Origin of the sequence: Chryseobacterium formosum (assembly GCF_026460885.1) — a bacterium.
Classification (GTDB): Bacteria; Bacteroidota; Bacteroidia; order Flavobacteriales; family Weeksellaceae; genus Chryseobacterium; species Chryseobacterium formosus.
Genome location: NZ_JAOVZW010000011.1, coordinates 1 through 57671 on the forward strand (window position 1 = coordinate 1; position 57671 = coordinate 57671).

53 protein-coding genes and 12 tRNA genes (1 of these 65 running past the window's edge) are annotated in these 57671 nt (G+C 32.9%); 8 read left to right on the top strand and 57 right to left on the bottom strand.

Going from position 1 to position 57671, the window contains the following annotated elements; all coding sequences use genetic code 11:
* Nucleotides 1–132: 132 nt before the first annotated feature.
* The 6 genes from OF897_RS09665 to OF897_RS09690 all read right to left on the bottom strand — a co-directional run bounded on the left by OF897_RS09665 (nucleotide 133) and on the right by OF897_RS09690 (nucleotide 5046).
* Entirely contained in the window at nucleotides 133–786 is a 654-nt protein-coding gene (locus tag OF897_RS09665) for an NAD(P)-dependent oxidoreductase (protein ID WP_267265491.1), read from the bottom strand.
* A gap of 107 nt (nucleotides 787–893) precedes the next feature.
* Complete coding sequence (locus OF897_RS09670) at nucleotides 894–1304, bottom strand: Rrf2 family transcriptional regulator (RefSeq protein ID WP_267265492.1); 411 nt, start codon at nucleotides 1302–1304, stop codon at nucleotides 894–896.
* A 70-nt stretch (nucleotides 1305–1374) separates the two neighbouring features.
* Complete coding sequence (locus OF897_RS09675) at nucleotides 1375–2841, bottom strand: class A beta-lactamase-related serine hydrolase (protein ID WP_267265493.1); 1467 nt, start codon at nucleotides 2839–2841, stop codon at nucleotides 1375–1377.
* Between the two features lie 86 nt (nucleotides 2842–2927).
* Nucleotides 2928–3506 (bottom strand): helix-turn-helix domain-containing protein, encoded by a 579-nt coding sequence (locus tag OF897_RS09680; RefSeq protein WP_267265494.1) that lies wholly within the window; start codon nucleotides 3504–3506, stop codon nucleotides 2928–2930.
* 54 nt (nucleotides 3507–3560) lie between these two features.
* Complete coding sequence (locus OF897_RS09685; protein WP_267265495.1) at nucleotides 3561–4511, bottom strand: hypothetical protein; 951 nt, start codon at nucleotides 4509–4511, stop codon at nucleotides 3561–3563.
* A 100-nt stretch (nucleotides 4512–4611) separates the two neighbouring features.
* Nucleotides 4612–5046 (bottom strand): FKBP-type peptidyl-prolyl cis-trans isomerase, encoded by a 435-nt coding sequence (locus OF897_RS09690; protein ID WP_267265496.1) that lies wholly within the window; start codon nucleotides 5044–5046, stop codon nucleotides 4612–4614.
* A gap of 240 nt (nucleotides 5047–5286) precedes the next feature.
* On the opposite strand from OF897_RS09690, the gene OF897_RS09695 reads away from it, so the two are divergent.
* Nucleotides 5287–6288 (top strand): catalase family protein, encoded by a 1002-nt coding sequence (locus tag OF897_RS09695; protein ID WP_267265497.1) that lies wholly within the window; start codon nucleotides 5287–5289, stop codon nucleotides 6286–6288.
* A 152-nt stretch (nucleotides 6289–6440) separates the two neighbouring features.
* Here OF897_RS09695 and OF897_RS09700 read toward each other — a convergent pair whose 3' ends face one another.
* The 7 genes from OF897_RS09700 to OF897_RS09730 form a co-directional block, all read right to left on the bottom strand.
* Nucleotides 6441–7475, bottom strand: coding sequence for a TerC/Alx family metal homeostasis membrane protein (locus OF897_RS09700; protein ID WP_267265498.1), 1035 nt, complete (start codon nucleotides 7473–7475; stop codon nucleotides 6441–6443).
* Nucleotides 7476–7659: 184 nt separating this feature from the next.
* Nucleotides 7660–8271 (bottom strand): TerD family protein, encoded by a 612-nt coding sequence (locus OF897_RS09705; RefSeq protein WP_267265499.1) that lies wholly within the window; start codon nucleotides 8269–8271, stop codon nucleotides 7660–7662.
* A 213-nt stretch (nucleotides 8272–8484) separates the two neighbouring features.
* Nucleotides 8485–9408: a hypothetical protein gene (locus tag OF897_RS09710; RefSeq protein ID WP_267265500.1), complete on the bottom strand. Its 924-nt coding sequence runs from the start codon at nucleotides 9406–9408 to the stop codon at nucleotides 8485–8487.
* A gap of 39 nt (nucleotides 9409–9447) precedes the next feature.
* Nucleotides 9448–10614, bottom strand: coding sequence for a toxic anion resistance protein (locus OF897_RS09715; RefSeq protein WP_267265501.1), 1167 nt, complete (start codon nucleotides 10612–10614; stop codon nucleotides 9448–9450).
* Between the two features lie 8 nt (nucleotides 10615–10622).
* Complete coding sequence (locus OF897_RS09720; RefSeq protein ID WP_267265502.1) at nucleotides 10623–11177, bottom strand: TerD family protein; 555 nt, start codon at nucleotides 11175–11177, stop codon at nucleotides 10623–10625.
* On the bottom strand, nucleotides 11167–11991 hold the full coding sequence (locus tag OF897_RS09725; RefSeq protein WP_267265503.1) for a phosphoribosyltransferase family protein: 825 nt from the start codon (nucleotides 11989–11991) through the stop codon (nucleotides 11167–11169). Before OF897_RS09725 ends, OF897_RS09720 begins: the two co-directional genes overlap by 11 nt.
* A gap of 3 nt (nucleotides 11992–11994) precedes the next feature.
* On the bottom strand, nucleotides 11995–12669 hold the full coding sequence (locus tag OF897_RS09730; RefSeq protein ID WP_267265504.1) for an HAD family hydrolase: 675 nt from the start codon (nucleotides 12667–12669) through the stop codon (nucleotides 11995–11997).
* 486 nt (nucleotides 12670–13155) lie between these two features.
* Between OF897_RS09730 and OF897_RS09735 the strand changes: the two genes are divergently transcribed.
* Nucleotides 13156–14088 (top strand): LamG-like jellyroll fold domain-containing protein, encoded by a 933-nt coding sequence (locus OF897_RS09735; RefSeq protein ID WP_267265505.1) that lies wholly within the window; start codon nucleotides 13156–13158, stop codon nucleotides 14086–14088.
* A gap of 70 nt (nucleotides 14089–14158) precedes the next feature.
* Here OF897_RS09735 and OF897_RS09740 read toward each other — a convergent pair whose 3' ends face one another.
* On the bottom strand, nucleotides 14159–15694 hold the full coding sequence (locus OF897_RS09740) for a SulP family inorganic anion transporter (protein WP_267265506.1): 1536 nt from the start codon (nucleotides 15692–15694) through the stop codon (nucleotides 14159–14161).
* A 733-nt stretch (nucleotides 15695–16427) separates the two neighbouring features.
* Here OF897_RS09740 and OF897_RS09745 point away from each other — a divergent pair.
* Both OF897_RS09745 and OF897_RS09750 read left to right on the top strand, forming a co-directional pair.
* The gene (locus tag OF897_RS09745; RefSeq protein WP_267265507.1) at nucleotides 16428–16844 is read left to right on the top strand and encodes a transposase; all 417 of its coding nucleotides are present in this window, start codon (nucleotides 16428–16430) and stop codon (nucleotides 16842–16844) included.
* Between the two features lie 24 nt (nucleotides 16845–16868).
* Nucleotides 16869–17210: a helix-turn-helix domain-containing protein gene (locus tag OF897_RS09750; RefSeq protein WP_267265508.1), complete on the top strand. Its 342-nt coding sequence runs from the start codon at nucleotides 16869–16871 to the stop codon at nucleotides 17208–17210.
* Between the two features lie 49 nt (nucleotides 17211–17259).
* Here the strand turns inward: OF897_RS09750 and OF897_RS09755 are convergent, their stop codons facing one another.
* From OF897_RS09755 to OF897_RS09765, 3 genes are all read right to left on the bottom strand, one after another.
* A complete protein-coding gene (locus tag OF897_RS09755; protein WP_267265509.1) occupies nucleotides 17260–22071 on the bottom strand; it encodes a DNA repair ATPase in 4812 nt (1603 codons plus the stop codon).
* Between the two features lie 288 nt (nucleotides 22072–22359).
* Nucleotides 22360–24369, bottom strand: a complete 2010-nt coding sequence (locus OF897_RS09760) for a flotillin family protein (protein WP_267265510.1) — start codon at nucleotides 24367–24369, stop codon at nucleotides 22360–22362.
* A 346-nt stretch (nucleotides 24370–24715) separates the two neighbouring features.
* Nucleotides 24716–25363 carry a hypothetical protein gene (locus OF897_RS09765; RefSeq protein ID WP_267265511.1) on the bottom strand — a complete coding sequence of 216 codons (648 nt, stop codon included), beginning with the start codon at nucleotides 25361–25363 and terminating at the stop codon, nucleotides 24716–24718.
* Nucleotides 25364–25567: 204 nt separating this feature from the next.
* Between OF897_RS09765 and OF897_RS09770 the strand changes: the two genes are divergently transcribed.
* Nucleotides 25568–26179, top strand: a complete 612-nt coding sequence (locus OF897_RS09770; RefSeq protein WP_267265512.1) for a helix-turn-helix domain-containing protein — start codon at nucleotides 25568–25570, stop codon at nucleotides 26177–26179.
* A 24-nt stretch (nucleotides 26180–26203) separates the two neighbouring features.
* On the opposite strand, the gene OF897_RS09775 is transcribed toward OF897_RS09770, so the two are convergent.
* The 4 genes from OF897_RS09775 to OF897_RS09790 form a co-directional block, all read right to left on the bottom strand.
* On the bottom strand, nucleotides 26204–26395 hold the full coding sequence (locus OF897_RS09775; protein WP_267265513.1) for a hypothetical protein: 192 nt from the start codon (nucleotides 26393–26395) through the stop codon (nucleotides 26204–26206).
* A gap of 447 nt (nucleotides 26396–26842) precedes the next feature.
* Nucleotides 26843–27682, bottom strand: a complete 840-nt coding sequence (locus tag OF897_RS09780; RefSeq protein ID WP_267265514.1) for a hypothetical protein — start codon at nucleotides 27680–27682, stop codon at nucleotides 26843–26845.
* A 771-nt stretch (nucleotides 27683–28453) separates the two neighbouring features.
* Nucleotides 28454–29110 carry a hypothetical protein gene (locus tag OF897_RS09785; RefSeq protein WP_267265515.1) on the bottom strand — a complete coding sequence of 219 codons (657 nt, stop codon included), beginning with the start codon at nucleotides 29108–29110 and terminating at the stop codon, nucleotides 28454–28456.
* A gap of 216 nt (nucleotides 29111–29326) precedes the next feature.
* Complete coding sequence (locus OF897_RS09790) at nucleotides 29327–30844, bottom strand: TROVE domain-containing protein (protein WP_267265516.1); 1518 nt, start codon at nucleotides 30842–30844, stop codon at nucleotides 29327–29329.
* Nucleotides 30845–31341: 497 nt separating this feature from the next.
* Here OF897_RS09790 and OF897_RS09795 point away from each other — a divergent pair, with 497 nt between their 5' ends.
* Entirely contained in the window at nucleotides 31342–31788 is a 447-nt protein-coding gene (locus OF897_RS09795) for a VOC family protein (RefSeq protein ID WP_267265517.1), read from the top strand.
* Between the two features lie 289 nt (nucleotides 31789–32077).
* Here OF897_RS09795 and OF897_RS09800 read toward each other — a convergent pair whose 3' ends face one another.
* The 24 genes from OF897_RS09800 to OF897_RS09915 form a co-directional block, all read right to left on the bottom strand.
* A complete protein-coding gene (locus OF897_RS09800) occupies nucleotides 32078–33175 on the bottom strand; it encodes a slipin family protein (RefSeq protein ID WP_267265518.1) in 1098 nt (365 codons plus the stop codon).
* Nucleotides 33176–33545: 370 nt separating this feature from the next.
* Nucleotides 33546–33623 (bottom strand) — tRNA-Lys (locus OF897_RS09805).
* A 248-nt stretch (nucleotides 33624–33871) separates the two neighbouring features.
* Entirely contained in the window at nucleotides 33872–34225 is a 354-nt protein-coding gene (locus OF897_RS09810; RefSeq protein WP_267265519.1) for a hypothetical protein, read from the bottom strand.
* A gap of 92 nt (nucleotides 34226–34317) precedes the next feature.
* The gene (locus OF897_RS09815; protein WP_267265520.1) at nucleotides 34318–34866 is read right to left on the bottom strand and encodes a 3'-5' exonuclease; all 549 of its coding nucleotides are present in this window, start codon (nucleotides 34864–34866) and stop codon (nucleotides 34318–34320) included.
* 27 nt (nucleotides 34867–34893) lie between these two features.
* Nucleotides 34894–35439, bottom strand: coding sequence for a 3'-5' exonuclease (locus OF897_RS09820; protein WP_267265521.1), 546 nt, complete (start codon nucleotides 35437–35439; stop codon nucleotides 34894–34896).
* A 186-nt stretch (nucleotides 35440–35625) separates the two neighbouring features.
* Nucleotides 35626–36189, bottom strand: coding sequence for a metallophosphoesterase (locus OF897_RS09825; protein ID WP_267265522.1), 564 nt, complete (start codon nucleotides 36187–36189; stop codon nucleotides 35626–35628).
* 122 nt (nucleotides 36190–36311) lie between these two features.
* Nucleotides 36312–37181 (bottom strand): nucleoside hydrolase, encoded by an 870-nt coding sequence (locus OF897_RS09830; protein ID WP_323809042.1) that lies wholly within the window; start codon nucleotides 37179–37181, stop codon nucleotides 36312–36314.
* Between the two features lie 44 nt (nucleotides 37182–37225).
* Nucleotides 37226–38170, bottom strand: a complete 945-nt coding sequence (locus OF897_RS09835; protein ID WP_267265523.1) for an MBL fold metallo-hydrolase — start codon at nucleotides 38168–38170, stop codon at nucleotides 37226–37228.
* A 190-nt stretch (nucleotides 38171–38360) separates the two neighbouring features.
* On the bottom strand, nucleotides 38361–39374 hold the full coding sequence (locus tag OF897_RS09840; RefSeq protein ID WP_267265524.1) for an RNA ligase, Rnl2 family: 1014 nt from the start codon (nucleotides 39372–39374) through the stop codon (nucleotides 38361–38363).
* 4 nt (nucleotides 39375–39378) lie between these two features.
* Nucleotides 39379–39942, bottom strand: a complete 564-nt coding sequence (locus tag OF897_RS09845) for a DinB family protein (protein WP_267265525.1) — start codon at nucleotides 39940–39942, stop codon at nucleotides 39379–39381.
* Complete coding sequence (locus OF897_RS09850) at nucleotides 39942–40313, bottom strand: cyclic-phosphate processing receiver domain-containing protein (RefSeq protein WP_267265526.1); 372 nt, start codon at nucleotides 40311–40313, stop codon at nucleotides 39942–39944. The genes OF897_RS09845 and OF897_RS09850 overlap by 1 nt, the downstream gene beginning before the upstream one ends.
* A gap of 4 nt (nucleotides 40314–40317) precedes the next feature.
* The gene (locus OF897_RS09855; protein WP_267265527.1) at nucleotides 40318–41130 is read right to left on the bottom strand and encodes an ATP-grasp domain-containing protein; all 813 of its coding nucleotides are present in this window, start codon (nucleotides 41128–41130) and stop codon (nucleotides 40318–40320) included.
* Between the two features lie 94 nt (nucleotides 41131–41224).
* On the bottom strand, nucleotides 41225–41710 hold the full coding sequence (locus OF897_RS09860) for a ribonuclease H-like YkuK family protein (protein WP_267265528.1): 486 nt from the start codon (nucleotides 41708–41710) through the stop codon (nucleotides 41225–41227).
* 97 nt (nucleotides 41711–41807) lie between these two features.
* Nucleotides 41808–41878: transfer RNA gene (locus tag OF897_RS09865), tRNA-Trp, on the bottom strand.
* 8 nt (nucleotides 41879–41886) lie between these two features.
* Nucleotides 41887–41959: transfer RNA gene (locus OF897_RS09870), tRNA-Gln, on the bottom strand.
* A 92-nt stretch (nucleotides 41960–42051) separates the two neighbouring features.
* Nucleotides 42052–42124 (bottom strand) — tRNA-Phe (locus tag OF897_RS09875).
* Nucleotides 42125–42213: 89 nt separating this feature from the next.
* Nucleotides 42214–42287 (bottom strand) — tRNA-Leu (locus tag OF897_RS09880).
* Between the two features lie 289 nt (nucleotides 42288–42576).
* Nucleotides 42577–42649 (bottom strand) — tRNA-Glu (locus OF897_RS09885).
* Nucleotides 42650–42824: 175 nt separating this feature from the next.
* Nucleotides 42825–42908 (bottom strand) — tRNA-Tyr (locus tag OF897_RS09890).
* Nucleotides 42909–43389: 481 nt separating this feature from the next.
* Nucleotides 43390–43462: transfer RNA gene (locus tag OF897_RS09895), tRNA-Arg, on the bottom strand.
* Nucleotides 43463–43467: 5 nt separating this feature from the next.
* Nucleotides 43468–43539, bottom strand: a tRNA-Glu gene (locus OF897_RS09900).
* 6 nt (nucleotides 43540–43545) lie between these two features.
* A tRNA-Pro gene (locus tag OF897_RS09905) sits at nucleotides 43546–43617 on the bottom strand.
* A gap of 69 nt (nucleotides 43618–43686) precedes the next feature.
* Nucleotides 43687–43760: transfer RNA gene (locus OF897_RS09910), tRNA-Arg, on the bottom strand.
* A 7-nt stretch (nucleotides 43761–43767) separates the two neighbouring features.
* Nucleotides 43768–43835 (bottom strand) — tRNA-His (locus OF897_RS09915).
* Nucleotides 43836–44675: 840 nt separating this feature from the next.
* Between OF897_RS09915 and OF897_RS09920 the strand changes: the two genes are divergently transcribed.
* Nucleotides 44676–45254 (top strand): 2'-5' RNA ligase family protein, encoded by a 579-nt coding sequence (locus OF897_RS09920; protein ID WP_267265529.1) that lies wholly within the window; start codon nucleotides 44676–44678, stop codon nucleotides 45252–45254.
* 57 nt (nucleotides 45255–45311) lie between these two features.
* On the opposite strand, the gene OF897_RS09925 is transcribed toward OF897_RS09920, so the two are convergent.
* From OF897_RS09925 to OF897_RS09960, 8 genes are all read right to left on the bottom strand, one after another.
* A complete protein-coding gene (locus OF897_RS09925) occupies nucleotides 45312–46478 on the bottom strand; it encodes a WG repeat-containing protein (RefSeq protein ID WP_267265530.1) in 1167 nt (388 codons plus the stop codon).
* A gap of 7 nt (nucleotides 46479–46485) precedes the next feature.
* Entirely contained in the window at nucleotides 46486–47505 is a 1020-nt protein-coding gene (locus OF897_RS09930) for a tetratricopeptide repeat protein (protein WP_267265531.1), read from the bottom strand.
* Nucleotides 47502–49187, bottom strand: a complete 1686-nt coding sequence (locus OF897_RS09935; protein ID WP_267265532.1) for an APC family permease — start codon at nucleotides 49185–49187, stop codon at nucleotides 47502–47504. The genes OF897_RS09930 and OF897_RS09935 overlap by 4 nt, the downstream gene beginning before the upstream one ends.
* On the bottom strand, nucleotides 49171–51564 hold the full coding sequence (locus OF897_RS09940; RefSeq protein WP_267265533.1) for a hypothetical protein: 2394 nt from the start codon (nucleotides 51562–51564) through the stop codon (nucleotides 49171–49173). Before OF897_RS09940 ends, OF897_RS09935 begins: the two co-directional genes overlap by 17 nt.
* On the bottom strand, nucleotides 51555–52298 hold the full coding sequence (locus OF897_RS09945; RefSeq protein ID WP_267265534.1) for a hypothetical protein: 744 nt from the start codon (nucleotides 52296–52298) through the stop codon (nucleotides 51555–51557). Before OF897_RS09945 ends, OF897_RS09940 begins: the two co-directional genes overlap by 10 nt.
* Nucleotides 52271–53404, bottom strand: a complete 1134-nt coding sequence (locus OF897_RS09950) for an AAA family ATPase (RefSeq protein WP_267265535.1) — start codon at nucleotides 53402–53404, stop codon at nucleotides 52271–52273. The genes OF897_RS09945 and OF897_RS09950 overlap by 28 nt, the downstream gene beginning before the upstream one ends.
* A gap of 11 nt (nucleotides 53405–53415) precedes the next feature.
* Nucleotides 53416–54048: a hypothetical protein gene (locus tag OF897_RS09955; RefSeq protein WP_267265536.1), complete on the bottom strand. Its 633-nt coding sequence runs from the start codon at nucleotides 54046–54048 to the stop codon at nucleotides 53416–53418.
* A gap of 76 nt (nucleotides 54049–54124) precedes the next feature.
* Nucleotides 54125–54514 carry a VOC family protein gene (locus OF897_RS09960; protein ID WP_267265537.1) on the bottom strand — a complete coding sequence of 130 codons (390 nt, stop codon included), beginning with the start codon at nucleotides 54512–54514 and terminating at the stop codon, nucleotides 54125–54127.
* Between the two features lie 146 nt (nucleotides 54515–54660).
* On the opposite strand from OF897_RS09960, the gene deoD reads away from it, so the two are divergent.
* Complete coding sequence (gene deoD / locus OF897_RS09965) at nucleotides 54661–55371, top strand: purine-nucleoside phosphorylase (protein WP_267265538.1); 711 nt, start codon at nucleotides 54661–54663, stop codon at nucleotides 55369–55371.
* 60 nt (nucleotides 55372–55431) lie between these two features.
* Here deoD and OF897_RS09970 read toward each other — a convergent pair whose 3' ends face one another.
* From OF897_RS09970 to OF897_RS09985, 4 genes are all read right to left on the bottom strand, one after another.
* The gene (locus OF897_RS09970; RefSeq protein WP_267265539.1) at nucleotides 55432–56217 is read right to left on the bottom strand and encodes a TatD family hydrolase; all 786 of its coding nucleotides are present in this window, start codon (nucleotides 56215–56217) and stop codon (nucleotides 55432–55434) included.
* Nucleotides 56214–56531, bottom strand: coding sequence for a hypothetical protein (locus tag OF897_RS09975; protein WP_267265540.1), 318 nt, complete (start codon nucleotides 56529–56531; stop codon nucleotides 56214–56216). The genes OF897_RS09970 and OF897_RS09975 overlap by 4 nt, the downstream gene beginning before the upstream one ends.
* A gap of 66 nt (nucleotides 56532–56597) precedes the next feature.
* The gene (locus tag OF897_RS09980) at nucleotides 56598–57248 is read right to left on the bottom strand and encodes a hypothetical protein (protein WP_267265541.1); all 651 of its coding nucleotides are present in this window, start codon (nucleotides 57246–57248) and stop codon (nucleotides 56598–56600) included.
* A 2-nt stretch (nucleotides 57249–57250) separates the two neighbouring features.
* On the bottom strand, nucleotides 57251–57671 hold the 3' portion of the coding sequence (locus tag OF897_RS09985) for a DUF434 domain-containing protein (RefSeq protein ID WP_267265542.1). Its footprint extends 293 nt past the window's final position; 421 of the gene's 714 nt are visible here — the last part of the coding sequence; its start codon lies beyond the right edge, outside the window; the stop codon is at nucleotides 57251–57253.

The window sequence follows — 57671 nt, forward strand, 5'->3', positions numbered from 1 at the left end:
CGGCGGCACCTTTGGTGCCGCCGAAACTTCTTTTGACTTTATTATTTGAACCATTTTTCATCGGGTTTTACCCAATGCTTTAGAAGATCGCCACTTCGTGGCTCTTTACAAATTCAGAGAAGAATTACAAATTTAATAAGCTGCAGTGAATCTTTCACGAATGTGATTATTTTGCTCTAATTCATCAACCAAAACAACAGCAACATCTTCTACAGAAAGTATACTTCTTCCTTCTTCATTGAAAACAGGATTTTCAAGAGCGGTTCTGTATTTTCCGGTTCTGATTCCTGCAGTTCCCTGATGCATTTCGATTGCGGGGCTGAAGAAAGTCCAGTCTAATGTGGTATTTTCTTTAATTTTATTTAAATAATCTCTCGCTGCCGTTGCTCCCGGTTTTATATCTGCTGGAAAATCCGGCCCGTCAACCAATTGATTTCCGTCGATGAACAAACTTCCTGCTCCACCAACCGTAATAAATCTTTTAACGCCCGATTTTTCAACTGCTTTTTCAATATTGATTGATCCGTTTAAGAAATCATCATAAAGATTAGGATTCGTCCATCCTGCGTTGAACGTGTTGATTACCGCATCGTTTCCTTTTAGAGCTTCTGCTAAATCTTCAACATTATTTACGTCGATGCTTTTTGCTTTTACATTTTCCGTTTCATTTACTTTTGAAGCGTCTCTTACAATTGCTTCTACCTCAAAACCTCTGTTTGATAATTCTTTTACAACTTGTGTTCCCACAAAACCAGTTGCTCCGATTACTGCTACTTTTTTGTTCATACTTTTTTTTATTTATTTTTAAAGGAATTCACGAACCTTTCGGTTTCATTTGATATTATTTTATTTAAACTGTAATAAATTTTGTTACATTTTAGGTTAAAAAATTTTTAAGCAAATTGTTCCGTAAACTCTTTTAAAGTTTTATTTCCTAAAAATTTTAAAACCAATTGATCTGTTTCGCCAAACAAAACATTAAGATGACTGTTGATATTTCTTCCTACAGTACAAATAGGATTCGGGTTATTATTTCTTTTACCTAAAACTTCGGTATTTTTCACCGCTAAATAAATATCAGAAATAGTTATTAAATCTGCGCTTTTTGCCAACTGAGTTCCTCCTACTTTCCCTTGTCTGCTAATAATTAAACCCGCTTCTTTTAAAACACCAATTTCTTTACGAACAATCACAGGATTAATATTAATGCTTCCCGCCATCCATTCGGAAGTGAGCCAATCTTGCGGACTTTCCGCCAATAAAGTCATAATATGTATTGCCGTGGCAAATCTTGTATTGTTCATCGTAATTACAGTACAAATATACAAATATTTTAATTGTAATAAAATTAATTACAATTAAATTTCATCAAACTTATTTTGTTTCTATATCAACAATCTTTTTACCTATACTTCCAAAATAATGATTGACAATAGTTTCATAAATTTTGTATCCATCCTCAACATTGGTAAAAATGATGAGTCCTTTTTTTGTCTTAGGTAAAAGAAAAACAATTGTATTCATTCCTTTATCAGAACCACCATGAGACAAAGCTATTTCATCATTTCCAAGATTGTAAATTTCAAATCCTAACCCGAAAAACTTGTTTTTCTTAACTTCAACTTGCTTAGTTTTCATTTCTTCGACAATCTTTGGTGTCAACAAATCATGATTTAAAACAGCAACTAAAAATTTACCGTAATCTTCTACAGAGGTAATTAAATCATCTGCTGCATTTGGAGTTTTATTTTTTATAATATCATACGATTTTCCTGATTTATCATAACCCACAATCATTCTACTTGAATCTTTCTTTTCATTCCAAACATAACTTGTATCTTTCATGTCTAAAGGTTGAAAGACAAGTTCTTCTGCAAGTTCTTCTAAACTTTTATGAAATTTATTTTCAAGAGCTTTTCTGAGATACTCAAAACCCTCTCCGGAATATTGATATTTTGTTCCTGGCTCAAAATCAAAACGAAGTTTGTTATCTTGATTCATCCATCTCCAATTGGGAAATCCTGATTGATGACTTAAAATCAATCTCGTTGTTAACTTTTTATGTCTTGGGTCTTTTGCAATATCTGAATCAATAAAATATTTATCAAGTGGCTCATCAAGATTCCATTTTCCAAGACTTACCAAACGTAAAACGGTCATTGCAGTTACAGGCTTGGTTAAAGAAGCAACATTAAAAAGACTGCTATATGATGCATAAGCTTTGTCATTTAATTTTCCATAGACTTTTATTTCTTTTAAATTTCCATCTTCAATAATTCCTAAACCTAAAGTTGGAATATTATTATCTTTAAGTAGTTGTTCTAAATTATCCGTCAATTTTACATTATTTGGTTTTCCATGAGCATAGCTTAGAATATCGCTCATTGTCCAGCGACTATCTTTCTTTGTCCAAACTGTTGTGAATTTTGCCCGACCGCCCAAAACATCTTGTTTATTTTTTTCACGAATAAAAAATTGATGTTCTCCAGTTTGTATTGCTCCATACAAAACATCGTTATCGTACAAAGGAAAAACTTCCAAACTACTTTCAATAACTTTACGAATTGGTTTTTGATTCGGATTTGAGCAAATATTTTGTTTTGTTCTTTCCATGAATAATTTTTTATCCTGAAAACCTCCGTTGTCATGATAGAATTTCAAATTATCATCCATTTTCTTTTCTAAAAAAGCAATATCACAATTATTGAATCCACGTTCGAAAAAGATGCTATCTTCCTTTTTCAATTCTAAAAATAATGGGGAATTTTTCTCTACTTGAGCACTTACGTTTCCGAAGAAAAAGAAGAGAATAAAAATACTGATGTTAAGATTTTTTGTCATTGAATTATTTTTGACAAAGATTCACAATAAATCAAATTTAATTCAAAAAATAAGCACAACAAAAACCCGACAATTAACTTTTAAATTTATATAATATTGAAATTCAACTTATAACAAAGACATTGTTTCTTATCAATTTCATAAGCATTTCTCAAAATAATAAAAACATTTATCAAAGTTAATGCAATCATCGTTAACATAACGGAGGTTGAACCTAACTTTAATAAAGCCACAATCATGAAGATTATCGGAGAAATAATGGCTAAAAATATCTGGAGAGAAATAATCTGTTTTACAATTTGAGATTTCTGTTTTGTAAATAACATGATTAATAATGGCAACAAAAAATTAACAATTGGAAACCAAGCAAAAGGTATCGATGAGAGATTAATAATTTTAACTAAACTATAATTAATATCATCTTTATTTTTTACTTCCTGAACTTGTTCGTCAAAACTATTATCTATTTCTTCGACTGGAAGAATCGGAGTTAATAAATCTTTTTCAGTAATCCCCAGAGTTGTAGCCAGAGTTTTTAGTGTATAACCTTTGGGGTTTGTTCCTGCTTCAATTCTTTGAATTGTTCTTACAGAAATACCAGATTTTTCGGCTAGTTCTTCCTGAGTCAGATTTTGTTGTTCTCTGATTTTTTTTAATTCCGACATTCTTTAAAATAGATTAAGCAAAATTACAGATTCAAACGTACTTATTTTTTAAAATTATAAAATCAATTTATCTAAATCTAAGAGCAGATAATTAATAGTCTGATTAATTGTACGAGTTGCCGACTGCATCTGATTGAGCATCGCAGCTCGATTATGAAGATCATCAGCTCTGTAGAGACCTCCATCTTTGAAAATTACCGATTGATCTGCAGCATTTTTATCATCGTCAAACTGGTAATGCAGCCATCTTTCTTTCATACTCGAAATAATGGAATGTTTTTCTTTGTTGGAAAACCTTATCTCACTGTACATATACCAAATAAAAGGTGGAAAATTGGGAGATTCTAACTTTTCATGCCAAATGTCTCTCAATAAATTTCTTTGATGAATAAATTCTACTTTTTTACCTTTCGGGTTTAAAGTTGCCAAACCAAAACCAGCTCCTAAAGCACCTCCGGTAATATCAATCGCACTGCTCCAAGCATCATCTTTCACAATTCCGCCTGCAATTGAAGCAACGGCTCCGGCTGCAATTGAATATAAAATAAGCTTGTTATTTCGGGAATCATTTAAATTATCAACATAATTTCCGATTTGAGCAACACGTTCTCCTTCACAGTCAAATTCTGCAGCAACGGCATCCAATTCAGTCAAAGCAATGGTAATTTTGCTGTTGATTTTCATTTTCAGCTGCAAAACTTTAACCTGAGAACTTAAAGAAGAATCTTTTTTAAGCTTCATAATTTCATTCACTTCATCCAAATTATCCAAAGCATTTAAAACCAAAATACTCTGATCAGAAAAAATAGTTTTTAATTGTTGATTAGCCGAAATAATAGAATCTGAATTGTATGAAGGCAATTTTTCTTCATAATTGTACTTGAAAGGCGCTTTACAATAGCTGTCTCTCAAAGTCAAAATATTTTGTTTGATGGTCTGATTTTTCTTTGAAACACATGAAGTCATCAGAATAAAAACAGTACAAAAAAAATATATTTTTTTCATTTAAACCTAATTAAAAAATTACCAACCAAATACTAAGATAGCACAAATAAAAAAATTCACCTGAAAACAGATGAATTTTAATTTATTTTTAAGGATCAAATTATTTAATTTCCAACAATTCCACTTGGAAAACCAACGTAGAATTTGGTCCGATTTCTTTGCTGATTTGCTGATCTCCGTAAGCTAAATGTGGTGGGATAATTAATCTCCACTTACTTCCAACAGGCATTAATTGTAAAGCTTCTGTCCAACCCTTAATCACTTTATTTAAAGGAAATGAAGCCGGAGTTCCTCTTTTCACAGAGCTGTCGAAAACTTTTCCGGCAATTGTAGTTCCATGATAATGGCATTTTACAGTTGATTTCGGACCTGGTTTTGCACCGTCTCCTTCAGTGATAATTTCATACTGCAATCCGCTTGGTAACTGAACTACACTTTCTCTTTTACCATATTCAAACATATATTCCTGACCATCTTTCAGGTTTTTCTCTGCCAATTCCTTCTTTTTCTTAAATAACAAATCTGCTACTCCCATAATTTTTTTTACAAAGATAAGATTTACATTATTATGAGCAATTAGTAATGGAATATAGGGAATTAAATTCTAAAACTAGGTTTACAAACAATTAATATGTCTTAAATGTTATTTTCAATTATCAGACTTTCAGATTTTTACAAAGCTTCTACTTACAATACAATAAATCTTAAAAAATGTTTAATATTCTCGTAACCTAGAATTAAAAACTTGGCGTTATCATTGACTTTTAAAAACTATATGCCGAATCCGCTAAGATATAATAAGAACTTTGAAAAATTGAGCTATGAAGAGAAACAACTTCTAGAAGAAACAAAAAAGAGCATTGCCGATTTTGTAGAGTATTCATCTTCAATAAGTGACGTTAATTATGCAACGAGAAATGTGCACGCCAGAACTTATGCAGTTTTAAAAGGTGAATTTATCATTAATAAAGATATTCCGGGATATTTAAAATATGTTTTCGATAGCGAGAAATACGAAATCATTGCAAGATTGTCTAATGCTCATTTAAAAATAAACAAAAACAAAAGAGATATTCCGGCGTATGGTTTTTCAATTAAAATAAAAGATGAATCAGGAAGAACGATTTCCAATTACCCATTGGTAAACTTTCCTTTGTTTCCTATCAATTCTGTTTCGGTTTTTTTAAAGCTTTTCACTTCTGTCAATCGGTTTTTCCTGAAAAAATGGAGCAATTGGTTTTCTATTTTAAAACAGATTTATAAGATTATTCCGTCAACCTTGAATCCTTCATTTCTGAAAAATGTCTGGAAGTTTATTTTAAACAAGAACAACTTTATGCTTTCTTTTGATTATCATTCTGTTGGAGCGTATCGTTTTGATGATAAAATGATTAAAATTAAAATTAGTCCGAGAAACGTTCAGAAAAATTTTGGCAGAAGAAATTCTGTAAAAGAATCGGTGGAAAATTTTTGTCGAACTCAGGATTATTTAGCAGATGTTTTCATTCAGTTTTGTTATGATTTAAAAGATCAGCCTATTAATAAACTCAATGTAGAATGGAAAAATTCACCTTTCATTAAAATCGGAGAAATAAAAATTGACAAGAATTCATTGCTTAATCCAAGTAATTGTGAGAATGAATTATTGTCATTTAACCCTTTCGAAAGTGCAGATATCTTTCAGCCTGTAGGAAAAATTCAGAAATTGAGAGATGAAGCTTATAAAGTTTCGCTTCAGACAAGAAAGAAGATTAATAAATTGTTGAAATATAAGTAATGCTGCCGGTTTTTGGTTGATGGTTTTTAGAAATGTGAATGGTTAATTTTGCTTCGCAAGTGAATTGTCAATTTATGATATCAATTTCAAATGTAAGATATAAAAAAGGCTTTACGATTTGTAAAGCCTTTCTATATTGATTTTTATTTTATTTATTCTTTTACTTCGTCATCTTTCTTATCCGGAAACATGATTGAAATAAGTACCGAAAGCACCAAAACTCCACCTACAATTCCTAATGAAACTGGCGATGTGATGTGATACCAAGGTGCAATTAACATTTTAACACCGATAAATGCTAAAATAATTGCCAAACCATAAGGTAATTTGCTGAACATGTGAATGAAATTCGCCAACAAGAAATACAAAGATCTTAATCCTAAAATCGCAAAAATATTTGATGTGTAAAGGATAAACGGATCATTTGAAATCGCAAATATTGCCGGAATAGAATCTACTGCAAAAAGTACATCTGTAAATTCAATTACTGCTACAACTACCAAAAGTGGTGTTGCCATTCTGATTCCGTTTTGTACCGTAAAAAATTTATCTCCAACGTAATTATCAGAAACTTTCCAAAAGCTTTTAATCAATTTCGCACCTGCTGTATCGCTATAATCCTCGTCATCATCGTCTCCGCCGTCACCCCAAGATTTAATTCCTGCATAAATTAGGAATAAGCCAAAAAGCGTCATCACAACGTTGATTCTTACTGAGTGACCAAAGATATTCATCTCAGGTAAATACGTTAAATCAATCAATTCAACTCCTGCAAAAATAAAGATTGCTCTGAAGATTAAAGCTCCTATAATTCCCCAAAACAACACTTTATGATGTAGGAATTTTGGCACTTTAAAGAAACCAAAAACCAAGATAAATACAAAGAGATTATCCACGGAAAGTGCTTTCTCAATCCAATAAGCCGCTTGATATTGCGTGAATTTTTCTACAGCTAAACTATGACTTTCTGGAGTTCCGTCTGTATTGAAAACCCAATACACAACTCCCGAAAAAATCATCGATAAAGAAATCCATACCACAGACCAAATCGTAGCTTCTTTTGAAGAAACTTCATGGCTTTTTTTATTGAAAACTCCTAAATCGAGAAGTAACATGATCACAACCGTGACCGCAAATCCCCACACCAAACCAGGGTGCAGCTCTAAAATACTTTGATGTTGTTCCACTTTAATTTTGTTTATTATATGATAAAAGCAATAGCCGTAAATATACAGCTATTGCTTATTTAAATCTAATTTTCATTTCAATAAAATAAAGCATTCAAATAAATAAGTTTTGGCTAAAGCCAAAGATGAATTTATCTTAGTCTAAATGGGCTAAAGCCTTTTCTATTGAATGAACTACATTATTCTACAAGTATTTTTCCTGAACAGTCTTTACCGTCTGTTCTAATTTTTTATCTGAAGTAGGATCTCCGATTGCGTTGAATTTCCATTCACCGTTTCTTTTATAGAAAACTCCCATCACCATTGAAACATGACCACTGAAAGATTTATCATTCGCAATATCATATTTAGCAAAAACTTCTTTTACACTCGTTGGAGTTCCTTCATAAATTCTGATTGATGCAAAAGGAATAGTTCCAAAATCTTGACCTTTGTAGCTATGTAAAACCATCGCTACATGTTCTACATTAGAATCAAGATTAGAAAAATCTACCGTGATCACTTCATTATCCAAACCATCATCTCCGTTTACATCTCCCGTTAAATCATCACCGCTGTGTCTTACAGAAGCATTTTTAGATTTTAGGTTTCCGAAATAAATAACTTCAGTCATATTTTTGTTGGAATCGTATAAAATACAGCTTCCATCTAAATCTACTGCTTCTTTTGAAGTTCCACCGAAGAAACTTTTCTTTTCGATTGCACCCCAATTGATTCCTACGCAAGCCTGGGAAAGTGTAGTTCCGTTTTCTTTCGTAAGGTTTATTCTTTGTCCTTTTTGTAAGTTAATAGCCATTATTATATTTTGTTTTTTGTTATTATTTGAATCTTTAATCCTGTGTTTAATTTAAACGCAAAGCCCGCAAAGATTTTTTTTAATCTGTTCTGCATATTTTTCGTTCGCAAAGGCGTTTCACTCAGCAAAGGGAAATTGCATACTTAAATATTTTTTACTTTAATTTAAAGAATGATCGTAAAATTCACATTTCACAATTGAACATTCACTTTTTTAATTATTTATATTCAAATTAAGCATTGCGCGAAGAATATTCGTTTCTTCGTTTACATCAAATATTTTGCTCATAATATCAATGCTTTCGAGATTTCTGAGATAATCTTTTAAAACCAATTCAACATCTTCAGAAAGTGATTTTTTCCTGAACTCCATCGTTTCTTCCAAATCTTCATTCTTTCTTTTTAGTTGATTGATAATTGAAAGCTGATTCGATTCATTTTCATCAGTATTTAATGATTCTAAATCTTCATCATCTATCAAATACATTTTCTTTTCTTCAACATTAAAGACAAAATGCTCATCTGACTGAAAAATCTTAAACAATTCATACTCATCTCTTTCAACTCGATAACCGCAAACAAAACGAACTTTAAAATTCTGAATATTAAGCTTCCCCAACAATTTTCTTTCAACACAGTAATCCTGATATTGATAAAACGGAACAGATTGAGGTTTCAATTTATCTTCTTCAAAATTTGTCCTGTAGAATTCTGCAGCATATTTTTTATGGAAATACAACACATCATTCCAGTTCAACATTGCTCTGTCTTCTGTAAGATCTTTGTAGAGATTTCTTAAATGTTCAGAAAAAATTCCGCTATAAATTTTTCTGTCGGTTTCAAAGCTATCGTTCTTTTTTTCTTCGAAAGACGCAATATATCGGTTGTTGATATTAATTTCATTGATGACGGCCAACAAATCGTTTTCCTTTTTCTTTTTTATTTTGGTCAACAATTCGATTAAACTGTCAGTATATTGAAGATGAAAAAGCTCAAGTTTATTGAAATCTAATGTCTGATTTTCATTAAATAAATTATGGATGATATCTGTTTTGATATAAATCGCAATGATATCAACATTTTCAAAGAAATTAGCGAGAAGTTTAAGCCTTGTTAATCTTCTTTTGCTTTGAGACATTATGATTGCAACCTCCTCATTCACCTTTTTACCTTCTTATTAACCTCTGATGTTTGCTTTTAATTCTGATTCTAAAGTCTGAAGATCCTGATCCAGTTTTCTTCTGCTTTCTGTACCTTGTTTTTGAATCTGTTTTACTTCATTCAACGTGTTGATCAACATTGCAGTCGTTTCTTTCAACGTTTCAGCCGACACAATAGTCTGTTCGTTTGCTCTCGCTACATTTCTTGAATTTTGACCCAAACGCTCCGCATTTTTTCTTAAAATATCTTCAGTTGTTTGCGAAACTTTCTGCTGAATCTCAATATTCTGCTGTTGTCTGTGCATTGCAACCGCCAAAGAAAGCTGATTTTTCCAAACCGGTAAAGTTGTTGTCAAAATAGTTTGCGCTTTTTCAGCAATCGAAACGTTGTTATTCTGTACCAATCTGATTTGCGGAAGAGACTGCATCATAATCAAACGCACAACCTTCAAATCTGCCAATCTTCTGTCTAATCTATTGATAAAATCTCTTTTATCAGCGATTTGATAATCAGCAAAATTCTGAACATTCGCTTCCATTTGAGCCAGTTCCACAGCCGCTTTTTCCATTCTTAAATTTCCGGCAATCACCAAATCTTCAATTGCTTTAATTGAATTGACGTTACTGTCGAAAATAGTCTGCAAAACTGCGTTATCTTTCGTTGAAGTAATGATTCCTGCGTTTACTTTATGCGAAATCTGGTCGATATTGCTTGTAATTTTATCGTATTTAGCGAAAAGATTATCAACCTGAGTCAACATTTTTTTCATAAAAGGAATTTTACTTAAGAATCCTTTTACTCCGCCATTATTGATTTCGTCAACGTCAACATAATTTAATTCAATCAATAAATTATTAATCAACTCTCCTACTTCACCAGAATTTGATCTTCTTACATTTCCTAAAAAACTATCACTTTGATTGGCAAGAGTTTTCTGTAATTCTGAACCAAAATTGACAATAGATCCAGGATTTGTTTCGTCAATTGCATTAGCAACCATCTCATATTTTGCACGATCAGCATCTTGAATTTGATTTAAATTCACATTCCCGTCTCTATCCATCAAAACTGCGGGAGCTGCAGGATCGGGTTGAAGAGATTGACTCATAGATGGTGTCGGATCAAAACTTTTCAGTGGTTCAATTGATCCCAACGGATCGTTTGGGTTATTTTGATTATCCATACTATTGATTATTGATACATTGATACAAATTTCTCAAGACCATCTCTTTGTCCGCTTCCTACCGCTTCAAATTTCCATTCTCCGTTTCTGTTATAGATTCTTCCGAATTCTACAGCAGTTTCGATAGAAAAATCTTCGTCTAGTTCATATTTCAAAATCTCTTCATTAGTCTCAGTATTAAAAATTCTGATGAAAGAATTTCTTACTTGTCCAAAGTTTTGTCTTCTTGTTTCAGCATCATGAATGGTTACTACAACCGAAATTTCTTTGATTGCAGCATCAATTTTAGTTAAATCAATTTTTATTTGCTCATCATCTCCATCACCGTCTCCTGTTAAATTATCACCAGAGTGAATTACCGCTTTGTCCGGAGATTCAAGATTGTTGTAAAAGATAAAGTGACTGTCTGAAACCAATCTTTTGTTATCACCCAATAAAAAAAGTGATGCATCAAGATCGAAAGCTCCTCCTGTTGAAGTGTTGTTAATGTCCCAACCTAAACCAACAGTGAATTTCGGTGCGTTTATATTTTCTCTTTGTCCTTTCTGTAAGTTAATTGCCATAATAGATTTCTGTTTGTGTTAAAGTGTTTATGTTATTTTTATATTCTTTTATTAAATGATAATTGTTGCTTATTGCAAGCTCAATTAAGTCATCAGTATGTTGTTTTTTTATTTTAGACGTAAGATAATCAAAATTACTTGAATCTAAGCCCAAAATATACTTTACGATTCTTGTATTGAACTGAAAACTTTCCTTAGACATTACTTCTGCAACGTCTTTCACATCTTTTACGGTGTAATAATTGAAGAAATTTTCAATCTTCGGATCAATGTCAAAATTCGTTAATTCAGCATAATACATGAAAAGAAAATCTGCATTTACAGCATACTGATTCAATATTTTATTCACCGTAAATTCATGACTTCCCGTGATTTTAATATCATCGATAAAAATGCAAAGTTTTTCTCTTAAAAAATCTTTATCAAGATAATACGTATCATTGGCAATCAGATTTTTGCGGTCTTCAAAACTTAGATTTCCGTAGTCTGTTGTGTAAGTATGATTTCTGTTGATTTTTGAAATAATACTCGATTTTTTTCCTTTTTGAAAAAGATAAAAATCAAGATGTTTTTTGAAATAAAAACAAAGAAAATTCGAAGCTGTCGGGATCGCCATGTAAGGGCTCGGCAAAACAACAATTTCTTTTTCTGTATCTAAAATTTCAGGATGACTCAAAATAAAACCGTCGAAAAGTTCTTTCGCAAACTTCTCAGCGTAAAACTTGTCACCATATTTGAAATAGCTATATTCTGCAGGCGAAAATGTAAACTCGTCTGCGGAATCTATCTTATGTAAACTGTAACGTTTGTTCATAAATTATATTTTGTGTTTTAAGAGGTGTGCACTGAATCCGAAATCTTTTGCGCCTTTATAATCAGCAATCGGATTATCACCGATATGCAAAATCTTTTCCAATTTTAAATCTTTATTTTTAATTTGATTTTTCACTTCCTGAAAAACAAAAGGATTAGGTTTTGAACATTTTAATTCATCAGAATAAATATGGAAATCGATGTATTGCTCAAGATTTTCGTTAATAAGGAATTTACGCATCGTTTTACCTTTAATAAAACCGGTATTGCTGAGAATATTGATGGTTTTCCCCTGATTTTTAATTTCATCAAAAAACTGATGCAATTCATTAAAAATAACCACAGGTTTATATTCTAAAAACAAATCTTCACTTTTTTGATAAAATTCATTTAAAATATCTTTATTTAATTGTTTTAAATCAATATTTAATGAACCTAAAATCAATAAATAAATCTCGAAAGTGTCAACATTTCCGCCAATTACTTCGTTAATAGTATTACAAAGATCATCATAATATTTCACTGTTTTAGCAACATCTTCAATCGGTTTTTTAACATCAAAAAATGATGAGAAAAGCTCAACTCTTTTTGTCTTAAATTCAGGATGAGACCTTATTAAAGTAAGCCATAGATCAAAAGAAAAATGATCATGGTTTTGAATATCGATATCTGTTTTCAAAATAATTTAAGTTAATAGTTTAAGCTTTTATTGAAAAAGATTTGTTTTAAGGTTACACTTTTTTTTGTCATAAGTTGTGTTTTAAAATCAATTATTCTCAAAGATAAAATTTTTCATTCAATCTTGATTTTTTTTAAGATTTTTTAAGATTTTATTAAACATGAAACAAAAATATCTTTAACATTAAAAAATTCTCCAATAAACATTATTGTCAGACTTTTAACAACCCACATTAAATAATTTTAATAGATAATATTTTTATAAGAATATTATTAAACAATTCTTCTTTCAATCATTATAAATTCCTCGTAAATCATTCATAATGAAAATTATTTTTCAACAAAATACAATATATTAAATGTTTTTAACTTAAAATAAATAACCAAACACCAATTATCAATAAAACAACACATAAATAAACTAAAATAATTATTAAATATTTAAAACTAATAGCTATATTTGAAAAACCATTAAAAATTAATACTTATGAAAAGAATCTTTCTACTATCTTCAGTTTTATTTTCTTTATTCTCAAAAGCACAAACACCAACCTATGTTCCTGCTTCAGGATTAGTAGCATGGTGGGGTTTTACAGGTAGTGCAATCGATTACAGTGGCAACTCAAATGATTTAACCGTAACTGGAGCAACACTTACTGCAGACAGGAATGGTACTGCAAACGCAGCATATTCCTTTAATGGAACAAGTGCTTTTCTTACAAAATCATCATTATCTTATAATTTTGCACAAGCCGGAACTTATTCTATTTCATTTTGGATGAAAAAAACCGGAAATTCTGAAGGCGTCGCTATGATGAGCGGTTCCAACACGTCAGGAAATTTCATTTGGCTTCTTCAATGCGATGCTACAAAAACTATTTTCGGAACCAATAAACAGGGAGAATCTTGGACTTGGGCAAACGGACCAAACTATTCTACAACAGCATGGGAACATTTCGTTGCAGTCTACAATAATCAAACAATGCAGCTTTACAAAAATGGAACTTTGGTGTCGACATCAACTAATACCTATACCGGTTCCACATCAGCAGCGATGCCTTTCTATATCGGAAGAGCAATTGGTGGTGGCTATATTGCAGCAAGTATCGATGATGTAGGAATTTGGAGCAGAGTTCTTACCGCAACAGAAATCAGTCAATTATATAATGGTACGCTTTCAACTAATGACATAAAATCTACAAAATCAAATGTAAGTATCGCACCCAATCCTGTGAGTGATATTTTATCTGTAAACATTCCTTTGAAAGGGAAAAACACTTATAAAATCATTGACATTAACGGAAGAATTGTACTTACCGGAGAATTAAATGATTCAAAAATTAATGTTTCTTCATTAAATAGAGGATCTTATTTCCTTGATATTGAAGGAATTTCTAGCTTTAAATTTATTAAAAAATAATACTTTCTAAAAGCAATACTGTCTCCTTTAATCTGAGATGGTATTGCTTTTCAGAATATTAAATAACAAATTATTTTTCCGGCATTACTTTATAAGTCGGGTCTTCCTGAATATTTACATCAATTACCGCTTCAGCATTTTTCAACATTTTTATTGAATCTTCACTTAGATGTTTTAAATGAAGTTTTTTATCAAGTTCTGCATATTTTTTTGATAATTTATTTACAGCGTCGATTGCGCTCATATCTACAATTCGGCTTTCTTTGAAATCTATGACGACTTCTTTAGGATCATTTGCAGGATCAAATTTATCTGTAAAAGTTGTTACTGAACCGAAAAATAACGGACCAGAAATTTCATAATATTTAATTCCATTCACATCTGTATATTTTTTTGCACGAATCCTTTTCGCATTATCCCAGGCAAAAACTAGGGCAGAAATAATGACTCCAACCAAAACAGCCAATGCTAAATTATGAAGAACAATCGTAATTAAAGCAACCGTAATCCCAACAAAAATATCAGATTTCGGCATTTTGTTTACGATTCGAATCGAAACCCACTGAAAAGTACTTATTGCAACCATCATCATTACGCCGACCAAAGCAGCCATCGGAATTTTTTCAATAAATGGTGCTCCAACTAAAATTATAATTAGAATAGTAAGAGATGCAATAATTCCTGAAAGTCTGGCTCTTGAACCCGCATTTAAATTAACCAAGGTTTGGGCAACCATTGCGCAACCTCCCATTCCACCGAAAAATCCATTGGTAATATTAGCTAAACCTTGAGCGACAGACTCTTTATTTGCACTTCCTTTTGAATTTGTGATTTCATCAACCATCGATAAAGTTAAAAGTGATTCAATCAAACCAACTCCAGCCATAATTAAAGCATAAGGAAAAATAATTATTAAAGTTTCCAACGAAAAAGGAATGCTTGGAATATGAAAATCAGGCAAGCTTCCACTGATGTGAGCAATATCTGCAACTGTTTTTGTATTAATCCCAAAACCTAAAACAACAACGAAAATAATAACAATAGCAACCAAAGAAGCGGGAATAACTTTTGTGATTTTAGGAAAAAAGTAAACAATTGCAATCGTCAAAGCAGTAAGTCCAGCCATTATATACAAGGAAGAACCTTGCAACCAACTTATCGCTCCATTTGCATCAATAATCTTAAATTGTTCAACTTGTGCCATAAAAATAATAACAGCCAAACCATTTAAGAAACCATACATTACGGGTTGAGGAATTAATCTTACAAATTTCCCCAATTTAAAAACTCCGACCAATAATTGAAAAATCCCTGCGAGAACGACTGTTGCAAAAAGATATTCTACACCGTGAGTTTTTATTAATGCAATTAAAACAACAATTGTCGCTCCTGCTCCACCAGAAACCATTCCGGGACGACCACCTAAAATAGCCGTAACCAATCCCATCATAAAAGCAGCATATAAACCCGTTAATGGTGAAAGTCCGGCAAGAATTGCAAACGACAATGACTCCGGAATCATAGTCATTGCGACCGTTAATCCGGCTAAAATTTCGTTTTTATAATTTATTTTTTTTGGTAGATCGAATAAAGCTATTGGACGCATAAGAGATATTATAATATTATCAAAAAAAACATAAATTAATTATTAAAACAAAATATAGTTTATTAATATACTATTAGCTTATTTGCTAAAACTAGTTTTTTTGATCAAGCAAAAATAAGACTTAGGATTCACTAACCAATTTTCTTTTAAAAAATTTCAATATTACAATAATTGTATATCATTGAAAATCTATAAGAAAGATAACATTGCTATTATTATTTTCCTTTATTCATGGTATTTTAACAATCAGTCTTCAACATAAATTAAATATTATTAATGTTTGTCAAATAAATAAATAGTGATTAATTCATTATTTTTTTCTATTTTTGACGTATAAACAAGACGATAATTAACTATAATTTCAAATTAGAGTAAAAATATTATGTTAAATAACGTAGGATAATAGGCAATGATGTAGATTTATAAAACAAAGTATATAAAATCCCTCATTAAATCACGCATTTGAGCATTATTATTATTTTAAAGTTATTATTTGAGACAATAAGCCAATTTTAAATCTTGTTTCACCATCTAATCACAAAACACAAATTGCTGAAAATCATATTTTTACAGTTAATAATTTATTTAATCTTGTAAAGTAATGAGACAGCTGGGTTTAAAAACCTATCACAATGCCATAGAAATAAATCCCTCCTATTTCTTACAAGGCGCTCATAATCATTCCTTTACTTTATTAAATACGATTAATTTAAAAAAAATTAGCTTTTAATAAATGTTATACAAAAATATACATATAGGGAAATATATTAAGGAAATGGTAGAGAATAAGAATATTTCTCTCGAAAGAATCTGTAATTTCCTTGGTAAAGATGAAGATTTTGTGGAAAATGTATATGAAAGTCAATCGGTAGATACTGATGTACTTTTGAGATGGAGTAAATTGCTGGAGTTTGATTTTTTCAGATTATACAGTTCGCATCTTATTTTATATGCTCCGCCTTCTGCCGTTAACAAATCGGAGAAAAAGAGCGAAACAACCCCACAGTTCAGAAAAAATATTTACACTCAGGAAATCAAAGATTTTATCCTGAGCAGAATAGAATCCGGAGAAATGACTCAGGCTGATGTAATTAAAGAATATTCTATTCCAAAGAGTACATTACATCGCTGGATTCAGAAAAAGAGATAACACACCAAGAAAACATTATATTTTATGAGGCCGAATTACAACAGGATCTATGAAGATCTACTGAAGATGAAGCATCCCGAAAAACTGGAATGCCCAAAAGTAAAAGAACAGCTTGGAAAGCTTAATTCTACAGATGAAATTCTGAAACTGAATGAAAGACTTTTTAAACCAAGTAAAGAAACTGCGAAAACAAATCAGCAGTTGAAAACTTATGACAAAAAGACGATGATGAAACTTTTAAGTTATCAGAAAAAGCACAGTTTGTCGACAAGTTTTATGTCTAGAAAGTACAACATCAGCCGAACAACTTTTTCTAAATGGAAAAAAATTTTGGAAGAAGAATTGGTTGAAACTTCAAAAAAATAACAAAAAAATACTATGCAAAATGCGTAGTATTTTTTTTTAGAATAATATTTTAATCTCTTTTCAAAACATCTTTAATCCCATCCAAACCTTCACTGAACTGTGCCAGCAAAGCCACAATCTGAGTCATTCTGTCATTTTCGCCCAAACCTTTGATCATTTTATTTTTGACAAAGGTTTTTTTGATATCTTCCCAACGACTTTTTTCATCTTCAGAAATCAGATTCATCAGCTCTTTCAGTTTCAACATATTTGATTCTGCTCCGGTAGTCAGCGTCTGAGACTCGTTTTGGTAATGATTCAGAACAATTTGCGTCACTTCTTCTTCTTTTAAAATAGGTTGAATTTGCGAAATCAACTTATTCATATTCCGGTAGGAACCCTGCAGTTTGAAAGACGGCTCGTTTCTGTAGTCATCAGACATTGCAGCGGATGAAATATACTGTTTATTCACTTTTAAAACGATATCACGTATTTTCAACGTATTTTCCAACACTTTTCTGAAATCGGAAATTTCATTAGAACTGAAGTTGCCAGCCAGATCCACATTCGGAGAATTGGTTTGGATACTTTTGTACAAACTGTAAAGATTCTCCATTCCTTGATTGGTTAATCTTGTAAGATAATCGTTTGACATCAAGGCGTTTTCGATTAAGCTTAAATCAAATAATTCTGTTTTGCTTCCTGAAATTTCACCCAAATTATAAGTATCAGAACGGTTCGCCAACATATCCGGAATCTTAAATTTCTCGCCACTTTCCGTGTACGGATTTCCAGCCATGACGAGACAGAAACGTTTTGATCTCAAATCATAGGTTTTGCTTTCACCGTTGTAAATTCCTTCAATTTTTCTTTGTCCGTCTGCTAAAGAGATAAATTTCTGCAAAAACTCAGGGTTACAATGCTGAATATCGTCGAGATACAACATCACATTATCACCCATTTCCAAAGCCAAATTCAGTTTTTCCAATTCCTGTTTTGCTCCGGCATTTTTAGCTTCATTTGGATCGGTGGAAACAATATCGTGACCGATTGACGGACCGTTGATTTTCATGAAAACCAATCCCATCCGGTCTGCCATGTATTCCATCAAGGTTGTTTTTCCGTAACCCGGCGGTGAAACGAGGAGCAACATTCCCATTCTGTCAGTTCGTTTGTCGTTTCCGACTGTCCCTAATTGTTTGGCCAGATTTGCTCCGATCAAAGGGAAATAGACATCGCTGATCAATTTATTTCTGACAAAAGAACTCAAAACCTGAGATTTGAACGTATCGATTTTCAGACTTTTCTTTTTATCATTCACCCATTTTGCTTTCAACTCCTGCAACTGCTTATATTTCGGAACAACAACTTCATTGAAATCAGATAAACGGGAATTAAATTCATAATAATTTAAATGATAATCCAAATCTTTTTCCAGTGATTTCAACCCTTTTAAATCCGCTTCATACGTGACATGCAGAATATTCTCAGTATTGAACTGTTGGGTCACAAAAAACACGGCGGTTTCTTTTTTAATCTCATCTTCAAAGTTCATCTCTGAATTTATTAAAAAGGCATTCAAAGCACTTTCAGCAATGGAGAAGCAGGCTGAAGGATAATTTTTTAATGCATTCAGCTGATCGATAAATTCAAGATCTTTTCCTTTCTCTTTTAAATTTTTTAAAAATGATTCGTAGAGCACAGCAGCCTTTTCAGAAACCACAAACGCTGATTTATTTTCTCTTTTTAGGTAAACAGCAGCATTAAAGTCATTAACCTCAGCAAAAAGATGATGGGTTTGGGCAAACGATTTTATTTCATTTGAAAGTTCTTCGTTGAGATATTGAAAACCCTTATCGGTGACAAAAGATTTTGAAATTAAATTGGCTGCTTCAAACTGTTTCTGATAATATTCTTTTCTTTCATTATTCAAAAAATACCAGAACAGTTGAGCCAGCGCTCTTTCAGAAGGCGTAAACTGCATCAATCCCAATTCATTGTGGATCTGCTGAAGTTTTGAAACAATTGTCAGCGCATCTTCATCGTGAATTCCTTTTACCAAACCTTCACCAAAATGCTCAGTCATAAATTGCTGGATCGCATTTCTGTTCTGCTCTTCAGTATTAATATTTTTATTTTTTGAGAAAATATTCCAAGCTAAATATTCAAAACGTTTTGCATTTGAATTTTCTGAAATATATTCCTGATTCCAGACATCTTTGTACTCTGAAATTGCTTCAAAATTCAGAGGCTCATAAAATCCGGTTCCTGTTAAATGATAATAATATTGAGCATTTCGAAGCACCAAAGTCAGATCTAATTTCTGACGGTTCACGGCAAATTTATATTCACCCAAAGCGATCACATTGTCACCATCTGCATAAATTTCTTTTTTATCTTTGAGCTTTCTGACCGCTTCCTGCTGAGAAGTTTTCAGCAAGGTCTGAATTTCTTCAGCTTTGGCAGAATCTTCCATTTCCATTAACTGTCGGGAAATATCACGAACTTTTTCAACCATTAAATCGGTCGCAAAATAGCCGTTGATTTCGTTTTCAGCATCGAAAGATTCCGTCTTTGTTTTGACAGACTGTAAAATCCTTTTTGCAGAATCATATAAATTCTGTGTTCTTTTATTGCGGGATTCCGTAAGCTGAACTCGTTTGTTTTGAAAATGACCGTAGGCCTCTTCTCTTTTTTCGCCAATTTTTTGGATAAACTCATCAAAATCAATGAATTTCGTTTCCATTTCTTCCAGCTGAATGGAAAGTTTGGTTAAATATTCATCACATTTTTCGGGAGTCTGAGAAAGTTCAAGAAAATTAATGACCGACTGATCAAACAAAGTCATCTGCGCCTGAAAATCAGCAGAAAGTTCTTTACCGGAAATTTCTCTTTTCCTTTTTGATAATTCTAAACGCTCCTGATTTAACCTTGCAAAAATCACCGAAATATTTTCAATAATCTGAGTGGATTGCGAAGTGTCTTCAATTTTTAAATTATTGACGATATCCACCAAAAGCTCGAGTTGTGAAGATAAATTGGTGATTTCTTCTTCAATCGTTTTAGCATCAATCGCCTTCTGCAAATTGATAATATTTTCAGAAATGGACTGCGCTCTGGTTTCGTAAGGCGACAGAGAATTTTCCTGAAGAAGAAAGTTGACGCAGGCATTGGAAAGTTCTTCTGAACGCGCTGCCAGAGACTGATCTAAGGCGTCGAGAATTTTCAAATCCACATATTTCAGATCTCTTGCACCAGTAATTTCACCACGCAATGCTCTGATTTGCGAAAGCATGTCGATATACTCCGTCAGTTCAGAATAATGAATCCGTTTCGTATCATCCAGAATTTTTTCGCAGGAAATTTTGATTTTCTCAACTGCTTCAGCGGTATTTTTCTTCTGCTCAACCACTTTTTCAAACTCATTAATCGCCGAATGGGCAATGCTTCTGATTTCCTTTAATGGCTGATCAAGATTTTCAACCTCATCATCGCCAAGAAAATAATATGCATCTAAAATCGTCGTGGAAAGTTTGACAATATCATCATACAATCCGCTGTAGGAATCTTCTTTGTTCAGCAAAGTAATCAGCTCCTGACTTTCAGCCATTACGCGAACGATATCCTTGTTCCCGATTTTATAAATCAGCGTGTCTGATTTTTCGGTATTCGGTAACAATTCTTTTGCGTACGGCGTCTGCCAGATCTGAGCTAAATGATGTTTGGTGGTTTCAACACTTTCTCTCAGATAAATAAGTTTCCCTTCATCTAAAATTGAATATCCGCTGCAACGAATCGGTGTTTCGATGGTTTGCGTGATGATATTGTACGAAATCAGCTGATAATTATTGGTTTTATCATCGTAAAAAACATACATGAAATTTTCACCGTTCGGCTCCTGAATCGTTTTCAGATAATGAAGCCTATTGACATCCTGAGAAATCACCTTTAAACCTCCCGTCTGCAAAGCATAGCCGTTCGAGAACAAGACACCCTGATTTTCCGGAAGCAAAACCGCCGAATGTTTCAAGGTATCAACACGCGAAACGATTTTTTCTTTATGATTGTAAATGAAATATCTTTCCGTTTCCTGATATGGTTTAATTTTAAATAAAACCAAATTATCAAGATCACAGAAGTGAATTTCAGCATCATCGAGATTCTGATCTTTGTGAATGACATCCTCGGAGTAAATTCCTTTTCCGGTGTCGGTATTGTCCTCGATTTTAATGGTAATATCACCACCAATCGATTCCACAAAAACTTTATCTGCCAGAGAAACGTGCGGAAATTTTCCGCTTCGCTGCATATCCCGGGTCGCTTTTGTCCATGCAAAACCATGTTGCGGCGGATACGTTACCTCCGATGCACTTCTGGAATCCACATACACCAACTGATCTTCTTTGATCAGCCATTTGAAAGACTTGATATCTGACGTACTTTCAGACAGCTGGAAAACCATGTACAGATAGTTTTCGGTAAAATGAAAACGTGCAAAGAAGGTGTTTCTGTAATATTTATACAAATTTTTGAACTCTTCAACGAAGATTTCATCATTAATCAAAGACGAATCACGAGGTTCAAAACGGTCGTTATTGATCGTGTAAATCGAGAAAACATCCGTGATATTAATTTCACTCTGTAAACCCAAATGCGCATTTGATCCGAAGATCAAAGTATTTTTCAGCGAAAAAATATCTTTGGCGACGCAGTTGTGCTCCGTAGAAATTCTTTCGTTGGAGATGAGTGAAAAATCAACTCCGCCGAAAATTTCTTTACGGTTTTCGTTCAGCTTCTGAAGCCTTTGAATGAGGTCGTTTTTCTGCTCATTCAGACGGCTTTGAATTATTTCGTATGTCCCTGAATTTAATTTTTCTGACATATTTTTTGAGATATTAGATGTTAGATGCTAGATTTTAGACTACCATCATACTATTAAAAACATTTATTTTTTTAACCATTAAGGTTTATTAAGTAATTAAGAGTCATTAAGTTTAGCTTCGCTTTAAGTTTCACGCTTATAAAAAATCTATTGATTTTCTTAACTAAGCTTAACCCCTTAATAATTCTTAATGGTAAAGTTTTTAAAATTTATATTGAGAAAAAAACTCTCAAAGCATCATTGAAAAATCACACAATGAGAGTCTTACAATATAATTAGTTAGTGTTTTTACCTGATTGGTTTTTGATCTACACCTAGATGTTTTGCCATATCCATTACTCTTGCAAGAAGACCTTTTTCCTGTTGGTCGGCAACGCCATTGAGTTTGAAAATCAGGCTTGCGATGCTCATGTTTTTAATGTCTTCTGAGGAAACATTGTATTTTTCAACCATTCCCATCACTTTACCGATGATATTTTCGCCGTCTCCCAAAAGATTTTCTTTGACCAAAGTTGCGTTTTCGCTGTGGCTGATGAATTTATCCAAACCTTTTCCTGCTGAAACCTGACGAACCACGTTATCAAAGAAAGTATTGTCACCTCCCACGATATCAATTTTTGCAGACTTGAACGCTTCCGCTAAAACTCCAGCCTGAGCCTGTGCAATATCTTTCTGAATTGAAATTTGAGCCAATTCCACTTCTTTTTCTTTCGCTAAAGTCAATCTGAACTCTTCGTGATCTTTTCCTGCATCGTTCAGTTTTTTCATTGCTTCCGCTTTTTCTGTAATTCCTGCAGCTTCTGCAAATGCTTTTTCCTTGATAACTTCCGCCTGAGCAATACCTTCTTTTCTTTCCGCTTCTGCTTTTTTCTCAATAACGATTGACTCAACGATTCCCTGTCTTTCGGCTGCATCGGCTTTTGCATGAAGAACCTGAGCTTCAGACAAACCTACCGTCGCTTCTTCTTTTGCTTTTGCATCAGCGATGATTTTGCGGGCTTCCGCTTCTTTTTCGGCAGCATCTCTCTTCGCCTGAGCTTCAATAACGTATTTCTGAGCATCTTTTTCAGCAGATAATTTTCTTGATTCTGCAGCTCTCGTTTCCTGAATTAATTTCTTTTCAGCTTCCTGCGTTGCCAGAGTAATTTCAACCTGCTTGGTTCTGTCGGCTGTTTTGAAAGCTTCCAAATCCTTAATGGTCTGCTGCTCTTCAACTACCGTTTTCTCCATCGTCAAACGCTCACGGATCGCATCCTGAATATTTTTCTTTTCCAGTTCGATGGCTTTTTCTTTTTCGATTTGAGCCAAAGAAACAATTCTTTCTCTTTCGGTTGCTTCCAACATCTGATCTTTTTGCACCCTTTCAGTTTCCACCAAATCGGCACGTTCTTTATTTTTAGCAGCGATAACAACCTGTCTTTGCTTATTTTCTTCTGCGATCTGAAGCTTTTCTTCTGTTGCGATACGAACAGTTTCATATTTCAATCGTTCTTCTTCATCAACTTTCAATATCTCAGCATTTTCACGGGCTTTGATATTGGCAACTTCTCTTTTTTGAGATTCTTCTTTTTCAGCCAACTGTTTTTCCAGTTCTAAAATTGCTTCACGGGCTTCAACATTTTGTTTCGTGATTGTTTTTTCCTCATCTCTGCGAACCTGATTGGCTTTAATATTTTGTGTAGCCGTTAATTCGGTAATCTTTTTAATACCTTCAGAATCTAAGATGTTGTCTTTATCTAAATTCTCAATTTTAGTCTGCTCCAGATAATCGATCGCACAGTCATCCAAAACATAACCGTTTAAATCTGTTCCGATGATATCCAAAATTTCCTGACGGAATTCACTTCTTGCTTCATACAATTCGATAAATTCAAATTTTTTACCGACCGTTTTCAAAGCTTCGGAAAATTTAGCTTCAAATAATTCTCTCAAAGTATTGATATCCGAAGCTCTCTGACATCCGATGGTCTGACCAACATTCACAATATCATCAACCGATTTATTGACTCTGATAAAGAAAGCCACCTGAATATCGGCTCTCATGTTGTCTTTACAGATCAAACCCGCTCTTCCTTCTCTTGCAATTTCCAGTTTTTTCACAGAAATATCCATTGATTCCATTCTGTGAATGACCGGAATCACAATTCCTGCATTGAAGAAAACCTTGGTTCCTCCATAACCTGTTCTCAAAACCACAATTCCCTGAACCGTCTTTTTATACATTGATAAAATCCAGAAAATTAATCCGATAGTTGCCACTACGATGACAACAATTCCTACAATTAAAGGTGTATTCATATTTTTATAGTTTATTTATTTTAATTTTTGTGTTTAATTTTTTAATGCAAAGTCCGCAAAGATTTTTTTAAAAATTACTCTGTATATTTTTCGTTCGCAAGGGCGTTTGACTCAGCCAAGACCGCAATCCTTTTCATTTGTTTTGTGTATTTACCTCCTTTATTTGATTCCAAAACCTTTTACTCCAACCCTAATGAGTATCATTTTAAAATCTGAACAACTCCGCTCTTTTTAGGGAAAAGATTGGAAGTTCTTCCGCTTATTTCGTTTTTACTTTATCATCCTAAAGAAACAATTCGAATAAATAATTGAAAATCGTAAGAAAAAATATAATCATTATTTTATTTTAAAATTTAATTTCTTCTGCTACATAATAATATTTCCTATTCAAATCTTCATCAACAATAAACACTGTCGTTCCGTGCTCGATTTTTTCGCCATCTTTACTTTTCACCATTAAGGTCATCGGGTCGCTTCCGATAAAAACTTCGAGAATTCCGATTTTATTTCCGTGAATCGTTGATTTCATTCTTCCTTGTCTTCCTAAAAAATCATGTGAAATTTCACCTTTGTGATTGATTTCCCTGAAAAAAGGGTTGAGTGGTTTTAAAATCAACTTTGTCAATAACATACTGATTATAAACATCGGAATAACTAGAAGTGCAGAGATCCAAATTTCAAATGATGCGAAAACTTCCAGATAAATCGAACCCAACCAAGTGAAGAAAAGCGATATCGTCAGAAAATAAGTCATCGGAACAATATCTAAATTCAGAAATTTCAAAAACTGAATCCACGCAGAAGGGTCGTCGGGAATATGAACGTGACCATCCGGCGCACTGGTGTCAATATCCAGATCTGCATCGAGCCCAATATCAATATCCAAACCCGTAACAATCGTAAAAAGCCAATAAATAACAGCCAAAACCAACAGCACACTCAAAACTGTGTTAACCGGAGAAAAAGCTGTTGCTAAAAATTCCTGATAGGTCATATATAATGTGTTTTTAAAATTTAAATTATCGACAACGAATATTCAGTTTTCATTAAATATTGATTGTATTTCAACCTTAATTACCAACATTAATAGCCAATTGTTTTCGGTTGTACACAAATATAATAATTTTTTCTCAAAATGCAAATATCATTAGCAAATTAATTAAAATTAATCTTACATTTGCAAAAAATATTAGTAATTATGAGTTTTTTCGGAGCTAACATTAAAACAGTAAGACAGGCAAAAGGATTAAGCCAACAGGCATTTGCCGAATTATTTGATCTGAACAGAGGTGTTATCGGAGCCTATGAAGAAGGACGATCTGAACCAAAAATATCAACTTTACTTACTGTAGTTCATTATTTTAATCTTGATTTGGATAAATTTTTAACCGTCCCTTTAACTGTTGATGATTTAAATAAACCTGAAAATTATGAGAAGTTTCAACTTTCATTAAATTCAGATTTACCTTATCAGGAAAATAATTTTGAAAATAATATCAAATATAATTCACTGCAAAAAGCATTGGCAGATATTGATTTAATCTATGAATTTAACGAAAACGCATTGCTTTTATCGAATTATAATTTAGGAGATTTTTTATTTCTAATGAAATCAAATATTGCCGAAGAAAATCCTGAGACTTTATTATTTACCGAAAACGGAAATCTTAAATACCTTTCTACTATTAGTAAAGAATTGCATTCTGAAAAAGAGGTTTATAAAATCGCAGGCTATCTTTCTTTTGAGCAAAAAAATATCCTCTCCAGTATTTTGGAAAGGATTGAGATTTTGGAGAGAAAGGGAAAATAACCAAGTATTAAATCATTTTTTTCTCTAATTCTGATTGCGGTTTCTAAGATTTCTGACTAAAAAGAAAACTGCAAATAAAAACGTGCAGAGATAGAGAATGCTCAGTCCAATTTTGTCTACGGTCATGGTTTTAAAATCGATCTGCTTCCACAAAGCAGTTCCTACAATGATTGCTATAATGGCAAAGAAAAATATTCCTCCTTTTTTGTTTTCCATGGTTTTTGGTTTTTATTCCGTTAGAATTAAAGCCGAAAACTAATTTTCGACAATCACAAAACTAAAAATAAATTTCACTTCAATAAGATAAATTTTAAAAAACCTAAAATTAAAAAATCCCTTCCGAATACCGGAAAGGATTAAAACTATAAAAGGTTAAAGCGAAAAAAGAAGAGCGGGGCATGTCCTGCCGGAGTCGAACCGGATAGCCTTGCCGGAGTTACCGACTTCGCTATTCCTCCCTTAAAATGGCGACGAAGTATCTTTTCTCTACGACACTTTTATTTTTTAAAACAAGGCAACAGTCAAAAAGCGTATCGTGCTCTATCCATCTGAGCTACTCTCCCAATAGAAATTTTGTTTTATGTGTGGAAGAGACGGGACTTGAACCCGCGACCCCGTCGTGATATCGAAGTAACACTATTCTACGGCACTTGTTTTTTATTTTTAAATTTCTTCTTCAGCGATATATGTTTTCACAATTGGACGAATTTTCGCATTTTCAGGATGATAATTCATATCAAAGCTTGACCATCCAGAGGACCAATACAGCATGATTTCTTTAAGATAAGGAACGTCTTTTGTTTCATCATATTTAAAATTCTGATCAAAAATCTCCTGCACTTCTGGCAATAATTCAGGATAAAACATTTGGTCTTCGTCATCAAAAACCTGAATATGAATATCGAGATGATTTTTTAGTTCATTTAACAGATAAGTTCTAAAATCCCAACCCATTACAATAATATCAGTATCCCACATAGAAAGTATAGGTTTCCATTTCAAATTAGAATCACTTACAACAAAACGATGACCCAACATTGGGATAAGCTGAGGAATTTTAGAAAACCATTCATCAAAAATTTCTTTTCTTTTTGCTTCAGATTTTGGTTTTACTCCCCATGATTTTAACCAAACTTTATTACCTCCTTCCACATCAAAAAACAGCCAATCTGATAAACCATGAAACCTATGCTGAATTTCTTCTTCATCATCCAACCAATTATAAAATAACATATGTTCCTCCAAAACTACCTCCCCATTTTCATCCTCATATTCAAAAATTTCTTTTTTATCAATAGCATGGAGAACCTTTAAAAACTCCCGATGCTCAGTAATAAATTTGATGGAATATTTTAATTCAATGGAATCAATCTGTTCTTCAGTAAGTGGTTGCCATTTCGCACCATATAATCCTTGAACACAATCATCTTCATTTGACCATAAAGTTTCTGTACGTTTCTTAATCCAATACAAAAATTCAGTGAAATTTTCTGGTATATTCATATTCTTATATTTAAATTTAAAAAGAGGTAAAATTCGAAAAAACTACATTTAACAGGACTTTTACAGACATGCTTTTTGGAGTTGAACCAAGATCGTTAGATTTACCGAAGTAAGTCTTTTCTACGACACTCTTTATTTTTAAAATCAAGGTAAAAAGTATAGAATCTTTCAGTGCTTTTGCTCTACCAACTGAGCTACTTTTCCCGAAGAAAAGACAGGGCTCGAACCTGTGACCCAAAGTTTGGATATCGAAGTATGATTCTAAAACGACACTTGATTATTTTTATTTTTTAAAATCGAGCAACTGATAAAAAGAGTTTTTGTTCAATGAAATTCGAAGGAACTCTTTTTTACGGCATCGGATATTTTTAGAGTAAGGTCAAAAATCAAACAGAGACTTACTGAAAGAGTGTCACCATTACACTATCTCGATTTAACGAGAACAGGAGTCGAACCTGTATTGCTGTCCCTTAAACGAAGAAATTCTGTTTTACGACACTTACTTTTTATTTTAAATTTTAATGATTATTGTTTTTTGTTGTTGCAAAATTAATTTGTTAGTGCGCATTCTTTTTACGCAGTTGAAATTATTTAAATTAAAAACCAAGTAACAGGTTATAGGAGTTTTTGAATGTTGTTCAAATTTTAAGTTTGACGATGGAACTCTTATTTTACGACATTGGATAGTTTAAACCGAGCGATATAGCGAAAAGACTCTGTGTCAATTGGAAGTCGAAGGATTTCTTTTCTTACGGCATCGGTTTGTCCTTGTTATTTTATTCCAGTCATTAATGCTGAAATTTTTTCTGCATTTTCGATATTCAGTTTTTGCAAAATTTCTGTAATTCTATTTTTAAATTTTATTTGATGTTTTCTTATTTTACCTAATTCATTTTTCAATTCAAATTCCTCAACTTCGAAGATTGCTTTTATATCTGTAAATTCCTCTAAGCTTACATCTGAATAATCTGAAAATTGCACTTTTCCGTTTTGTTTTCTGTAAAAAATCCACGGATGACCAATCCATAAATCTGACCAATCGGAAGTTGTACTATCTAATATCCTTTGCCACTCATCTATATTTCCGATATCTCCGCAACAATTTGGTTCGATAAGTATTTTATCCTTGTCGGTCAAAACAATTCCTCCATCAAAAATAGAAACTTCATCCTCGAACTTATTTAAATCAATTTCCTGAAGATCTGTTTCCAAAATCATTTGCAGATTATCATCGTCAATAGTTTCTATATCAACTAAATTAGAATCTTTGCTAATCCTGCTAAAATCATAATTTAATGCAGAAACTACTTCTTCCCATTTTCTAAACCATTCATCAGGATCTGGATAGTCAGAACTTTCCGGTAATTCGTATTCTTCTTGAGAATATTTTAAAGAATTGATTTCTATTGTATTAATAAGCTTCATCATAACTATACAGTTTTTATTCCTAGCCCCGATTGCAGCGGCATCCTTTTTTGTTATTGCGGTTGCGAAATAGTTCAACAAATTACTGTACTTCTATCGCAATAACAAAAAAGATACAGCGGAAAGCGGGTAACAGCTCCTAAAAATTAAAATAGTTATTCATTCCGAACATTACTCATTATTTATTACTCATTACTTATGATTTAAAAGCAGTGCCTTTTACAGCACTACTTTTTTAATCATTTCCACTGCAGATTTTCGGTCTTCCAAAGCGTTCAGTACATCGAAGATTTTGTCGGACCAGCCTGCGATGAGATAGACATCATTTTTTCTGACATCCAACGGTGGTTTTCCGTAACCTGCCAAATCAAAAATATACAATTTTGCGTTTGGATTGATCTTTTTGTATCGGCTCCACGAGTTTTCGAAAGCGTTGGTAAATCCACCGGTATCCCACATTTGAGTATCAGTAAACAGCATAATTTTGTCGGCAATTTCCCGCTTGTTGATCAAATCTTCAAGCACGAGATGACCGTTTGTGGCATAGCCAACTTCGCCTTCCCTTTTGTAGAACGCATCTACGTTTCTCAGAATACCGTTTTTCGGCATCGGAACTCTTTTCCAACGGTCACCAAACATACCTGTGATCACGTTTTTGCACTGCGACTGCAACATCATCGACATTAGCAGACCGATATCGTACAGCAAAACTTTAGATTTCGGAGAAACAGGCTGTTGCATCGAACCTGAAACGTCTGCCGCAATCACGACCGAAGTTTCAAAGCCAAAACCTTTGATGTTTTTTGCACTCACCATCACCGCACCTTCCAATGCTTCCAGAATTGATGAGATGTATTTTGAATCGATGTTTTTCAATTCTCTGTACGCCGACAAAAATCTGAATGGCAATTGTTTTGAGTTTCTTACCGCTTTTTCATCTGACAAATAGCTGCACACTTTGTACATCGCATCCGAAGAAACGTTGGCTTCCAGGATATTTCTAAGGTTTCTCAAAGTTGCCATATAACCTAGTTTGTTACTCAAAATCAGTTCTTCCCATTTGTTTTTGAAAGCTGATTTTCTTTCTGCATCATCAGCAAATTTTGTCTGACCCAAAACTGAAAGTTCAACTTCCCACGTGTAAGGCGTTTCCAAAGAGTCGTTTACGATTTTGTTGAAAATTGCCTGCTGATTTTCATCTTTTGCTTTTGGGTGAACCAAAAACAAAGCATCTTTCAAAGTCACTTCTGCTTTTCTGTTGTATTTTGCGAACTGGTATTCATCAAATTTATTGAAAGATTTCACCAGACCTTTCTGGATTTGCTTTGAAAGTCGGTTCAGTTTTTTAACATCAGTTCTTTCGTTTGCCAATTGGTAATACGCCAATAGTTCTGTGATTTCATCGGCTCTTTGGATTACGCCGTCTACGGTTTTGCTTACTAGGTCCGTACCTGAAGTTTGTTTCGCCAATTCGGTTGTCAAAACCAATGGAATCGAACGCAGATACATATCGTTTCTTGCATAAACCGCCAGTTTTGCAACAAATTCCGGATCGTTTTTCTGAATCAGAGATTGGATTCTCGCCAATCTGTCATTTCCTTTTTCATAGGTTGCGTTGGATAATCCTGTTGTAACAACAGCACTGTATAGTTCTTCTGCAGGTGTCATTTTGTAAGCTTTTGCACCTTCGTAGTTGGTTACTACGTTATTTGATTTTCTTAAAAAATTAAATTTCATAATTACTGTTTTTTTGTTAAACATTTGGAAGATTATCACTTCCACTCTGATTTCTGATGCAAAGTAAGGATGGTATTACGCAGTCTTTTTGCGTAGTATATTTTTTTTTGTGAAAAGTTTTTATTTTTTGTTGGAAAATCGCAAAGACGCAAAGTTTTATTTTGTTATAAACTGCTTTTAAGGCGCAAGGATTTTATCTTCGATAAAATTGATTGTGTTGTAGTTGTGAGGAATAATACAATGATTTTTCAAATAAATATTCACAAAGTTTGTCATTCCGGAGGAATCTAAGTGTGGTAGGGATAAACAAGATTCCACGCTCCACTTCGTTTCGCTCTGAATGACAAACGACCGTTGAATGTTTTCGCTTTTGAATTAATTAAAACAACTATCAACCAAAATAAAATCTATCTATCATTCATTTTGCATAAAGGAATTGCTAATTGGAAGCTTTTAGAAATTCGTTGTCTAGCTTTGTGTACATTAAAATGTAAGCTATGATAAAAGGATTATATGAAACTCACGTACAGGTTAGTAATTTAGAAAACTCAATACAATTTTATACTGAAGTTTTAGGTTTGGAGTTTGCTCATCATGATGGAAACCGCCCGATTGCATTTTTATGGATTGGAAAAAATAAAGAAGCAATGCTTGGTTTGTGGGAGCAAAAGGAAAATTTACAAACTAGACATTTTGCTTTTTCTGCGGATAAAGAAGATATTCTAAATTACTCTGTTGAGTTTTTGAAAAATAAAAATTTAAAGCCTTACAACTTTTTAAAAGACGGAATTGATGAACCCATGGTTTTTGCCTGGATGCCCGCGTTGGCGATTTATTTTAATGATCCGGACGGAAATCAATTAGAATTTATCTCTATTTTGGAAGGCGATGGGAAACCTGAATTGGGTGTGATTTCTTATGAGGAATGGCTGGAAAATAAATAGAAAAAAACAAGTCTACAATGTAAACTTGTCTTTCTTCTGTAGCCTCGATGAGATTCGAACTCACATTCCCTATTGGCATTGCGGCTGTAAATACGCTTCCCTACTTCTCCTGAGATTTTCGGTGCTTCTGTAAACTCTACCCATTAGTCCGCACAGGTCTAACCGGAATATCCGCAAACTCTACGGTAAGCAATATTTTGCCGTAGGCTTTTCCTTTTAAGCTACAAGGCTGTTTGTAAAGCAGGCTTCTTTTTACAGAAACCCGCCTTTATAAAAATGGTTATTAGTTTTATTTTGCGAAGATCTCTTTCAGCTGAGAAAGAATATTACTGTTTCCGGAAACGGTGATATCTCCAATTTTGTCGGCGATTTTCTCCATATATTCCATTTCTTTCAGCTTCCAAAGGGTTTCGTTTTCTTCCATCAGTTTTGCAGTGTTTAACAAACTTCTTGTGGAAGCAGTTTCTTCACGTCTCATGATGCTGTTTGCCTGAGCTTTTTTCTCAGCAATCAAAACCTGATTCATGATTTCCTTCATTTCGCCTGTCAAAATCACGTCACGGATTCCGGCATCAGAAGCTGTTAAACCAAGGTCTTCGGCTTTGTTTCCGAGATTTTCAAGGATTTCTTTTCCTACAGAATCTTTTTTCACAAGTAATTCATCCAACGTCAAGGCTCCTACAAATTCACGCAAAGCCAATTGCATCAAAATATATAATTGCTTATCATACTCTTTATTTTCCATCAACGCTTTTTCGATGTTTTCCACCTGAAAACGTACATAAAAATTGATACGAAGCATCGCTTTATCCTTTGTCAAAAGTTCCTGACCAGCAATTTCCATTTGCTGCATACGCATATCGATGGCTTTTACTTCAACAGAAATTTCGTTGTTCCAGAAGTAGTAAGTCCCGGCTTCCAGAACTTTGGTTAATTTCCCGTCAATTAACAATAATCCTTTATATTGATTCGTCACAACAAACTTTCTGGTGAAATTTTTCAATTTCATGTTTTCCAAAATCGTTTTGGAAATTTTTTCTGTAATCTCAACTTTGGTTAAGTCTATTTTTTGAAACTCTCTGTTCAAAATTCCTTTCCAGAAGGCATATTGACCAACGTTTAATACTTCTTTGAAAATTCCGTTTTCGTACATCAAAACGATTTCGCCGTCTTTTACTTCAATTATTTCAAGTAAGCTTTTTAAATTTTCATTTTTCAATAAAAGATTTAAATCTTCACCTGTTTTAAACTGATCCTTTGTTTCAAAAATCTCTACAGATTTGTTTCCTAAAATCCAGAAGTTACCTTCTTTCAAAATATCAATCAAGTTTCTGTTTTTGAAAACCAAACCAATCTGACAAGCTTTAATTTGTACATTCTTTATCATCGTTTTATATTTTATAATGGTTATTAATTTCAATTAAAAAAGGAAAATCCGAGGTTCTTGCTTCCAAAAACGGCGGAAGGAAAGGAGTTCAGAAAAATTCTTTGAGTTGGGAACAATATTTTTAAACTTATTTCAAAAATTCTGACTTTAAATATTTCATTTAACTTCTATTATTTGCGAGCAAAAAACATCTGTCATTTATATTAAAATTTTAACTTTAGAAAATCCATCTAAGAATTATTGATTCTTTACTTAAATTTCATTTTTCAGAAAACATCTTTTCTTGCAGGCTTTTTCAAAATGTTGATTCAACAACTTAAAAAATCCCAGACTTTCCTATGGTGAATATTTTTTATGAGATATTCAAACTCGGTGATAAAATAGATTTTGAGTCTATTTTCAAACTACATTAAAAGTGTAGTGCTCTAACCAACTGAGCTACTTCACCCGAAGTGAAGACAGGATTCGAACCTGTGCTAAAAATCTATTGTTCTACCACTTGAACTATATTCCCATTTTGGAAATAGAAGGACTTGAACCTTCAACCTATAGAGCCTTGTGAAATTTTTTGGAAAATTCCTAAACCTTCAGTTCAAGCTGAACAGAACGAAATCATGTTTCTCAACAATTTCTTCTGCAATGGTGATATACAGAAACACTCAACTGGACCTGCCTGATATTTTTACAGAAATACTTTTAAAATATTTCTTTGATTATTGTATGTTCTAAACTAAAATGTAAATATGTTGAAGTACAGCAATCTGAAGTTTCGGTTGCAACTTCATGTCCATTCTTACACAGTTTATTTATTCCATTTGATCCTGAACTTCCGCAGCAACCTGAAAACCTTCTAAAATCAGAATGATCAATTAATTTTTCATCATCAAGATTGGTTAAAACGGAATTTTTGTGATCTAAATAAACAACAGCTTCTTTTTCTTCTAAAATGTCATATCCCCAATTCCATTTCAATTGAGATTCTGGAACCACATTTAAAATGTCAGTCAGTTCTACTCTACAAGATTTACATAAAAGCTGAATATTTTTCATATCGTTTAGTTTGATGATGCAAAGTAAAAACCTGATTACGCAATCATTCTGCGTAGTAAAATTAATTACTAAAATTTTTATATTTTTTTCAATCAAGCTGTCTGCAGACACCAAAAAAGAATCTTTGCGATGTTCTTCACATCATCAACTCCTCTGTGATGAGTACCTTCTAAAGGGAATTTCAGTTCTTTCAGAGCTCTGTCCATTCCTACACTTTTTCTGATTGGATGCAATTGAGCAAATAATGTTTTTACGTTAATGTGGTCATCACTCAAAGGATAATCAACATTGAATTTTCTTGTCTGTTCTTTAAGCATACTCAAATCGTAGTTTCCGTAACTTGCCCAGGTCAAATCTTCAGGACTGTATTTTTCCCTCAGAATATCCAGAGCATTTTCCAGCAAGATTCCTTCATCATCAAGCATTTCCTGCGTAATGGAAGTCAGTTTCGTACAAAACGGACTCACTTTTGAGTATTGAGGTTTTACTAAAATTCCCTCATTTTGCGAAATCTTACCGGTTTTTGCATCCATAATACAAACTCCGATTTCTATGATTTCATTTTCCTGTCCTCTCGGCGGGTGGTCATCCCAACACGTGGCTTCGAGGTCAATAATTAATATACTGTCTGTTGTTTTCACTTTTTTAAATTGTTTATTGTTAAAAATTTACTGCAAAATTTCTCTCAAAATTTTGGCAGCATTGTAAGCATCATCTGCTCCGCTGTGATGATTTCCTTCAAAATCCATATTCATAGCTTTAAGAGCCCTTTTTAAACCCATCATTTTGTAAAGTCCATTATAGGCTTTGAACTGATGCATAATGTTAAGATAATTTTCGGAAAAAGGATTTTCGATACCGAGATAATCACATTGTTCCATGATCTGTTCTCTATCAAAATTTCCAAAACCTGCCCAGGTAAGCGAAGTTGAATCATATTCATCCCTGATTTTCTCGCAGGCTTCTTCGAAATGAATTCCTTTTTCTTCTATCAGTTGTGGAGTAATTCCTGTCAGTTCTGTACAAAATTTGTTGATTTTAGACCTTTCCGGAATGACGTAAATGCTTTGTTTCTTGGAAATTGCTTTTGTTGTTTTGTTTAATTCGCAAATTCCTATTTCTATAATATCGACTTTTTGACCAACGGGAATTCTGTCGTTTTCCCAACAAGTCGCTTCTAAGTCGACGATTAATATTTGATTTGTTGTTTTCATTTTAATTATTTTATTCTACATATTTTTCATTCATCTGCATTCGGTTTTAAAAGTTGGAGGAGAAAGCGGGAAGAAATACCCAAAAGAAGAATTGCTGCTAAAGCTCTGCAAAGATAAAACCACCAGTACGCATTCTATTTACGTAGTAAAAAATAAATTTAAAAAAGCTCCCCGAAAGGAGCATTTTTAGTTTCTCGGAGCAAAAGGTGGCGTCCATTTTTTTGTTTTCATCAATTCCTTGACTTCCTCGTAAGAAATCGGATAAAAATTGTGACAATCGACTCCAACGTCAATGCTTAAAGCCATTTCATCATCGGATAAAGTTCCGTGTGAATGACCGTAGAGCTGCCAAACTCCGTGATGAGACGCATTCCAGGTACGCATTGCGTAATGAAAAAGAATGATTTTCTGCTTGCCATGAGTTGCTTCTTCATCTTCAATGGAAAGCTCATGATAATCTTTAATCCATTCGAATCTATCCGAAACCCGAAGTGCGGAATATTCGTGATTGCCTTTTATCAAATGGATTTTACCATTCAATCTCTCCAAAATATCCTTTGTAACATCCAGTTTTCCTAAACTCACATCGCCTAAATGGTAAACAATGTCATTTTCTCCGATTTTCTCGTTCCATCTTTTGATGAGTTCTTCATTCATCTCTTCCAAAGATTCAAAAGGTCTTTTGGAGAATTTTATAATATTTTCGTGACCAAAATGATGGTCTGCTGTGAAAAATATATTGGGTTTCATTTTTTCTAATTTTTAATTGTTTGTTTTTAAATTAATAAGCTTTGCTTGTTGCTTTTGATAGATAGTCAGACAAATATTGCTTTGTTAAATACATATTGCAGATTATTTAAATCGCAATTATTTTAAGGTTTAATCACCATCCACAGATCTTTCAAATCTGGAATGTGAGTTGTAATCAGTGATGAATTTTGTCCGGAATTTCCTTGCACTTCCTGAGAACCCCACTCACCACGCTTTCGGTAAGGAATAACTTCTGCCCAAATTGCTTTTGAAGGATCTATAGCCAATAACGCTGCCACAGTATCATGGAGTGCTTTTTCTTTAAGCTCCACAGCTTTAAGAAACAAGTCCAATCCTTTATTGTTATTTCGAAATGGAATCAATATTTCTGCGTCTTTTTTAGTGAAAATAGCAGCGTGACATACATTTTTACTGATCAACCGTCTTTCAGTCATTGGTATTGAGAGCAACTTTTCCGCAGCTAATGGATTTCCATTCAGGTTAAATGTCGCACAGGTAAGTTTCCCATCAAATTTTTCCAGTCGATTTTCTTTTGGAACAATATTATCCCCCGCAAAACCGCCTTGACAAAACCAACGATCAAAGAAAACTCCAGTTTCCACCAAAGCATGCGGATTTGTAAGCGCTGCTCCGGTTAATAAAGTACAATCGGGAAATTGATGAAGTGTTTCAGCCATAATACTTGCTGCAGTATCATCTGCTTCTGAGTCCTCAAATTTCCCAACCCAACTTCGGTAAAAACTCGAAACACGACTAGCCGAAGATTTTGGAGTTCCAGATCCAATGCGGACATCTTCCCTATCCAAAATTTGCAACACCCGTCTTACAAAACCTATCTGATCTTTTCCTCCCGGATGTATAGAAACGCTTGCCAGATGAACTTTCGGATGTGTTGCCAAAATAGCCAACGTCATCGAATCATCAGGATCAGCAGTTTCCATATCGAAATGAAAAGGTATTTTAAATTGCATGATTATTTTTAGTTTTTTAATTTTAGTTTGATAAATATTTTTAATTAATTTCCTCGAAACGCTTTATAAAAAGCCGTTTCTATTTCCAGTTTATCGCTTTCAACATATCTTCTTGAAAAGTGAATCGGGATTGCTTCTTTTACTTCACATTCATTCATGATTTTTCCGGATGCAGAAGCGAAACTGTGATAATTAATTTTTGCAAACTCCTGATCTTCATCTTTATAAAATGTTTCGATATAAACCATATCTGCATTTTTGAAAACCGTTTTGATTTTTTCATAATTGTCTTCACAAACGGCATGATCCATAATTACACCTAATTTATACCCTTCATTTTTAGTCAAAAAATGAAATAAATCTGAAGCTTTGTAAACTGTTTCTTCAATCTGAATTTCTTTGTCTAAATCATTGTTTTCAAAAGCTGTTTTCAATTCGCTGATCCATTTTCCTTTTTTAAATTCAGAACCGTTTTCATTAAAAGTAACTGAATCTTTTTCTTTGAATAAATAAGCGATGGAATCTGTTTTGTGATCGAGAATGGCAAAATCAACATTCACATATTCATCTTCAAAAAGGAAATTCTGAGTTTTAACAAATTCAAGATTCCAATGTGGCGGACGAATTTTATAGATATTGATTTCTTCTTTTGAAATAATCTCACGAATTTCATATTGAATTGCATTTTCATCAATTAAATTCCAAGTGTAAGATTTTAATCTTGCTTCAACTTGTTGATGAATATTTTTCGGACCGCAAATCACAATTTTCTCTCCGCTTCCAATTTGATGTCTGAAAATTCCATCGAAATTTGAAAAGTGATCAATGTGAGTATGACTGATGAATATAGCAGAAACCGACTGAACTTCTTTTACCGTCAATAAACTTGCTTCACCACAATCACATAAATAATGCTTTGCCGAATTTGGAACTTTTATTAATATGCTTATGTCTTCATTTAAAAGACTTTTTATTTCTGCCTGTAACATTTTTTATAACCACAAATTTTTTCCACCTAGTTTGTCATTCCGTAGGAATCTAAGCGTATATTTTTTTATTATTTTACAAACTTTGCTTAGATTCCTACGGAATGACAAACAGAGCGTTTAAATAATAAATCTTTTCACTTTTATGGTTTAAATTTAACACATAAAAAGTTTCGATAATAAATTACCGAAACTATACTTTCAGAGTCATCAACTCTTCTTTTACAACGTCAATGACTAAAGAATTCAACTTTTTGTTGATCCTTTTTTGCTCATCTTTTGCTATGGTTGTAAAAACTTTCGGGAAATCTTTTTCAAAATCCACTAAAATATCCTGTGAGAAAAGACCAATGACTTTTCCAATCATTTTGGGCTCAAATTCACCAATTTTGCTAACAACATTATCCAACCTGTTTACAGTTGCATACTTTTGGATTTCTTCCCAGATATCCTGAGCATTTTCACTGAAACGAACTTCTTTTTGAATTGGTCTGTCTTTCCTAACCATTTTAGATTTCTCAGTCCATTTTTCATTTTTATTTTTTAAAATGACTCTTGAGCCATTTCCAAAATATTTGGTTTTCAAAGTTTTAACGATCGTTCCTTCACACATATTATTTTTGATTTCCGGTAATCCCAACCAAGCCGGAATTTTAGAATCGAAAACATTTGGGAACTTCAAAGCCTCATCCAAAGTCCCTTGAAATAAGATTTTTGCATAGAAAAATCCGGTTTCTTTGAAAATTTGATTGACCAAATCTGTATCTAAATATGTAGTACCGTTTAACTTAATGTCGAATCCGTAAAATTCATTGTGAGGTGCATATTCAACACCTTTTTGAACTTTTATTGAAGCTTTTACGGGCTCAACTTCTTTATGTTTGTAACCGCCGCCGAACAATTCACCGTAAATAACTACGGTTTCTAAATCCGGGTAAATAGTTTTCACTTTTTCGAAGACATCAATTACGTTTTTTCTGTAATGTTCTAAAATTTGATGTGCATTGTAGAATTTTTCATCCTTCTCGATAAAAGCGGTTCTTTTTGCAATTTTAATCTCCTTTCCATCGGTAAAGAAAGAGAAATTAGCACCGTGAACCTTTTCCTGTACAATGAAAACCTCATCCCCAAAACCCTGCAACTTGATCTGATCGATCACGCGGGTTTGGTAAGCATTTTCTATAGAGTTATATGTTTTGAAAATCATTTTTTTAGTTTTTAATATTTTCTAATTCGTTATTCTTCATTTGAGTAACGTGTCTTTGCGTGTGAAGTGAAAGGAAATAAATGTACTCATATACATTGATTTTCACCAGTTCATTCACTGTCATTGTTGTTTTACAAAGAAGACCTTCGCCATTTTTCATCAAGTCTAAATAATTTAAGCATTCATGATATTGCCGAGAAATTAAATTTCTGATTTCACTTAAATTTAATTCTCCTTTCGGCTCCATGTGTTCTGGTCTGATCCAATCAAAAGCACCGTATTCACCTACTTTTTCAAATTTTTCTTTGTTGAAACTATAACATTGTATCTCAAGATTTAAATCAAGATTAAGATAATTTCGCATTGCTTTTTTTGAACCTTTTTCAATGAGAATCAACAAATAGAAGTTCGTCAAATAAATATGTTCTAAAATCTGTTGAACCGTCCAACCTCCATTTGAAGGCTGAAAATTCAACGTTCCATTATCTTTATCAAACCACCCGTCAACCTCATCAAAACTGAATTTCAAATGCCTTCTTATATCTTGAATTAATCTAAAAATGTCCATTACAATTTTTTAAAGTTATTTAAAAGGCTTTCAATATTTTCCTTTCCAACAGGATTCATTGAGTGGGAGTAGAATTTTGGTAAATCCAAATAGTTATCCATACAATATTCTACCAACCATTTTGCACAATCGTAACCTGTTTTTTCAACAAATTCCTGAGAATCTGGTTCTAAATAATGTTCATCTGCAAGGTCATGGTCAAAAGAAATCATTTCCGGAAGTCCTTTTTCCAAAATCCTGTTGACAAACTGTTCGTAATTACGAACGATATGCCAGTCTTTTCTGAGGAAAATATCTTGTCTTGTATAATGATAAGCCTCAATCGGATATCTTATATCATCCAGAAACAATAATCTTTTTGTTATTTCCATTGCTTTATTTACTTTTTACAATACTCGCCAATTCCAATTTTGCATCTTCAGGGAATCCTGAAAGACCGGGAATATCATTGTATTCCAAAATCACTTTTTCTCCGTTTTCTGTTTCCAGAACATCAATGGCAACAATATCTGCTTTGATATTTTCCTGTAACAGCTTTACTTTTTCAATCCATTCTATTTCCGGCTCGATGATTTGATATTCTTGGATTAAAGAATTGGCTTTCAAATATTTGCCTTTTCTTTTCATTGCCCAAACTTTATCATTTATAGCCAGATAACGAATGTCATATTTATAGTTAATAAATTTCTCTGTCGTCACATAATCCTGATGAATAAACAGTAAATCTTTAAGTTCTTCCCATTGTTCTTCGGTCGAAACCAAACTTTTCCCGTATCCACCGTGATGATTTCCAACTTTAACCACAAAAGGAAACTGCATTTCCAGATTTTTCAATTGAGTGATATTGGTTGCTATATTAAAATCAATAACAGGTAATCCCAATTTTTTCAATCTATTTAACATTGATAATCTTTCGTAACCCATTAATAATGTTGAAGCTGAATTCACGCAAGGAACTCCTGAATATTCAATCAATTCTAAAATATTTCTGTGTTTTGCTTCAGGGTTTACAGCTCCTAATCTCCAAAAAATCACATCCGGTTTACACACTCCATTTACATCAATCACATACAATGAAGAATCTTTCACAATAAATTCGGATGTCTGAACTTTCTTTTGAACTACATTAAATCCTGCAAAATAATCTTTCCAATATTTTTCTCCGTTAATGATTAAAATTGTTTTCATTTTTTATTTTTTGAATTGTAGTTAGAGGCTGGATGCAGGAAGTTTATATGCATTTCAAAAACTTCCTTCTTCCTACATCCTGCTTCCTTCTTTATTACACCATCATATCAGCACAATTTGAACTTGCGAATGCGTAAGGTTTTGCCTTAAACACATATCCCATTCCGAGAATATATCCCATTGCGTCTTTCAAAGCAACGTTAGATTTAAAATCAGGATCGGTGTTAATGTCTGCGTGTACCTCCATTTCCACATCATAAGTTTCCAGAATAGAGCAAATTGCATAGGCGATTTCTACGGATTTGTTGACCTCGTTCAACATTCGCTCTTTGATACTGATCTTCTGTATTTCTCTTTCTTTTCTGATAAAGGTAAACGCTCCTTTTCCCTCACGAATAAAGACAACTGCCGTAGCATAATTAATGGCATCACCATAAACGTGGGAGTCTGAACCCACACACACTTTTAGTCGGTGTCCATTTGCCTGTTCACGGATGATGGCTTCTTCTACCAACTGTGTGATAGAGTGTTGGAAAAATTTTCCGGTCATATTTTGCCATGTTTGTTGTTGCGTTTCCATTTTTTCTACATGTTTTGTTTAAATTTTTATTAATTATTATGTCAATGGTGAATCGTCAATTCGTTTTACTGTCAATTTATTGACTATTCACTTTTTGCACTCCGAACTGGACTCGAACCAATACCATCAGTTTTGGAGACTGAGATGCTACCATTACACTATCGAAGCAATTTTTGCTGATTCATCAGGACTCGAACCTGAACAACAAGAGTCAAAGTCTTGTGTGCTGACCAATTACACTATAAATCAGTTTTAATTATAATTGATAAATGATAAGCGATAATTGATTTTACTTTCTGGATTAATCATTTATCATTAATGACTTATCAACTATATTTCTGTGGAACAGACAGGAATCGAATCTGTACCTTTAGTTTTTCAGACTAACGTGCAGACCTACTACACTACTCTTCCATGTTTATGAATAATAATTGATAAGTTATAAATGATACCATTGTTGCTTTTATCATTTATCATTGATGATTTATCAATTATGCTTTTTGTACGGAAAGAGGGACTCGAACCCCCAAAACCTTGAGCCTAAATCAAGTGTGTCTACCATTTCCACCATTCCCGCAGATTTTCTATAAATGATAATTGATGAGAGATAAATGATTTAAAGCATAATGTTTTCATCAATTATAATTTATCTTTTATCATTTATAAAAATTAGGTCTGAGAAAAGCTTGTCTATATTTATAAACTATGCCTGTTATATTTTGTAAAGAACTTCTGCGCTCGACAAACTTTTCCCTTTCCATTTAAACCTATTTCTTTGTGAATTGCGAATCATCAATTTGTTTTACATTCAATTTTTAAAATTCACTTGAGCAGCAAAATTCACCATTCACTTATTCACTTTTCTGTACTCTATAAGGGAATCGAACCCTTGTTTTCTGCTCGAAAGGCAGGCGTCCTGAACCGTTAGACGAATAGAGCGTTTTACTTGAGAATTGTTAATAGTCAATTTACTTCGTAGTCAATTTTTATATTCACTTGCGCAGCAAAATTCATTATTCACATTTCACTTTTTTTGACCATCTGACCAGGAGTCGAACCTAAACAACAAGAGTATATTTCCTGCATGTTGCCATTACATTATCAGCGGTTTTTGTGGAAGTAGTAGGATTCGAACCTACTCAGCAATGAAGCAACAGATTTACAGTCTGCCCCGACTCTCCAACTTCGGCGTACTTCCCTTTTTTATAAATGATAATTGATAAGAGATAAATGATTTTCATTCTACTTCTAATCTCTAACATCTAACTTATTTTTTGTGAAGAAAAACAAAGCCTGTCTTTAATTTTTAGTTTGATATAGGAACTTCTGCGCTCGACAAACTTTTATTTTTTCTTCGGAACTAATCTCATTTAGTTATTTGAGATGGTTATGGGATTGTTCATAACCATTTTTATTTTTTTATTTGAATTCACGAATGTTTCACATTTCAAAACCCACTCAGCTCACGCAACGGTTTTGCAGACCGCCCCGACTCTTCCACTTCGGCGAACCATCAAGTTTATAAATGATCATTGATGAATGATAATCGATTTTCATTTAAATTTCAATTTCGAGTTAAGAAAAAGTCCGTCTATTGTAATTTGTGTTTTGTATAAAGAACTCCTGCTCTCGACAAACCTTTTCTTTCTCTCTTTGAAACAATTAACATTAATTAATTGTGATTTCGACAGGATTCGAACCTGTAACTTTAGGTTTAGAAAACCTATACTCTATCCGTTGAGTTACGAAATCTATTGCACTCCATAAGGGAATCGAACCCTTGTCGTTCGGTAGAAAGCCGAATGCACTAACCTCTATGCTAATGGAGCAAATTGTCTGGAAAATAGGATTCGAACCTATGACCTCCCGCGTCCAAGGCGGGTAAACAACCACCGTTATCTTTCCAGTTTTCAGATTCACTTCAAAATTCTTTTCCGAGAGACAGTCGAAGCTAAATTTTTTCCGTGAATCTTTTGTAATCCCAGAAGGACTCGAACCTTCAACCTTCGGTGTCGTAAACCGATGCTCTATCCAATTGAGCCATGAGATTTTCACATTGGGTATCTCCGGGGATCGAACCCTGTTCTCCGGTTCCACAGACCGACGCTTTACCAAATAAGCTAAAGAAACCATAAAAAAAAGCGCCTCTTTTTGGGAGGCGCTCTATATTTTGACATGTCAGTTCATTAACTGACGCATTTATATAAGCACCTTTTATCCACAAATTCACTATCAAGAATACACGCAAGTCCCATCGGCTCTTGTCCGTGTCGTCTTGAATACTGATTAGATATGTTATGTAATTGTTTCATTATATTCTTGTTGTTTAAAATTGTTTTTTGAAAAGATTAAAAACGTGTTGCTTTTAATTTTCGGTTGCAAAGTAAATGTGATTTTTTTTAACTCGCAAATTTATTTTCAATTCAACTAATTGAAAATCAATTAGTTATATTCCATTTTCAGCATAGAGAATTTCTGTCCGTAATATTTTACAGATATCTTAATTACCTAAATGACTGTCTCTCATCGGGTTACTTATCACGCTTTATTTTCTTATTAATTGTTCATTGTTGATTAAATAATTTTCACTTTTATGGTTATTTTTTTTCATTCTAAATAATTTCCGCCCTAAAAACACAAAAAACGCCCCGATCATCGAGGCGTTTCTGCAGTATTTTGATTAAATTTTTACGAGTTTACAGTAAATAATTTTCAAAGCAAGCACATTTCGCCTCATCCAAGATCATCCATTCATATCCAAACGATCCCTTTAGTACAGGGCGATCGCATAGATTTAAACTGATATGTGCTCTTTGTATTGTCATAATTATATTGGTGCAAAGATAATTTTTTTTCTCTTATTGTTGATAATTACAGATTTAAGTCACGCATTTTGATATAGAGAAGTCATACAAATATCTCTTGTATTTTTTAATTTTGTTTGAATTTTATCACTTTACACTTTATGGAATCTATGCTAAATTATTATTCAATTGTCATTCATCCTCAAGATTCTATTATTGAGCTTTTTAAAACGTACAAAGGCATATTATTTAATAAAATTGGAAGTTTTGGAAGTCGAAATTCAATTGCGCACATTACAATTTTAGAATTTGCAGCAACGGATGAAGAATTGAAATTTGTTATTGAGAAACTTATTAAAATTACTCAGAAAGAAACCTGTTTTGATGCATTGTTTGATACGGTTATGTGTTCTAGTTCGTCGAAAGCTATCTTTGTTTTGCCCGATAAAGCCGGAAATGAACATTTTAAAAAATTGCTAAAAAATATTCGACAAAAAATTAGAGGCAAGAAAAACACATCAAATGCTCATCTTACAATTGGAAGAAGACTTTCTCCTAAACAGCTAGAGAATTCAAACGAGCTTATTACTAATGTCAATTTTCATTTTCATTGTAACCAAATTGCCTTGAGAAAATTTAATGATACAACAGAGCAATATGACATCATACGAATCTTTCCTCTTTTAGAAAAATCTAATTATAATTTAGAGCAACAAGCAAGTTTTGATTTTGATATTTAGCCAATTCTCGATGAATTAGTAAACAAATTTCATTGATAATCTTTTATAGTTATTTAATCACTTAAAATAAGCGATTCCATTTTCTCCAATGAAGTGTTTTCCAGTTTTGTAGATGGCAAAAGACCAAGAATCTGATACGGGAATGCTTTTAAATTTCTTGATAGGCTCATCAAATTTTGCCTCCATATATTTATAGATCGTATTGGGAATATATAGCCCGAATTTATTATTTTTTTTCAGTAAAACTCCATCTTTATTTTGTTTGATTTCGTCGTATTGTTCACTTAAAATGATTTTCCCGTCAAGATTCAGCAAACCATATTTTCCGTCTTTTTTAGCAGCGAAAAGAATTGTATTATGATCAGCTCCAATCAAATCAAATTTTTCGTATTGTAACGGAAAAAGCTCTTTATCCAAATAAAAATCGTAGAAAGTATGAAGTCCGTTTTGCTCAACTTCACTGTATCTCTGCATAAATGAATATTCCATTCTTGTTTTATACTTCTTTCCTATCGTCTTTTTCTTCTCCTCCAAATTGGGAATTTCTTTTTCAAAAGGAAATTTATAATTGTTATTTCCATACGGTGAATAATTATCATCCTCTTCAGAAATCTTTTCTAAAAGTGTATCGTAGGTATTAATTCTTTTATCACTTGAGTTTCTTGCACTCCATTTTGCTTTGCCGTTTTCTACCCCGTCATATCCAACATATTGATAATTATTTAAAGGTAAAATGGTAGTTCCTTCGCTATTGACAATTGCTTTCTGTACTCCCTGAAGAACTTCAAAAGACAGATTATCCGTCTTTCTAACTTTATCATAAACAGGCTGAATAATTTCTCTGTTTTTGAAAAAAATGCCTTTCTTTCCTCTTTCATAAATAAAAGCAATTCGGCAGTCTTCCGAGTCTAAAACGATCGAATCATATTTATTGGTTGGAGAAATAATCTGCTGATTTTTATAGTCAATCAAAAAATATTTTCCGTTTTGTTTAACAACGAATCGAGAATCGGCAAGTTTTTTATTTTTCTTATCGAAATAATACCCGAAATCTTTTATATCAGAAAACTGAGGCTTTACAATAACTTTTCCCAATGTATCTGATAAACCATATAATTTATTGGATTCATAAGGGATCAAAGCGATATTTTTATTTTGTGAATATGTCAAAACACATTTGCATACCATCAAAAAACAGATTACAATCTGTAGATTTTTTTTCATTTTTATTTTAATTTCTAAACATTTTATTTCTCCCCGTTTTATACCTCGAAATATCCTTTAAAATCACTTCATCATGCGGATTGAAAAGTTTAAGATCATTAACGATCTCGGAACGACCGTTGATATTTTCTGCAATGATGTCGTAAGCAATATTTCTTGTTGCCTTTTGTAGCCGTTGGTCTTTTTTAAATTCGGTTTTCATGGCTTCAAGATAGATCATCTTTTTGTCGGGCGAGGTATTTTCGTATAAATATTTAATTTCATTTTCAAGTTTTCCGATTTCAGGAATATTTGAAAAATAATTATTAAGGCAATTCAGGGATTCTTTATTTTCTTTCCAGCCTTTTAAAAGAGTTTCCTGAGCTTCATTCGGCTTATCCATTTTATTTCGATATACCAAAGATGCTTTCACCATTTGATGAGTTTGTATATAATCATCGACTACCATTTGATAAAAGATAAATGCATTTTCAGGATCATTAATTTCTTTATACAAATCTCCCACTTTTTCTTTTTGCTGAAGTTCTTTATACAAAGTAATGGCTTTATCGTACTGTTTTGCTTTCACATAACAATTGGCTGCATCGGTTTTACTTTGGACTTTTCGTAAATAAACGATGGCTGCTTCACTGTAAAAACCACCTTCTTCCAAAGTTGCCGCAGCACGATAATTATCATTCAGAAGATTCATGTAGACTATGGCTGCTTTTTTATATTCGTTGTCTTCAATATGTTTTCTGGCAATATCTTCATAGATATTTTTTAACTTGTCAAAAAGTGATGTATCTATTGGTGCTCCACCGCCACTATAGATATTTTTTGTTTGTGGTTGAGGATCTTTTTCTTGATTCTGCAAAAAAACAATAACCACAACAGCAATAGCAGCAAAAAACACAAACTTGAACACCGTTTCTGTAACATTTGCCATCTCCGTTTGAGAAAATTGCGCAAAAATGGCAATCACCTTAAAAATCACAAGAACAAAAAAGGCAATCAAAAACTTTTCTAAAAACTTTTGCTTTTTCATTTTTTTCTTGGTTTTAAAATATCAACATCTTGATCAAACAAACGGTAAAGTAAAACAACCACACCAATTATCAATAAGCAAACCAGCCAATTGTAACCAAAAGTGTTAATCAGTGGATAAAAAATATAAAGCAAAGCCACTCCTAATAAAGCAATGAGAAACATTTTTATTCCGTCTGAAACATATTTTCCGCCCATGTACAATGTCTTTTTTCTGATAAAATAAAAATACACTCCTAAAATTCCGGCAAGAGCAAGCAGAAGCCAGACAATTTCCGAGAGGGTAATTTCTTTTTTCTCATCAATTTCTTTATTAACATTAAATGCTTCTTTCCCACCATTATTATTGAATACAATTTTAGGATCAATTTCATGAGAAGTACCATAAATTCTTGCCAGAGAATCTGTAATTACAATCTTTCTCATTTCCAGAATATCGTCTGCAAGAAGTGCTTTAGATTTCTCAGACATCTTATTTGAAGGATCTTTCTGAATAGAATCCAGCATTTTTTTGTAATACGTTTTTGTCTTGAGGTTGACAATATTTTCTATCTTTTTAAGATATTCTTTTTTTAGTAATTCTCTTGCCTGTCGTTCTTTCCTTCTATATTCTTCGATTTTCCATAACATTGTTGATCTTCCATCTTTGGTGCTCATACTTTGTCTGTAATCATTAATCAACCATTGTCTTTCGTTTCCAAACATGGAATCTATTTTCCTGTCGATATCTGTAAGACCAGATTCGAAAACCAGTCCTTCATCAATTTCAGGATAAGGTTTGCTGTTAAAATGACTTTGGGTAAATACATCATCATTTAAAACTTCCTTCTGTTCTTCCTGTTTTTTATCAAAATTAATAGCGAAAAGAATGATGACAACCAATGCAAAAAAGGCTACAAATATTTTTTGCGGGACTGATATTTTTCCGGGAGATTGATTTTCTTTGGAATCACTTCCATTATTTCCGCCAAAACCTCCAAACATCCCAAAATCAAAATTTCCAAAACCACCTCTCAAAGCATCGTGAATATCCAATGGAATGCCTAGATAAACAGCTCTTTCAGGATATTTAGTAATGTATTCAATATATTTTAAAATTTCATCTCTATTTCCAGCCTTTACTTTTTCCAAATCGAAAGGTAAATTTTTTATCCATTCTTCATCAGTCATGGGTTTTAAAAGCTGTTCCAATAGCTCATCATCATTCATATCCACTTTAAAGCTTCGTATTTTTTGTGGAATGAAAACTCCGTTTGACGGCTTCTTAAGTTTAGATTCGGTTTTCGGAGATTCTTCTACTATTGAAACCCAGTCGATGGTTTCATTTAATTTTACCAATCCGAAATCGGGATGCATAATAATATATCGAGCATCAATATTTTTCCAGTCTTCTGAATTTATTTTAGGATAAAAATCTGTATTTTCTGGAATAAATAATTTAGAATCAAAACATTGAAAGTAAGAATTCTTTCCAATTTCATTCGGAGCGTGACCTCCAAAAACGATGAAGCAACCATACAGAATATTGAGTTCAAGAGAAGGTATCGCAAAAGACTGTACAGAATTAAGATCAATTCCCAATGATTCTATCTCACGAAGCCATACCAAAGGTGAAGCGCTTCTGATGAGAACTCCTCTTTTGGGATAATTATTCTTCGGAAATGGTTTAATCTTCAGTTCCATATTCCAATATTTGATCTATAAATGGTTGTAAATAATCCTGGTACATATCTGCAATAGTTTTCACTTTCAGCAATGTATTATCGGGCAAATAAAATTCATATCCTCCAAATTCTGTCTCCGAAGCTAAAGCCATTCCGGTATGCGTTGAGGTCGGCATATAAAACTCCGGAATATTGGCATTAATACTGATGAAAGTAAGCATTCCACGAGAATCTGCAATAATTTCGCTTCCATCTGAAAAAGTAAATTTATTTTTATTCTGATCGGCAACTACTACAATTGGAGATTGGTTTTTATACTGCGCCATTGAACTTCCCCAAAATTTTAATTCATATTTAGAAATCACCAGATTATTATTTTCATTAATTCCAATCATGGTAAAATTGCTGGTGAATTTATAATTGTTATGATTCAGTTTTTCAAGTTCGATTTTTACTTTTTCAAAATTTTTATGAATTTCAGGATCATTTTTCATAGGATCTATCGAAACTTCACCTTCAAGATTAATCATAAAAATAGTTGGTAAGTTTTTTTGATGCAAATAAAAATATCTGTCAAAATAGACCAATTCCATATTTAACGGAATATCAAAACCCGAAACATTCAGTTCAGAATATTCTTTTGTTTCAACATTCAGTTTAGAAAGAAGATTTTTATCCTGTTGATACTGACATAAAATAAATTGTTGCTGCTTGTTTTTAGCCAAAGCAAAAACACCTCTGTCTTTTACAGAAACATTTTCAAACAAAACCTCACAACCACGAAGGATTTTGTAGAGCTCATAATAGTTTTTGTCATAATAATTATTCGAAAGATAGGTTCTCAACAATTGTTTTTTACTGCTCAGAATAAAAAATTCTCCTTCGTACATAAACTTCGCAATCTGCTGTTGCGGAATCGGGAAAAGCAATGGATAATTGAGCGGAACATCCGTTTTTTCTCCTTTAATATTTTGACTGACTGATCTTTTACTTTTTTTATGCGGAGGATCTGCCCAAAGTTCTTTCAATGGAAGTAGAATCTTTTGAATATGTTTTCTGGCTCCTAAATGATGTTTATAAAAATTCAGCTCGCCGTCTGAAGAGGTTGTTACCAAAAACTTAAGTCGGTTTCTATTTTCGTGAATGACTCTTTGCAGATTTTCATTCGTTAAATTTTCATGATTCGTAATAAAAAATACTTCGAGATCCTTTTCTGTACGTTCTTTTTTGAAAAATAAATCTAAGGTTTCAGAAACATCTAAGGTTCCGCTTACCAAATTCAAATTTTCAATCACTTCTTCCACACTATCCAATGTCATGGCAATACTAGATTGTCCCAAAGCATACACTTTACATTCGGAATGTGCTTTCGGATGTTTGATCACAGCAAGAGCAGAAGCAAACGCCAAAACTTTCGGAGTTCCCCAGTTTTTCAGGGAAGTATCAATAAGAATAATTCTTTCAAAAACATTTTCTTCAGGCGGAATTTCTCTCTGAATATAAAGTGCTTCATTATTCGCCACACGGTTCATAAAAACCTCATCTTCATTGGCATATTCAGACAAAAGCATTCTGTGAAGATCGCCTTTATTCGTAATATCCGAAACGCCACCAATCGGTTGTTCTCCCGGGGAAAGATGTTTCATCGGAATTTTAAGTCCGCTCCAGATTCTTTTAATTAAACTTCCAACCTGAAATGTTTTCGGTTCTTCAATAAGCTCCTGAATAAAATCTTTTTCAGAATCTGTTGTACGTTCTTCGGCTACTTCTTCTTTAATTTCCGGTTCATCCGTTAAACCACGCATGGCTTTTATGATAGACTCTGTTGTTGGAAATTTTTGATGAATAAATGATAATGTCTCTATATCTCTATCTATAACATCATCAGGAAGCAGAAGCTTTTCAGCAGCATCGCCAATTTTCTGAGGACTTCTGTAATAACTTTTGAGAATATATTCAGATTCATCTGCAGAAATGAGATGAACTGCATCTTTAAAAATAGTTTGGAAAAGATTGATTCTGTTTTGTCCTCTCTTCATGGAATTCCCAACTTTGCTGAGGTTTTCCAATAACTGACAAGCGTTTTTTATATCTAAATTAAAGTCACTCGTTTCTTCTGTTCTATATTTTCTTAAAAAATAAAAAATTCCATCCAGATTCAGATAACCGTCCTGAGTTGAATATACTGCCAGAAGAAAAGCTCCAAAAGGCGGAAAACCTTGTGGTTGCAGTTCTTTTAAAACCTCCATAACATACGGTCTGTAAGCAATCGCACCAACATTCGGAACAGAAATAAGATTATTCTCAAGATATCCCGAAGAATCACGAACATCCTTATCTGTGATCCATTCCCAGAAATAATTTCCGTATGATTGAAAATAACTTACTACATCCATTCTCTTGCTTTTTGAGTCAAACGGAAAGAACTTACCGAAAGCTTTCGGAAATCATCTTTATTGATTGAAAGATAGCTTCCGTCTTCGTTCCACAATAACCATTTGTCGGAATCTTTATTATATTTTTTTTGTAATAATGAGCTCAGGTTTTTAAATTCAAAATCAAATCCGCTCGGTAAAAGATGATTGTCTTTCATCCAAAATGTTTTTCCTTGGAAACTTAATAATGGTGTTCCCAGAAATAAAGCTTTATCATCTACAATCATCCAATCCAGTTTTTCCAGCTTAAATTTCGGAAGTTCAGCAATTTTATCTTTGATGTCATCAATCAAACATAACAATGCCGCTACGGGAAATTCATTTTCTCCTTTTTTAAGATGAACTTCAATTTTTTCATCAATTCCGAAAAAATTATGGTTTGATGGCGGAAAATTTAATTTTAAAACTTTATCAATTGTATTCCAAAGCAAAGCCGTTCTCACTTTCTTACTTGGAACCAATGCATTTCTTCTGAATAAAAGTCCGTTTTTTAATTCGTATAAAATAAAATTCGGAATCTGCTTTAATTCAGATGAAACGGCTTGTTCTGCTGTAAAACCTTTCAGCCAAATTGTCTCATCATCTCCGGCAATCTGAATATTTTTCCAGTCACGAATTGACCCTAAAGAATATTCATCTTTACGTGGAATTTCAGCCCAGAATTCTTTTAGGCGCTCTGAAGAATCTTCTGCCATAAGCTTTCAATTTCTTTTTGGATAAACTGTTTCTGTTCTGCATTGGTAATCCAGTCGCAACGGGTTTGAAGATATCTCAATTTATCTTTGATTACATTCTGCTCCTCAAAACTCAGTTTTCCGTTTTCCCATTGATCAATTAGTATTTTCACATCCTTCATCACCTCTTCCGGATTCGGAGTTTTATTATGTAAAGCTTGCGGATGAGATTTCGGATTTTCGTCTTTTTCGATAGTTCGATTAATAATTCCTTCTAAAATCTCAATTTGCTCTTCAGTATCCCAAATATATTTTAAAACCCATAAATCTGATAAAATCGCTTCATTTCTTCCACAAATTAAGGCACTTGCAGCAATAAGGTTCTGCATTTTTACCGCTCGACGATCAGAAATAGTAATTCCCGTATTTCGAAGACTGATAATGGTATTGAGATAGACTTCATAAATAGGTTTCAAATCAACATTTTTACACAATGCCTGAAGCTCTTTAATCTCATGAGCCAGAATTTCAGGAATTTCAGCATCTGTTGTATTTTCTAGTTTTCTTCCCGCTAAAAGAACCTGCTGAAGAAGATCGGGATGCACATAATCCACATTAATTCTCACCAAAAAACGATCGAATAATGCATTCAAAGCTTCATCTTCTGGAAGAACATTACTTGCACCCACAAACATTAATGCTGGAAGATTTTTTGTTTCTTTTCCTCTTTTGAAAATCTTTTCGTTCAGAGCCATCAAAAGGGAATTCAGAATAGCCGAGTTTGCGTTGAATATTTCATCAAGAAAAACCATCGAAGCTTCAGGCATCATCCCATCAGTATTGGTGAAAAGTTCTCCCTCTTTTAGTTTTCTAATATCGAAAGGTCCGAAAATTTCGTTTGGTTCTGTAAAACGGGTTAAAAGATATTCGAAATTCTTCCCATCTTTCACTGTTTTTGCAAGCGTTCTTACCAAAGCTGATTTTGCAGTTCCGGGAGGTCCATACAAAAAGGCATTTTCTCTTGCCAATAAACAGATTCCCAATAAATCAACCACATCATTTTTTCCGACGAAAGTAGATTTTACATAATTGAGAACAGTATTTAATTTTTCAATATTTTGAGTCATTAATTTTTGTTTTATTTTTTTAATTCTTTCCAGAAAACCTCTTTGTACCATCCGAACTCTGCATTTAACAATTTGTTGAAATAAGGAATCTCCGCAAGTCGATAAACTTTATTTTCTACAATTCTTTCGAGATATAGTTTCCTGTAGGTTTTATCTTTAAACTCTTCTTCCCAATTGATATTTTCGAGATCAAGTTCTATTTCGATTCCTGAATAATGAAATTGCTTCAGGATATTTTCAAGCAATGTAACCAACGGATCATTTGGATCCACATTTTTCAGGGATACAATTATTTGAGGTAAAAACCTCAACGATAAATCTGCAGATAATTTGGAAGAAAGCGTAAATTGACCTTCAAATTCAGGAATTAACATCTTTAAATCTTTCTCTGTATTTTCACGAATAAGATAAAGCTGTATACTGTGATACAAAATTTTTGCCGCCCAAACCGCCGCTTCTTTATCAAAAAGAATCTGATCAGACAGAAATTCTAATCTTTCTTTTTCAAATTCAGTTTCAAAATAATCTGCAGCTTCCTGTTCTTCTTTTGGAGAAATCTTTTTAATATCCGCAAAAATGGTGATGCATTCATCCTTTCGAAGCAGAAATAATGTGTCTAAAAATGGGGATTTAGTTTCCATCATCTAACAAAAATAGAATTATTTTTCTGAAATTCTAATCGATTAATATAAGTATGAATTTCTCTGGATCAAATATTTTTTACTTGATGATTTCAACAATATTATTCTCAGGATCGAGAATCACACTTTCATAATATCCATCTCCCGATGTACGAGGTTCTCCTGCTATTTTATAACCGTCTTTTCTTAGAGTTTCTGTCAGTTCATCGACTTTTTCTTTACTTCCTGTCGAAAATGCGAGATGTACAATTCCGAATTGCTGAGCATCATAAGAACTATTATTTTCCTGAATATCCGGTTTTCTCATAATTTCAAGTCTTGAAACGTTTTCAAAACTCAGGAAATAAGATTCGAATTTTTTTGTGGGATTGTAATATTTTTCATTTGAAATTGCACCGAAATATTTTTCGTAGAATGCCTTCGTTTTTTCCAAATCCTTTACCCAAATAGCAATATGCTCAATCTTCATTTTATTTTAAATTTTAGATAAAGATAATAAAAAGTGAATTTTGCTTTGCATGTAAGTTGTTAATTATCATTAGAAAATTTAAGACTAAAACTGAAGGTTTTCAATATTCACATATTTGTTATCTTTGCACCATTGAAAATAAAATTATGAGTGTTCACATCAGTGCAAAAAAAGGAGAAATTGCTAAAGTGGTATTGCAACCGGGAGATCCGCTTCGTGCAAAATACATCGCTGAAAATTTTCTTGAAAACGCAAAATTGGTAAGCCAGACAAGAGGTATTTTTTATTATACGGGAATTTATAAAGGTAAAGAAATCACTGTGGGAGCAAGCGGAATGGGTTTCCCAAGCATCGGAATTTATTCTTTTGAGCTGTTCACGGAATATGAAGTTGATACCATCATCAGAATCGGAACTTGTGGAGCTTATACTACTGATCTGAAAGTTTTTGATATTTTGAATGTTGAAAATGCAGCAAGCGAAAGTACCTACGCAAAATTTGCCTGGGAAATTGAAGAAGATGTAATTTCTCATCAGGGAAATATTTTTGAAATCATCAATGCAACTGCTGAAGAATTATCTTTAAAAGCGAAAGCAACAAATATCCATAGCAGCGATATTTTCTACAGAAAAGATCCAAATATTCCGGTAATTGCTACAAAATACGATTGTCCGGCTGTAGAAATGGAAGCTTTCGGATTATTTGCCAATGCAAAACATTTAGGAAAAAATGCTGCGACGATTTTGACGGTTTCAGATATTATTCCGACTCACGAAAACATTTCGGCAGATCAAAGAGAAAAAGCGTTGAAACCGATGATCGAATTGGCTTTAGAATCAGCCTGGAAGAGCATTTAAGCAAATATAAATTTTTAAATTTCATAAAAAAGAGCTTTACATATTCTGTAGAGCTCTTTTTTATATTTTGAAAAATTTTCGGGCGACTTTGGTTGTTTCATCAGCGACTTCAGAAATACTTATTTTCTTAAAATGTGCGATGGTTTGTGCAACATACGGAAGAAAAGATGGTTCGTTTCTGCGGTTTTGCATTCTCGGCATATTTTTCGGAAGCATAAAAGGCGCATCGGTTTCGATCATCATTCGATCGAGCGGAACATATTTGATGACTTCTTCCAAATGTTTAAATCTGGTTGTATCACTTATTGCTCCGGTAAATCCTAAGTAAAACCCTTTATCCAGATAAGTTTTTGCTTCATTTAAAGTTCCCGTAAAACAATGAACCACAGCTTTCGGAAGTTTTGATAAATATCCGTCTGTGATTTCGTTTAACCTTTTAAAAGCTGCTCTTTCATGAAGAAAAAGGGGTTTATTCATTTCAATTGATAATTCGAGTTGAGCGCGATAACATTTTTCCTGAACCGGTCTTGGTGAAAAATCCCTATCGAAATCTAATCCGCATTCTCCGACGGAAATTACGTGGTCTTGTTTTAATAATTTCCTTAATTCATTAATACTTTCGTTATTAAAAGATTTTGCGTCATGCGGATGAATTCCTGCTGTGGAAAATAAAATTTCAGGATAATCTTCTGCGATTTCCGCTGATTCTTTGCTTCCGCGAACGCTCGTTCCTGTAAGAATCATTTGCTCAACGCCATTGTCGAGAGCTTGGTTGATGATTTCTTCTTGCTCATTGTAAAATTGTCTATTGGTCAGGTTAATGCCAATATCGATAAATGTGTTCATTTTTTGTTTGTTTTATTTATTAAAAAATATCTTGCTATGTGTGCTCTGTTTATTGAGTCTTTAAAGGCTTTTTCAGAATAGAAACTTCTGTAATCGGAATGTGTTGTGCCGTAAGATTCACTGGTAATTTTAACCCAGATTAATTTCCGCCTTTTTCTTCTTTGCTTAAAAAATTTAATGGTTTCACTAAGCTGATCTTCGATTTCCAATTTCTCAGTTCTTCTCCATTTTTTATTTCCATGCTTTTTTAAATAAGGTCCGATTTTACCATATTCGAAGCTTCTGAAAGTTCCTTTGTTGTAAATGTTTTTCATCTTTCCTGATTATCAAAAATTTGTTCAAAATTACTCCACTGCTACGCAATCTTTTTACGCATCAAATCATTCATTAATAAAACCCTCCAAAAAACCAATCAAATTTTTTCCGTCATGACTCCAGCGAATTCCGTGACCCTCTTTTTCTCTTACTTCAAAAACCAATTCGTGTTTATAATGAAAGAAAACATTCCACCATGTTTTCTGGTCTAAAATGTAATTGATTTTCTCCATAACGATTTGCTGTTTTTGCTGATTATTTCCTTTTACTTCGCCCCAAAATTCGTCATCCATTCTTCCGACATGCTTTTCCCAGGCCCTTTGTGCAATGATTATTTCATTGTTAAAAGGCTTTTCGCAGGCTTCAATTAATATGCTTTTCACAGGTGGAATTGCATTTTCATCACGCAAACTTGCCGAAGTAAGTCTTTGTCCTAAAATATTCAGCCAATGGTAAAAAGGAATTTGTTCTAATTTTTTGGTTTTAATTTCATCTGAATTTTGCGAATTGAAAACATCGATAAACTGATTAAAACTTTCATCTCGGTCAATTTTGATTTCCTCATTAAAAACAGGAAGATTTAAATCCAAAGTTTTGTCATTAAATTTTTGAATATTCTCATTTAAGCTTTTGAGGTGTTCTTCTTCCAAAATCGCCTGATATTTTTCTTTCCAGTCTTTTGAAAATAATGGAATATAGTCTTCAAATAAATTCATGATTAAAACATTTTCACAAGATTAACAGATAGTTTTTCTTCATTAATTAAATATCCCACAAGATTAAACCAATTTCTGCAGTTATCTAAAATCCAGGCATCCGAAGAAACGATTATTTCTGCATTTTCCGCTAAAAATTTATCCGGACTAAACTCCAGTTCAACATTCCAATTGAGATGATTTTCTTTAGCAAAATCTAAAATAATTTGTTTAATTCTTCCACTGTTAGAAATAGGTTTATCAAAAATCCAAATCAGATTTTCTGCCTTTGATTTCTTGAAAAATGTTGCAACCAATTCAATCGATTTTTGAGTCTGATTGACTCTTTTATAAGTTCCATAAACACCCGAAAGATCACGAAAACAGCCATCGGTTCCTTCAAAAATATAAGCCTCGGAAAGTAAACTTTCCAACAAAATCAGA

Excerpts from the sequence above, each read along its gene's own strand:
- OF897_RS09710 (WP_267265500.1), bottom strand. The coding sequence starts at position 9,408 with ATGTCTCAAAGCAAAAGAAGATTAACAAGGCTTAAACTTCTCGCTAAT.
- OF897_RS09975 (WP_267265540.1), bottom strand. The coding sequence starts at position 56,531 with ATGAAAAACATTTACAACAAAGGAACTTTCAGAAGCTTCGAATATGGT.
- OF897_RS09695 (WP_267265497.1), top strand. The coding sequence starts at position 5,287 with ATGCCGAATCCGCTAAGATATAATAAGAACTTTGAAAAATTGAGCTAT.
- OF897_RS09840 (WP_267265524.1), bottom strand. The coding sequence starts at position 39,374 with ATGATTTTCAAAACATATAACTCTATAGAAAATGCTTACCAAACCCGC.
- OF897_RS09795 (WP_267265517.1), top strand. The coding sequence starts at position 31,342 with ATGATAAAAGGATTATATGAAACTCACGTACAGGTTAGTAATTTAGAA.
- OF897_RS09970 (WP_267265539.1), bottom strand. The coding sequence starts at position 56,217 with ATGAACACATTTATCGATATTGGCATTAACCTGACCAATAGACAATTT.
- OF897_RS09955 (WP_267265536.1), bottom strand. The coding sequence starts at position 54,048 with ATGATGGAAACTAAATCCCCATTTTTAGACACATTATTTCTGCTTCGA.
- OF897_RS09750 (WP_267265508.1), top strand. The coding sequence starts at position 16,869 with ATGAGGCCGAATTACAACAGGATCTATGAAGATCTACTGAAGATGAAG.
- OF897_RS09920 (WP_267265529.1), top strand. The coding sequence starts at position 44,676 with ATGGAATCTATGCTAAATTATTATTCAATTGTCATTCATCCTCAAGAT.
- OF897_RS09950 (WP_267265535.1), bottom strand. The coding sequence starts at position 53,404 with ATGACTCAAAATATTGAAAAATTAAATACTGTTCTCAATTATGTAAAA.
- OF897_RS09740 (WP_267265506.1), bottom strand. The coding sequence starts at position 15,694 with ATGCGTCCAATAGCTTTATTCGATCTACCAAAAAAAATAAATTATAAA.
- OF897_RS09925 (WP_267265530.1), bottom strand. The coding sequence starts at position 46,478 with ATGAAAAAAAATCTACAGATTGTAATCTGTTTTTTGATGGTATGCAAA.
- OF897_RS09675 (WP_267265493.1), bottom strand. The coding sequence starts at position 2,841 with ATGACAAAAAATCTTAACATCAGTATTTTTATTCTCTTCTTTTTCTTC.
- OF897_RS09980 (WP_267265541.1), bottom strand. The coding sequence starts at position 57,248 with ATGAATTTATTTGAAGACTATATTCCATTATTTTCAAAAGACTGGAAA.
- OF897_RS09940 (WP_267265533.1), bottom strand. The coding sequence starts at position 51,564 with ATGGATGTAGTAAGTTATTTTCAATCATACGGAAATTATTTCTGGGAA.
- OF897_RS09855 (WP_267265527.1), bottom strand. The coding sequence starts at position 41,130 with ATGAAAACAATTTTAATCATTAACGGAGAAAAATATTGGAAAGATTAT.
- OF897_RS09720 (WP_267265502.1), bottom strand. The coding sequence starts at position 11,177 with ATGGCAATTAACTTACAGAAAGGACAAAGAGAAAATATAAACGCACCG.
- OF897_RS09820 (WP_267265521.1), bottom strand. The coding sequence starts at position 35,439 with ATGAAAACAACAAATCAAATATTAATCGTCGACTTAGAAGCGACTTGT.
- deoD (WP_267265538.1), top strand. The coding sequence starts at position 54,661 with ATGAGTGTTCACATCAGTGCAAAAAAAGGAGAAATTGCTAAAGTGGTA.
- OF897_RS09745 (WP_267265507.1), top strand. The coding sequence starts at position 16,428 with ATGTTATACAAAAATATACATATAGGGAAATATATTAAGGAAATGGTA.
- OF897_RS09715 (WP_267265501.1), bottom strand. The coding sequence starts at position 10,614 with ATGGATAATCAAAATAACCCAAACGATCCGTTGGGATCAATTGAACCA.
- OF897_RS09800 (WP_267265518.1), bottom strand. The coding sequence starts at position 33,175 with ATGATAAAGAATGTACAAATTAAAGCTTGTCAGATTGGTTTGGTTTTC.
- OF897_RS09735 (WP_267265505.1), top strand. The coding sequence starts at position 13,156 with ATGAAAAGAATCTTTCTACTATCTTCAGTTTTATTTTCTTTATTCTCA.
- OF897_RS09810 (WP_267265519.1), bottom strand. The coding sequence starts at position 34,225 with ATGAAAAATATTCAGCTTTTATGTAAATCTTGTAGAGTAGAACTGACT.
- OF897_RS09930 (WP_267265531.1), bottom strand. The coding sequence starts at position 47,505 with ATGAAAAAGCAAAAGTTTTTAGAAAAGTTTTTGATTGCCTTTTTTGTT.
- OF897_RS09690 (WP_267265496.1), bottom strand. The coding sequence starts at position 5,046 with ATGGGAGTAGCAGATTTGTTATTTAAGAAAAAGAAGGAATTGGCAGAG.
- OF897_RS09830 (WP_323809042.1), bottom strand. The coding sequence starts at position 37,181 with ATGCAATTTAAAATACCTTTTCATTTCGATATGGAAACTGCTGATCCT.
- OF897_RS09860 (WP_267265528.1), bottom strand. The coding sequence starts at position 41,710 with ATGGAAACGCAACAACAAACATGGCAAAATATGACCGGAAAATTTTTC.
- OF897_RS09770 (WP_267265512.1), top strand. The coding sequence starts at position 25,568 with ATGAGTTTTTTCGGAGCTAACATTAAAACAGTAAGACAGGCAAAAGGA.
- OF897_RS09780 (WP_267265514.1), bottom strand. The coding sequence starts at position 27,682 with ATGAATATACCAGAAAATTTCACTGAATTTTTGTATTGGATTAAGAAA.
- OF897_RS09705 (WP_267265499.1), bottom strand. The coding sequence starts at position 8,271 with ATGGCTATTAACTTACAAAAAGGACAAAGAATAAACCTTACGAAAGAA.
- OF897_RS09775 (WP_267265513.1), bottom strand. The coding sequence starts at position 26,395 with ATGGAAAACAAAAAAGGAGGAATATTTTTCTTTGCCATTATAGCAATC.
- OF897_RS09850 (WP_267265526.1), bottom strand. The coding sequence starts at position 40,313 with ATGGAAATAACAAAAAGATTATTGTTTCTGGATGATATAAGATATCCG.
- OF897_RS09670 (WP_267265492.1), bottom strand. The coding sequence starts at position 1,304 with ATGAACAATACAAGATTTGCCACGGCAATACATATTATGACTTTATTG.
- OF897_RS09755 (WP_267265509.1), bottom strand. The coding sequence starts at position 22,071 with ATGTCAGAAAAATTAAATTCAGGGACATACGAAATAATTCAAAGCCGT.
- OF897_RS09960 (WP_267265537.1), bottom strand. The coding sequence starts at position 54,514 with ATGAAGATTGAGCATATTGCTATTTGGGTAAAGGATTTGGAAAAAACG.
- OF897_RS09680 (WP_267265494.1), bottom strand. The coding sequence starts at position 3,506 with ATGTCGGAATTAAAAAAAATCAGAGAACAACAAAATCTGACTCAGGAA.
- OF897_RS09725 (WP_267265503.1), bottom strand. The coding sequence starts at position 11,991 with ATGAACAAACGTTACAGTTTACATAAGATAGATTCCGCAGACGAGTTT.
- OF897_RS09765 (WP_267265511.1), bottom strand. The coding sequence starts at position 25,363 with ATGACCTATCAGGAATTTTTAGCAACAGCTTTTTCTCCGGTTAACACA.
- OF897_RS09760 (WP_267265510.1), bottom strand. The coding sequence starts at position 24,369 with ATGAATACACCTTTAATTGTAGGAATTGTTGTCATCGTAGTGGCAACT.
- OF897_RS09665 (WP_267265491.1), bottom strand. The coding sequence starts at position 786 with ATGAACAAAAAAGTAGCAGTAATCGGAGCAACTGGTTTTGTGGGAACA.
- OF897_RS09685 (WP_267265495.1), bottom strand. The coding sequence starts at position 4,511 with ATGAAAAAAATATATTTTTTTTGTACTGTTTTTATTCTGATGACTTCA.
- OF897_RS09945 (WP_267265534.1), bottom strand. The coding sequence starts at position 52,298 with ATGGCAGAAGATTCTTCAGAGCGCCTAAAAGAATTCTGGGCTGAAATT.
- OF897_RS09790 (WP_267265516.1), bottom strand. The coding sequence starts at position 30,844 with ATGAAATTTAATTTTTTAAGAAAATCAAATAACGTAGTAACCAACTAC.
- OF897_RS09845 (WP_267265525.1), bottom strand. The coding sequence starts at position 39,942 with ATGGACATTTTTAGATTAATTCAAGATATAAGAAGGCATTTGAAATTC.
- OF897_RS09825 (WP_267265522.1), bottom strand. The coding sequence starts at position 36,189 with ATGAAACCCAATATATTTTTCACAGCAGACCATCATTTTGGTCACGAA.
- OF897_RS09935 (WP_267265532.1), bottom strand. The coding sequence starts at position 49,187 with ATGGAACTGAAGATTAAACCATTTCCGAAGAATAATTATCCCAAAAGA.
- OF897_RS09785 (WP_267265515.1), bottom strand. The coding sequence starts at position 29,110 with ATGATGAAGCTTATTAATACAATAGAAATCAATTCTTTAAAATATTCT.
- OF897_RS09835 (WP_267265523.1), bottom strand. The coding sequence starts at position 38,170 with ATGTTACAGGCAGAAATAAAAAGTCTTTTAAATGAAGACATAAGCATA.